This window comes from Paracoccus halophilus (assembly GCF_000763905.1).
Lineage (GTDB): Bacteria > Pseudomonadota > Alphaproteobacteria > Rhodobacterales > Rhodobacteraceae > Paracoccus > Paracoccus halophilus.
In genome coordinates this window covers 167,511-222,774 of sequence record NZ_JRKN01000003.1, presented here as the reverse complement: position 1 = coordinate 222,774, position 55,264 = coordinate 167,511, and the positions used below count along the sequence as shown (strand labels likewise).

Annotated in this window: 55 protein-coding genes and 5 pseudogenes (2 of these 60 only partly in view); 13 read left to right on the top strand and 47 right to left on the bottom strand. The window is 66.4% G+C overall.

The genetic code is table 11. The features are described from left to right. Positions 1–281 (top strand): annotated as a pseudogene (locus IT41_RS22165) (transposase); its annotated part reaches 91 nt to the left of the window's first position; the annotation flags it as partial. 112 nt (positions 282–393) lie between these two features. Here IT41_RS22165 and IT41_RS21460 read toward each other — a convergent pair. The 3 genes and pseudogenes from IT41_RS21460 to IT41_RS19735 all read right to left on the bottom strand — a co-directional run. Further along, positions 394–663, bottom strand: coding sequence for a hypothetical protein (locus IT41_RS21460; RefSeq protein ID WP_139221621.1), 270 nt, complete (start codon positions 661–663; stop codon positions 394–396). A gap of 321 nt (positions 664–984) precedes the next feature. Continuing rightward, positions 985–1,296, bottom strand: a pseudogene (locus tag IT41_RS03595) (IS701 family transposase); the annotation flags it as partial. A 142-nt stretch (positions 1,297–1,438) separates the two neighbouring features. Continuing rightward, positions 1,439–1,677 (bottom strand): annotated as a pseudogene (locus IT41_RS19735) (transposase domain-containing protein); the annotation flags it as partial. Positions 1,678–1,762: 85 nt separating this feature from the next. Between IT41_RS19735 and IT41_RS03590 the strand changes: the two are divergent. Continuing rightward, positions 1,763–2,790 (top strand): annotated as a pseudogene (locus IT41_RS03590) (IS110 family RNA-guided transposase). A gap of 260 nt (positions 2,791–3,050) precedes the next feature. Here IT41_RS03590 and tnpC read toward each other — a convergent pair. The 5 genes and pseudogenes from tnpC to IT41_RS21245 all read right to left on the bottom strand — a co-directional run. Continuing rightward, positions 3,051–4,163: pseudogene (gene tnpC / locus IT41_RS03585) on the bottom strand (IS66 family transposase); the annotation flags it as partial. 178 nt (positions 4,164–4,341) lie between these two features. Further along, positions 4,342–4,695: an IS66 family insertion sequence element accessory protein TnpB gene (tnpB, locus tag IT41_RS03580; protein ID WP_036738794.1), complete on the bottom strand. Its 354-nt coding sequence runs from the start codon at positions 4,693–4,695 to the stop codon at positions 4,342–4,344. Between the two features lie 140 nt (positions 4,696–4,835). Then, the gene (tnpA, locus tag IT41_RS19730) at positions 4,836–5,162 is read right to left on the bottom strand and encodes an IS66-like element accessory protein TnpA (RefSeq protein ID WP_074948031.1); all 327 of its coding nucleotides are present in this window, start codon (positions 5,160–5,162) and stop codon (positions 4,836–4,838) included. Positions 5,163–5,262: 100 nt separating this feature from the next. After that, the gene (locus IT41_RS21250) at positions 5,263–5,586 is read right to left on the bottom strand and encodes a transposase (RefSeq protein ID WP_197055972.1); all 324 of its coding nucleotides are present in this window, start codon (positions 5,584–5,586) and stop codon (positions 5,263–5,265) included. Positions 5,587–5,594: 8 nt separating this feature from the next. Then, positions 5,595–5,792, bottom strand: coding sequence for a transposase (locus IT41_RS21245; RefSeq protein WP_197055971.1), 198 nt, complete (start codon positions 5,790–5,792; stop codon positions 5,595–5,597). Positions 5,793–5,875: 83 nt separating this feature from the next. Between IT41_RS21245 and IT41_RS21240 the strand changes: the two genes are divergently transcribed. Then, the gene (locus IT41_RS21240) at positions 5,876–6,121 is read left to right on the top strand and encodes a hypothetical protein (protein ID WP_036738793.1); all 246 of its coding nucleotides are present in this window, start codon (positions 5,876–5,878) and stop codon (positions 6,119–6,121) included. A 179-nt stretch (positions 6,122–6,300) separates the two neighbouring features. On the opposite strand, the gene IT41_RS03560 is transcribed toward IT41_RS21240, so the two are convergent. The 10 genes from IT41_RS03560 to pcaD all read right to left on the bottom strand — a co-directional run bounded on the left by IT41_RS03560 (position 6,301) and on the right by pcaD (position 14,715). Continuing rightward, positions 6,301–7,125: an alpha/beta fold hydrolase gene (locus tag IT41_RS03560; protein WP_036738792.1), complete on the bottom strand. Its 825-nt coding sequence runs from the start codon at positions 7,123–7,125 to the stop codon at positions 6,301–6,303. After that, the gene (locus IT41_RS03555; RefSeq protein ID WP_036738791.1) at positions 7,125–7,913 is read right to left on the bottom strand and encodes an enoyl-ACP reductase FabI; all 789 of its coding nucleotides are present in this window, start codon (positions 7,911–7,913) and stop codon (positions 7,125–7,127) included. The genes IT41_RS03560 and IT41_RS03555 overlap by 1 nt, the downstream gene beginning before the upstream one ends. Before the next feature lie 19 nt (positions 7,914–7,932). Further along, the gene (gene fabB, locus IT41_RS03550) at positions 7,933–9,162 is read right to left on the bottom strand and encodes a beta-ketoacyl-ACP synthase I (protein WP_036738855.1); all 1,230 of its coding nucleotides are present in this window, start codon (positions 9,160–9,162) and stop codon (positions 7,933–7,935) included. 21 nt (positions 9,163–9,183) lie between these two features. Beyond that, positions 9,184–9,693, bottom strand: coding sequence for a bifunctional 3-hydroxydecanoyl-ACP dehydratase/trans-2-decenoyl-ACP isomerase (fabA, locus tag IT41_RS03545; RefSeq protein ID WP_036738790.1), 510 nt, complete (start codon positions 9,691–9,693; stop codon positions 9,184–9,186). 189 nt (positions 9,694–9,882) lie between these two features. After that, positions 9,883–11,202 (bottom strand): lyase family protein, encoded by a 1,320-nt coding sequence (locus IT41_RS03540; protein WP_036738789.1) that lies wholly within the window; start codon positions 11,200–11,202, stop codon positions 9,883–9,885. An 85-nt stretch (positions 11,203–11,287) separates the two neighbouring features. Then, positions 11,288–12,130: a 3-oxoadipate:acetyl-CoA acetyltransferase gene (locus IT41_RS03535; RefSeq protein WP_036738788.1), complete on the bottom strand. Its 843-nt coding sequence runs from the start codon at positions 12,128–12,130 to the stop codon at positions 11,288–11,290. 8 nt (positions 12,131–12,138) lie between these two features. Beyond that, positions 12,139–12,831 carry a protocatechuate 3,4-dioxygenase subunit alpha gene (locus tag IT41_RS03530; RefSeq protein WP_036738787.1) on the bottom strand — a complete coding sequence of 231 codons (693 nt, stop codon included), beginning with the start codon at positions 12,829–12,831 and terminating at the stop codon, positions 12,139–12,141. Between the two features lie 2 nt (positions 12,832–12,833). Next, the gene (gene pcaH / locus IT41_RS03525) at positions 12,834–13,556 is read right to left on the bottom strand and encodes a protocatechuate 3,4-dioxygenase subunit beta (protein ID WP_036738786.1); all 723 of its coding nucleotides are present in this window, start codon (positions 13,554–13,556) and stop codon (positions 12,834–12,836) included. Further along, complete coding sequence (gene pcaC / locus IT41_RS03520; RefSeq protein WP_036738785.1) at positions 13,553–13,939, bottom strand: 4-carboxymuconolactone decarboxylase; 387 nt, start codon at positions 13,937–13,939, stop codon at positions 13,553–13,555. Before pcaC ends, pcaH begins: the two co-directional genes overlap by 4 nt. Continuing rightward, positions 13,936–14,715 carry a 3-oxoadipate enol-lactonase gene (gene pcaD, locus IT41_RS03515; protein ID WP_036738854.1) on the bottom strand — a complete coding sequence of 260 codons (780 nt, stop codon included), beginning with the start codon at positions 14,713–14,715 and terminating at the stop codon, positions 13,936–13,938. The genes pcaC and pcaD overlap by 4 nt, the downstream gene beginning before the upstream one ends. Before the next feature lie 66 nt (positions 14,716–14,781). Here pcaD and IT41_RS03510 point away from each other — a divergent pair, with 66 nt between their 5' ends. Further along, positions 14,782–15,711 carry a LysR substrate-binding domain-containing protein gene (locus IT41_RS03510; protein WP_052081253.1) on the top strand — a complete coding sequence of 310 codons (930 nt, stop codon included), beginning with the start codon at positions 14,782–14,784 and terminating at the stop codon, positions 15,709–15,711. Between the two features lie 20 nt (positions 15,712–15,731). On the opposite strand, the gene IT41_RS03505 is transcribed toward IT41_RS03510, so the two are convergent. From IT41_RS03505 to tpa, 3 genes are all read right to left on the bottom strand, one after another. Continuing rightward, the gene (locus IT41_RS03505; RefSeq protein ID WP_331435187.1) at positions 15,732–16,403 is read right to left on the bottom strand and encodes a GntR family transcriptional regulator; all 672 of its coding nucleotides are present in this window, start codon (positions 16,401–16,403) and stop codon (positions 15,732–15,734) included. A gap of 220 nt (positions 16,404–16,623) precedes the next feature. Continuing rightward, positions 16,624–18,093 carry a MocR-like pyridoxine biosynthesis transcription factor PdxR gene (gene pdxR, locus IT41_RS03500; RefSeq protein WP_036738784.1) on the bottom strand — a complete coding sequence of 490 codons (1,470 nt, stop codon included), beginning with the start codon at positions 18,091–18,093 and terminating at the stop codon, positions 16,624–16,626. 75 nt (positions 18,094–18,168) lie between these two features. Next, positions 18,169–19,548, bottom strand: coding sequence for a hypotaurine--pyruvate aminotransferase Tpa (gene tpa, locus IT41_RS03495; RefSeq protein ID WP_036738783.1), 1,380 nt, complete (start codon positions 19,546–19,548; stop codon positions 18,169–18,171). Between the two features lie 211 nt (positions 19,549–19,759). Here tpa and alkB point away from each other — a divergent pair, with 211 nt between their 5' ends. The 6 genes from alkB to IT41_RS03465 all read left to right on the top strand — a co-directional run bounded on the left by alkB (position 19,760) and on the right by IT41_RS03465 (position 23,754). Further along, the gene (gene alkB / locus IT41_RS03490) at positions 19,760–20,413 is read left to right on the top strand and encodes a DNA oxidative demethylase AlkB (protein ID WP_036738782.1); all 654 of its coding nucleotides are present in this window, start codon (positions 19,760–19,762) and stop codon (positions 20,411–20,413) included. A 115-nt stretch (positions 20,414–20,528) separates the two neighbouring features. Beyond that, the gene (ada, locus tag IT41_RS03485) at positions 20,529–21,581 is read left to right on the top strand and encodes a bifunctional DNA-binding transcriptional regulator/O6-methylguanine-DNA methyltransferase Ada (protein ID WP_197055974.1); all 1,053 of its coding nucleotides are present in this window, start codon (positions 20,529–20,531) and stop codon (positions 21,579–21,581) included. Further along, a complete protein-coding gene (locus tag IT41_RS03480) occupies positions 21,578–22,312 on the top strand; it encodes a 2OG-Fe(II) oxygenase (protein WP_036738780.1) in 735 nt (244 codons plus the stop codon). The genes ada and IT41_RS03480 overlap by 4 nt, the downstream gene beginning before the upstream one ends. A gap of 90 nt (positions 22,313–22,402) precedes the next feature. Next, positions 22,403–22,777, top strand: coding sequence for an NADH:ubiquinone oxidoreductase subunit NDUFA12 (locus tag IT41_RS03475; protein ID WP_036738779.1), 375 nt, complete (start codon positions 22,403–22,405; stop codon positions 22,775–22,777). A 4-nt stretch (positions 22,778–22,781) separates the two neighbouring features. Continuing rightward, positions 22,782–23,255: an outer membrane lipid asymmetry maintenance protein MlaD gene (mlaD, locus tag IT41_RS03470; RefSeq protein ID WP_036738778.1), complete on the top strand. Its 474-nt coding sequence runs from the start codon at positions 22,782–22,784 to the stop codon at positions 23,253–23,255. Beyond that, complete coding sequence (locus IT41_RS03465) at positions 23,242–23,754, top strand: DUF2155 domain-containing protein (RefSeq protein WP_231564685.1); 513 nt, start codon at positions 23,242–23,244, stop codon at positions 23,752–23,754. The genes mlaD and IT41_RS03465 overlap by 14 nt, the downstream gene beginning before the upstream one ends. On the opposite strand, the gene aat is transcribed toward IT41_RS03465, so the two are convergent. The 6 genes from aat to tkt form a co-directional block, all read right to left on the bottom strand. After that, the gene (gene aat, locus IT41_RS03460) at positions 23,718–24,356 is read right to left on the bottom strand and encodes a leucyl/phenylalanyl-tRNA--protein transferase (RefSeq protein WP_036738777.1); all 639 of its coding nucleotides are present in this window, start codon (positions 24,354–24,356) and stop codon (positions 23,718–23,720) included. The genes IT41_RS03465 and aat overlap by 37 nt on opposite strands. Positions 24,357–24,392: 36 nt before the next feature. Then, a complete protein-coding gene (gene accC / locus IT41_RS03455; RefSeq protein WP_036738776.1) occupies positions 24,393–25,742 on the bottom strand; it encodes an acetyl-CoA carboxylase biotin carboxylase subunit in 1,350 nt (449 codons plus the stop codon). Between the two features lie 7 nt (positions 25,743–25,749). Then, the gene (gene accB, locus IT41_RS03450; RefSeq protein ID WP_052081251.1) at positions 25,750–26,274 is read right to left on the bottom strand and encodes an acetyl-CoA carboxylase biotin carboxyl carrier protein; all 525 of its coding nucleotides are present in this window, start codon (positions 26,272–26,274) and stop codon (positions 25,750–25,752) included. 97 nt (positions 26,275–26,371) lie between these two features. Further along, positions 26,372–27,277, bottom strand: a complete 906-nt coding sequence (locus IT41_RS03445; protein ID WP_052081250.1) for a lysophospholipid acyltransferase family protein — start codon at positions 27,275–27,277, stop codon at positions 26,372–26,374. A 14-nt stretch (positions 27,278–27,291) separates the two neighbouring features. Next, complete coding sequence (locus IT41_RS03440) at positions 27,292–28,215, bottom strand: DMT family transporter (protein ID WP_036738775.1); 924 nt, start codon at positions 28,213–28,215, stop codon at positions 27,292–27,294. 125 nt (positions 28,216–28,340) lie between these two features. After that, entirely contained in the window at positions 28,341–30,362 is a 2,022-nt protein-coding gene (tkt, locus tag IT41_RS03435) for a transketolase (RefSeq protein WP_036738774.1), read from the bottom strand. A 97-nt stretch (positions 30,363–30,459) separates the two neighbouring features. Here tkt and IT41_RS03430 point away from each other — a divergent pair, with 97 nt between their 5' ends. Next, positions 30,460–32,373 (top strand): tetratricopeptide repeat protein, encoded by a 1,914-nt coding sequence (locus IT41_RS03430; RefSeq protein ID WP_197055970.1) that lies wholly within the window; start codon positions 30,460–30,462, stop codon positions 32,371–32,373. Positions 32,374–32,392: 19 nt separating this feature from the next. Here IT41_RS03430 and IT41_RS03425 read toward each other — a convergent pair whose 3' ends face one another. From IT41_RS03425 to IT41_RS03410, 4 genes are read right to left on the bottom strand one after another with little or no spacing between them, the layout of a single operon-like run. Beyond that, positions 32,393–33,796 carry an HlyC/CorC family transporter gene (locus IT41_RS03425; RefSeq protein ID WP_081967447.1) on the bottom strand — a complete coding sequence of 468 codons (1,404 nt, stop codon included), beginning with the start codon at positions 33,794–33,796 and terminating at the stop codon, positions 32,393–32,395. Continuing rightward, positions 33,793–34,770, bottom strand: a complete 978-nt coding sequence (locus IT41_RS03420) for a site-specific tyrosine recombinase XerD (protein ID WP_036738772.1) — start codon at positions 34,768–34,770, stop codon at positions 33,793–33,795. Before IT41_RS03420 ends, IT41_RS03425 begins: the two co-directional genes overlap by 4 nt. Positions 34,771–34,793: 23 nt before the next feature. Then, complete coding sequence (locus IT41_RS03415; protein ID WP_036738771.1) at positions 34,794–36,428, bottom strand: hypothetical protein; 1,635 nt, start codon at positions 36,426–36,428, stop codon at positions 34,794–34,796. Then, complete coding sequence (locus IT41_RS03410; RefSeq protein ID WP_036738770.1) at positions 36,415–36,651, bottom strand: hypothetical protein; 237 nt, start codon at positions 36,649–36,651, stop codon at positions 36,415–36,417. The genes IT41_RS03415 and IT41_RS03410 overlap by 14 nt, the downstream gene beginning before the upstream one ends. 45 nt (positions 36,652–36,696) lie before the next feature. Between IT41_RS03410 and IT41_RS03405 the strand changes: the two genes are divergently transcribed. Both IT41_RS03405 and aroB read left to right on the top strand, forming a co-directional pair. Continuing rightward, complete coding sequence (locus tag IT41_RS03405) at positions 36,697–37,320, top strand: shikimate kinase (RefSeq protein ID WP_269429284.1); 624 nt, start codon at positions 36,697–36,699, stop codon at positions 37,318–37,320. Then, positions 37,317–38,420: a 3-dehydroquinate synthase gene (aroB, locus tag IT41_RS03400; protein ID WP_036738769.1), complete on the top strand. Its 1,104-nt coding sequence runs from the start codon at positions 37,317–37,319 to the stop codon at positions 38,418–38,420. Before IT41_RS03405 ends, aroB begins: the two co-directional genes overlap by 4 nt. Here aroB and mnhG read toward each other — a convergent pair. The 16 genes from mnhG to proS form a co-directional block, all read right to left on the bottom strand. Beyond that, positions 38,365–38,799, bottom strand: a complete 435-nt coding sequence (gene mnhG / locus IT41_RS03395) for a monovalent cation/H(+) antiporter subunit G (RefSeq protein WP_036738768.1) — start codon at positions 38,797–38,799, stop codon at positions 38,365–38,367. The genes aroB and mnhG overlap by 56 nt on opposite strands. Further along, on the bottom strand, positions 38,796–39,077 hold the full coding sequence (locus IT41_RS03390; RefSeq protein WP_036738767.1) for a K+/H+ antiporter subunit F: 282 nt from the start codon (positions 39,075–39,077) through the stop codon (positions 38,796–38,798). Before IT41_RS03390 ends, mnhG begins: the two co-directional genes overlap by 4 nt. Next, entirely contained in the window at positions 39,074–39,562 is a 489-nt protein-coding gene (locus IT41_RS03385; RefSeq protein ID WP_036738766.1) for a Na+/H+ antiporter subunit E, read from the bottom strand. Before IT41_RS03385 ends, IT41_RS03390 begins: the two co-directional genes overlap by 4 nt. After that, the gene (locus IT41_RS03380; RefSeq protein WP_036738765.1) at positions 39,559–41,265 is read right to left on the bottom strand and encodes a monovalent cation/H+ antiporter subunit D; all 1,707 of its coding nucleotides are present in this window, start codon (positions 41,263–41,265) and stop codon (positions 39,559–39,561) included. Before IT41_RS03380 ends, IT41_RS03385 begins: the two co-directional genes overlap by 4 nt. Then, a complete protein-coding gene (locus IT41_RS03375; RefSeq protein ID WP_036738764.1) occupies positions 41,262–41,609 on the bottom strand; it encodes a Na+/H+ antiporter subunit C in 348 nt (115 codons plus the stop codon). Before IT41_RS03375 ends, IT41_RS03380 begins: the two co-directional genes overlap by 4 nt. Beyond that, positions 41,609–44,494 (bottom strand): monovalent cation/H+ antiporter subunit A, encoded by a 2,886-nt coding sequence (locus IT41_RS03370; RefSeq protein ID WP_052081249.1) that lies wholly within the window; start codon positions 44,492–44,494, stop codon positions 41,609–41,611. The genes IT41_RS03375 and IT41_RS03370 overlap by 1 nt, the downstream gene beginning before the upstream one ends. 146 nt (positions 44,495–44,640) lie before the next feature. After that, positions 44,641–45,882 carry a type III PLP-dependent enzyme gene (locus IT41_RS03365; protein WP_231564684.1) on the bottom strand — a complete coding sequence of 414 codons (1,242 nt, stop codon included), beginning with the start codon at positions 45,880–45,882 and terminating at the stop codon, positions 44,641–44,643. Continuing rightward, complete coding sequence (locus IT41_RS03360) at positions 45,875–46,111, bottom strand: acyl carrier protein (RefSeq protein ID WP_036738762.1); 237 nt, start codon at positions 46,109–46,111, stop codon at positions 45,875–45,877. The genes IT41_RS03365 and IT41_RS03360 overlap by 8 nt, the downstream gene beginning before the upstream one ends. A gap of 15 nt (positions 46,112–46,126) precedes the next feature. Next, the gene (locus tag IT41_RS03355) at positions 46,127–47,704 is read right to left on the bottom strand and encodes an AMP-binding protein (RefSeq protein WP_036738761.1); all 1,578 of its coding nucleotides are present in this window, start codon (positions 47,702–47,704) and stop codon (positions 46,127–46,129) included. Beyond that, positions 47,697–48,233, bottom strand: a complete 537-nt coding sequence (locus tag IT41_RS03350; RefSeq protein WP_036738760.1) for a serine O-acetyltransferase — start codon at positions 48,231–48,233, stop codon at positions 47,697–47,699. Before IT41_RS03350 ends, IT41_RS03355 begins: the two co-directional genes overlap by 8 nt. Positions 48,234–48,328: 95 nt before the next feature. Continuing rightward, positions 48,329–49,381, bottom strand: a complete 1,053-nt coding sequence (locus IT41_RS03345; protein WP_036738759.1) for a glycosyltransferase family 61 protein — start codon at positions 49,379–49,381, stop codon at positions 48,329–48,331. Positions 49,382–49,451: 70 nt separating this feature from the next. Continuing rightward, positions 49,452–50,588, bottom strand: coding sequence for an SGNH/GDSL hydrolase family protein (locus IT41_RS03340; protein ID WP_231564683.1), 1,137 nt, complete (start codon positions 50,586–50,588; stop codon positions 49,452–49,454). Positions 50,589–50,638: 50 nt separating this feature from the next. Continuing rightward, positions 50,639–51,820 (bottom strand): DegT/DnrJ/EryC1/StrS family aminotransferase, encoded by a 1,182-nt coding sequence (locus IT41_RS03335; RefSeq protein WP_036738757.1) that lies wholly within the window; start codon positions 51,818–51,820, stop codon positions 50,639–50,641. Continuing rightward, the gene (locus IT41_RS03330) at positions 51,817–52,740 is read right to left on the bottom strand and encodes a GDP-L-fucose synthase family protein (protein WP_036738756.1); all 924 of its coding nucleotides are present in this window, start codon (positions 52,738–52,740) and stop codon (positions 51,817–51,819) included. The genes IT41_RS03335 and IT41_RS03330 overlap by 4 nt, the downstream gene beginning before the upstream one ends. Continuing rightward, positions 52,741–53,865 (bottom strand): GDP-mannose 4,6-dehydratase, encoded by a 1,125-nt coding sequence (gene gmd, locus IT41_RS03325; RefSeq protein ID WP_036738755.1) that lies wholly within the window; start codon positions 53,863–53,865, stop codon positions 52,741–52,743. A 138-nt stretch (positions 53,866–54,003) separates the two neighbouring features. Further along, positions 54,004–55,264: the 3' portion of a proline--tRNA ligase gene (gene proS, locus IT41_RS03320; RefSeq protein ID WP_036738845.1), read on the bottom strand. 92 nt of this gene lie beyond the right edge of the window; 1,261 of the gene's 1,353 nt are visible here — the last part of the coding sequence; its start codon lies off the right edge, out of view; its stop codon occupies positions 54,004–54,006.

The following is a 55,264-nucleotide window of genomic DNA, read 5'->3' as shown; positions in this document are numbered from 1 at the left end:
TCGATCAGCTTCTCGATCCTGAGTGGCTTCGCGCCGGGGTGACCGATCTTTATCGTTCGAACAATGATCGCCCCGGCCTCGACCCCGAACTTGCCCTGCGTCTGATGCTGGCGGGCTTTCTGCGCGGGATCGTTCACGACCGGCGGCTGATGCGTGAAGCCCGGGTCAATCTCGCGATCCGCCGGGTTTTTGTCCGTGTCCTGCGGCAGTGCCAGGCTGCTGAGCTGGTTTCGACCGGGATCATCCACATCGACGCCAGCCCGATCCGCGCCGATGTCAGCATGGATGCGCTGGTCTCGCGCCATTTGGACGCCATCGAAGACACGCTCGGGGCTTCTCCGGGCCGGATCACCGCGGACACAGTGCCGAGTTGTTCGTCGGGTGCCGCCGGGTTCAGCAGATCGGCGGATCGAAGCGCTCATCCCGCCCCTTCGCGCGCACCGCCGCAAGGTTGCGCAGCGCTTTGCAACCGAGCCGTTCAGGTTCGATCCTTATCACGACGTGGTTCGGGGTCCGGCGAAGCAGCGGCTCACAGCTCGCGACAGCATGAAATCCGGCAAGTGGTATCGTGCCGGCCGGCGCGACCGCACCCGCTGCCCGCTCAAGGCACAGTGCCAGCCATAGGGCGCGCCATCGCGCCGGGTGCATATCGTCGCCAGCCATGCGGCCATCCAGCGCGCCCCGGCGCAAACGCCTGGCATGGGGCGAGGACGACCACGCCGTCCACACCACCCGGCATTGCTGGCGCGTCCAAGGCGTACACGGCACCGCAAAGACACTCCACGGACGGGCCAGAGCGATCCGCAGAGGGCTTGAAAGCATGAAGTTCCAGGCCCTCCTGACCGCCATCGCCATGAACCGCAAGACGTTGGCGGCGGCAGCGATGATCTTCTTCCTTTCCAGAGTCGGAAGCCGTCTCCGCGGAACCGGTCTGACACGGCTTTTTCAACAGCCCCCGGGACTGTTTTCTGCCCTGGGTCACCAATCGATCACCAGCACCGCATCAGGATCCGCCAGCGTTTCCAGCGCATACTCGCGGAAGGTGCCACGCAAGACATCGGCATCCCATTGACCGCGACCCAGTATCGCCTGCTGCCGCCAGGGTGCCTTGTTGCCGGCAGCCTCTGCCGGCATCCACCCGGTCTTGCGCCCTTCCTCGCCCGGAAGGCCACCGAGAAGCTGCCCGGCAGACGCCGCAACACGCTCTTGCGTGAACAGCGCCCGCATCCGCGCCTTCACATCCCGAAGCGACGAAGCCCGAAGTTCCAGCGCTTCCTCGACCGGCAATCCAGACATCCATTACCGCATCCACATCATGGTAGACCATTGATTCAGAGATCAGATAAAACGCAAATGTAATACTAGAGTTGTAAGCGCGATTTTCGCCGCACGTTGACGCCGCCTTTCGGCGTTTGATTTCGGTAAGCGTCGTGTTGGATCAGGCGGCAGTGCTGGTTTTGGGGAAGTTGAAGGGCAGCAGATCGGTGATATCGGCGTCGTCGGCCGCTGCGGCAATTCGGTGAGGACGTGGCGCAACCAGGCTAACGGCTCGACGCGTGCGGCGCGGCAGGTCGACATCAGACTGTAGACGACGGCACTGGCCTTGGCTCAATCTACGGTATCGCTGAACAGCCAGCTCTTTCTGTCGGTTGGAAATATTCTGATATCGCGTTCGAGATGGGGTGGATGCCGCTCTTCCCTGGCGGCATCGCGATGTGCCAAACTCGTGGTGTGGAAGCACAAGCTGCAGGAGATGGCATCCATGGGAGAAGTTAACATCATCGGCGTCGATCTGGCAAAGAACGTGTTTCAGGTCCTCGGCGCGGCGGCGGACGGGTCCGTTGTGTTCAGCAAGAAGTTGTCGCGGCCGCAGTTCGCCCGGTTCATGGCGGATCAGCGGCCGTGCCTGGTGGCGATGGAGGACTGTGCAGGCGCGCATCAATGGGCGCGGGAAATGTCGCGGCAGGGGCATGAGGTCCGGCTGATCGCGCCGCATGACGTCAAGCCATTCCTGAAACGGCAGAAGAACGACGCGGCGGATGCGGAGGCTATCGTCGAGTCGGCGCTACAGCCGACCATGCGCTTCGTCGAGCCGAAATCGGCAGAGCAGCAGGCCGGGCCGTCGCGTTCCGGACCCGCGAGCAACTCGTGAAACAGCGTACCGAGGCCGCGAATACTCTGCGGTTGCATCTCTACGAGTTCGGTCACGTGGCGCCCGAAGGTATCGGCTACCTGCCGCGCCGCGCCAAGGTCGTCGACGATCCCGACATCGAGGTGCCGGAACTGGCGCGCGACATCTGCCGCATGCTCCTTGACCAGATCGCCCAGTTCACCGCCCGGATCGATGCGCTGAAGGCACGGTTCGCGGCCATGTCGCAGGACGCGGAAATGCCGCGCCAGCTGCAGACGATGCCGGACGTCGGCCCGATCACCGCGCTCGCGGTCGAGACCTTCGCGCCGCCGATGGAGCAGTTCCGGCGCGGACGCGATTTCGCCGCCTGGCTCGGCCTGGTGCCGCGGCAGCACTCCAGCGGCGGCAAGCAGAGGTTGGGAAAGACCTCGAAGATGGGGCAGCGCGACATCCGGCGAATGCTGATTATCGGGGCGACCGCCGTGATCCGCTGGGCCTCGCGCCGCGGGGCACCGAAGGGGTCTTGGCTGGCGCGCATGTTGGAACGAAAACCGATCCCGGTCGTCGCGGTCTCGCAGGCGAACAAGATGGCGCGCGGCATCCGGGCGATGCCGACGCGCGGCGAAAGTTATCGTGGCCCGGTGCTGATCGGCGCCTGACACGGCGTTGAAGCGACCGGGCCACCGAGTTGTGAGGAAGGCATGATCTGCATGGGCCCATGATCGACATGATCCGGCTCGGGCAAACCGGAAACCTTCTCCGAGCCTCGAACTCGCTGTTGGAGATGTGGTCCCGGTCAGCGCATCACCATCCCGGCCAGCGGCGCCAGTCAGCCGCACGAACAGGCCTGACAAAAGACCGCACTCGATCACATGTCCCGACGATCAGAAATTCCTTGCAATCCGAGCGGAATCCACAAAAGAAAGTTGTTGTCTATCGGCATCCTGCCGTCCTCGGTGTAGCGCGTCAGATATTCCCATTGGTTCAGAGTATAAGAGACGGCATCGCCGAGCTTGCTGTCCGGCAAGACCTTTGGGGCGATAATATCGAGCCGTTCCTTGAGGGCATTCAGGATGGCTACGCTGTGTTGCTGGCCAAAGCGGCGCATGCTGTCGGCCTGCGTTTCGCCGCCACCCGGCTTTTCGTCGTTCGCCTGCCTTTCAACCCGGTAGAGTTGGTCGAAGAACCGGAGCGCCTGTTCCGGCGGGCCGCTACCTTTCTTCCTCGCCTTGAGGGCATCGACAAAGCGCCGTGTAGAATGAGCCATGCATCCAAGATGGGTTGCCCCCTCCAGCGTGCGCCAGGCCGAATAGCCATGGCTCATCACTATGCCGCGATAGTCGCCGAGGAAGGCCTGCGGGTAGATCTGTCCGCGGCGCGGCTGATATTCGAACAGCACGATCGGCTCGTCGCTGTCCTCACCGCTCCGGTAAGCCCACATGTACGATGTGCTGGCGGCCTCTCTGTCCTTTTCCTTCAGCACCTGGACCGCCGTCTCGTCGCCATGGATGAGGGATTCCGATCGAAGCCGCAGTTTCAGCGCGTTATAGATACGGGAGAGATGCTTTTCGCTCGAGCCGATCACCCAATGGCCCAGCGCGCCAAGGCTGACAGGAACGCCTGCGCGCTCGAATGTCTGCGCCAGGCGGTAGAGCGGTGTGCCATCGACGTATTTTTGAACGAGTGCGAAGGCTAGCGTCGAGGCTGGGGCGATGCTGCCCGGCAAGGGCTGCTTCGGCATCGGCGCGATGACGACCGGCGTGTTGATGCCGGTACGGTCGCAATGGCGGCAGGCATATGTGAACCGCACATTCTGCAAAACCTTCGCCTTCACCTCGACATGAAGCTGCTCGGTGACAGTCTCGCCCATGCGGTGCATCTGGTGACGGCAGCATGGGCAGATCTTTTCGTCGTCGGCAAGGTCATATTCAACCCGCTCGCGCGGCAGGTTTTCCGGCAAAGCCTTGCGGCCGCGCTTCTTTCCCGTCGCCCTTTCTTTGGCCGGCAGGCCCGTATTCGGCAGATCAACGCAATCCGCCTCGTCGCAGCCCGTGTCGCCTCCCTCAACGGCGCTCTGTGAGCTGACGGTTCTCTGCCTGCAGCGCAGCAATGCGCGCTACCAGCTCGTCAACACTCGGTTCGTCGGGTCGATTCATCGGATTCTTGAATCTGAACCGTACCGACGCGTCAACCGCGGAATTCGAGACCCCTTAGCCGGCAACCTGATATTGCCGCACCGGATGGCGAATCATCGCGTTGATATCAATGCCGTCGAGAATCCAATGCAATTGCTCGGTCGCAAGCCGGACGATCGCCTCCTGGCGGTGGGGCCACCGGAACTTGTCCTCGGTCAGCCGCTTCAGGACCGGAACAAAGCCCGATCGATCGAAGAAGAGCACCTTCATTCGGTCGCGACGGCGATTGCAGAACGCAAAAGCCGCTGGAGCAAAAGGATCGAGGGCCATCGTCTCCTGGACCAGGACCGCGAGGCTGTCGATCCCAGCCCGAAAGTCGATCGGGTCGCCATGCAGATAGACCTGAAGGTGGGCGCCCAGTCTGAACATCACCCAACGCTCCGATCATTGCCGCCAATGCATCCACATCATTGCATTCCAGCGTCAGCTTCACCCGGTTCGGCAATGATGCGTTCACCCTGGCCGGAGAGGACAGTGGGCCGATCTTCTCAGATGCTGAGCGCGGCACGTCACCACCAGGGGGCAGCCAAATCCAGCGCAAACGCGCTGCTCTGTCGCGACATGGCCTGATCCGCGGCGCTTTCAATCTGAACCGGAATGAATGTCGGCGCGGAAGGCGGCGTAATCATCGCCATGCCCTGCTTCGCCAGCCGGTGCTGGCCTATCCACTTCCACAGGAGGTTCGCATTGACCCCGTGATCCAGGGCAGGCTGAGCAACCGACGCACCGGGTTGCAAACAGCTTTCGATCAGACGCGCCTTCGATACCGGATCAAACTTTCGCCGCCCAATCGGATGGACCGCCGTCACCCGAAGTTGCCGCCCATCGTCTTCCATATCCTGGTGTCCACCTTTTTTCCGGTGGACACCTCATGCCGCAGCAAACACAGCCGGAAAATGTGCGGCGAAGTTCGCGCTTACCTAGAGCCAGTTACACCTAATCGGCCTGATATCCTGCAGCTTTGAAGGAGTTGTAGCACTCCTTGTCGGAGAACAGATCGCAGACTTGGCCGACTGCCGGCCAAAGCTGATCGTAGGTGCGGGCGGCGGCTTTTCTGATCAGCGCCTTGAGTTTGGAGAAGGCCATTTCGATCGGGTTGAGGTCGGGGCTGTATGGGGGCAGGAACAGGAACCAGGCGCCGATATCGCGCAGGGCAGCCGCTGCGGCCCAATTCCTGTGGCTGGAAAGATTGTCCAGAATGACAACCTCCCCGGGTTGGAGTGTCGGGACCAACTGGGTTTTGATGTAGGAATCGAACATTTCGGCATTCATTGCGCCGTCAATCCCCAAGGCGCGTCCAACCGGTCATGGCGCAGGGCGGCAACGAAGGTCTGGATGCGCCAATGTCCGGATGGTGCATGATCGACGAGGCGCTGCCCGCGGGGTGCCCAGCCGGTGGTCTTGGCCATGTTCGTCTTGATCGCAGTCTCATCGACGAATGCCAGCCGCTCCAGATGGTTGGCCATGAAGGGCTGGTGCCTTGCGATCCAGACATGCCGCAGGCCAGCCAGGTCCTTTCGCTTCTGTTCAAGCGCCTGCAGAGTTTTTTATGACGCAGTCCGAGACCCCGCAGAATGCGCCAGACGGTGGCGCGGTGGAGGTCGATGCCATGCGTTTCGGCCAGTTCGGCCACGAGTTCATCAAGCGTGATCCCGCTTTTGGCCGTGACACGGGCCTCGAGCCAGCCGGTCACGTCCACCAGCTTGCCATGTCCGCCGCCGTTGCTTTGTCGCCTCGGTGTCAAACATCCGGTCTCGCGACGCAGATTTACCAGATCATTTACGAACTTCGGTGACACCCGAAAGTGCCGCGCCGCCTGACGGTGCCCGTGACCGTCGTCTACGTAGCCGATGACCCGGCTACGAAGCTCTATTGGATGTGGCTTGCGCATCTGAAATCCCCATCTGCCTGAGCAGAAGAAAACCACGCCAGGCGCAGTCTGGGAATATTGAAGCTCAAAGTCCGCGATACGCTCTAGCGCATCATCCGCAGCCAGGCCCTGATCGCGGTCAGGGCCTCGGCCTCGTCGAGAAAGGGGATATGTGCGCGGTCGGGGACCTCGGTGAAGATCATGTCCGGCCGCCGGCGTTGCATTTCCCGGGCGGTTTCCGGCGACAGCAGGTCCGAATTGGCGCCGCGGATCAGGGCCAGCGGCAGGCCCCGGGCCGCGTCGAACAGCGGCCAGGTATCGACCTCGGGCCCGTCGAAAGCGGTCAGAAACGACTCGCGCAGCGCGGGGTCGTAATTGATCCGCAGACCGTCAGGGGTTTCTCGATAATGCTTGCGCGCTTCCTCAAGCCAGCGGCTGTCGGGCACATTCGCAAAACCGGGCATGGCGCGCGGCATGCGCTGCGCCAGTTCGCTCAGACTGGTCGCCGCCGGGTTGCGGCCGACATAGTCAAAGATCCGCTCCAGCCCGCCACGTTCTAGGACCGGGCCGATATCGTTCAGGCAGAGGCCCAGCATCCGGTCGCGCGCCGTCGCGGTCAGCAGCAGCCCGATCAGACCGCCCCGCGAGGTGCCCAGGATCGCGGCGCGCTCCAGCCCCAGATGATCAAGAAGCGCCAGCGCGTCCATGGCTTCCTGCGGCACGGTATAGGTCGCGGCCCCGGTCCAGTCCGAATCGCCGCGCCCGCGATAATCCGGCCGGATCAGCCGTACATCGCGCAGATGTGGCGCCAGATAGTCGAAATCGGTCCCGTTGCGCGTCAGCCCCGACAGTGCCAGAACGGGCAGGCCCTCGCCCTCGTCGCGATAGGCAAGGCGCGCGCCGTCTTCGGCCCGGAAATGCCGAAGCATCACAGGTTTTCCGATTGCGGCATGCCCAGGACGTGATAGCCGCCATCGACCAGAACGATCTCTCCGGTCGTGCAGGCGCCCCAGTCCGAGCACAGCCAGACGGCGGTGCCGCCGATCGCCTCAAGCGTCGCATTGGCGCGCATCGGGGCATTCGCCTCGGTATGGCGATAGGTCTTGCGGGCGCCACCGATCGCGGCGCCGGCCAGCGTCTTCATCGGCCCGGGGCTGATCGCGTTCACGCGGATGCCATCGGGGCCAAGATCATTGGCCAGATAGCGAACCGAGGATTCCAATGCCGCCTTGGCCACCCCCATCACATTGTAGAACGGCGTGACCCGGTTCGATCCGGCATAGGTCAGCGTGATGATCGAGCCGCCGCCATGCATCAGAGGCTGCGCCCGCCGGGCCAGGTCGATCAGTGAGTAACAGGAAATCGTCAAGGAATTCCTAAAATTGTCGCGCGTCGTGTTGACAAAGCGCCCGGTCAGCTCGTTCTTGTCCGAAAAGGCGATGGCATGGACCAGGAAATCAAGCCGGCCCCAGCGTGAGCCGATGTCGCCGAAGGCGCGGTCCAGCGATTCGTCGTCGAGCACGTCCACATCCATCAGGAAATCCGAGCCCAGCGAGTTGGCCAGCGGTTCGACCCGCTTGCCAAAGGCCTCGCCCTGATAGGAAAAGGCAAGCTCGGCCCCTTGTCCTGCCAGGGCCCGGGCGATCCCCCAGGCGATCGAGCGGTCATTCGCGACCCCCATCACAAGGCCGCGCTTTCCCTTCATCAGATCGCCCATGGCTTAACCTTTTCTTCTTTTATTCGCGGTATTTGGACAGAAGCAGCGTCGCGTTGGTGCCGCCAAAGCCAAAACTGTTGGAAAGGATGGAATCGAAATCAATATCGTCCATGCGCCGGGTCGCGACCTCGCCCGGGCGCACCTCGGGATCAAGCTCGGTGACATTGGCCGATGCGGCGATGAAGCCGTTTCTCATCATCAGCAGCGAATAGATGACCTCATGCGCACCTGTCGCCCCCAGCGAATGGCCGGTCAGCGATTTCGTCGAGGAGACCGGCGGCACTCGCCCTTCGCCAAAAATATTGCGGATCGCCTTGATTTCTCCGATATCCCCGACCGGGGTCGAGGTGCCATGCGCGTTGATATAGGTGACCGCACGGTCGCTGGGCAGGGTCGAAAGCGCCAGCCGCATCGAGCGTTCGCCACCTTCGCCCGAAGGGGCGACCATGTCATGGCCGTCGCTGGTGGCGCCATAGCCGGTGACCTCGGCATAGATCCGGGCGCCACGGGCCAGGGCGTGGTCCAGTTCTTCGAGGACGACGACCCCGGCACCGCCCGCGATAACGAAACCGTCGCGGGTCACGTCATAGGGGCGCGACGCCGTTTCCGGCGTGTCGTTATATTTCGAGGACATGGCGCCCATGGCGTCGAACAGGCAGGACAGGGTCCAGTCCAGTTCCTCGCCGCCGCCGGCGAAGACGATGTCCTGCTTGCCCATCTGGATCAGTTCGGTGCCGTTGCCGATGCAATGCGCCGAGGTCGAGCAGGCCGAGGTGATCGAATAATTCACGCCCTTGATCTTGAAGGGCGTCGCCAGACAGGCCGAATTGGTCGAGGACATGCAGCGCGTGACCATGAAGGGACCCATGCGCTTGGGCGCGCCCTTTTCCATCACGATGCGATGCGCGTCGAACAGATTGGCGGTCGAGGGGCCGCCCGACCCCATGACCAGCCCGCTGCGTTCGTTCGAAACCTCGGCTTCGGTCAGCCCGGCATCGGCGATGGCCTGTTCCATGGCGATGAAATTATAGGCTGCGCCCGCACCCATGAAACGCAGGTTGCGCTTGTCGACATGATCCTCGAGCACGATTTGCGGCATGCCGTGGATTTGGCTGCGAAAGCCGCGCTCGGCATATTCGGGCGCAAACACGATGCCCGATTTCCCGGCGCGCAGGCTCTCGGCAACCTCGCCCGCATTGTTGCCGATGGGAGAGACGATGCCCAGTCCGGTGATGACGACGCGGCGCATGGCGTGCTCCTTGTTCATGATTCAGGCGGCCGACAGGGCCACTTTCATGTCCTTGACTTCGTAAATGGTCTCGCCGTCCGCTTCGACGCGGCCATCCGCGACGCCCATGGTCAGGCGGCGGGTCTGCACGGCCTTGGTGAAATTCACGTAATAGCGCAGCATCTTGCGGTCGGGCCGGACCATGCCGGTCAGCTTTACCTCGCCGACGCCAAGCGCATAGCCGCGCCCCTGCCAGCCCCGCCAGCCCAGATTGAATCCGGTCAGCTGCCAAAGCCCGTCAAGACCCAGGCAGCCCGGCATGATCGGGTTGCCGGGGAAATGGCAGGGAAAGAACCAGAGATCGGGCTTGATGTCGAATTCCGCCACGACATGGCCCTTGCCATGCGGGCCGCCATCTCCCGAGATATCGGTGATCCGGTCCATCATCAGCATGGGCGGTTCGGGCAATTGCGCATTGCCCGGACCAAAGAGTTCGCCACGGGCACAGGCCAGCAGATCATCCTTGTCAAAGCTGGTCCTAGTCATCGTCATATGCGCATTTTCCCTAATGGAGGCCCGAGATTACCGTGTCCGGAGACGCGAACGGGGGACCCGTCCGCAAGCTTGTCGCCCGGTCTATCATTCCGTGGCGGCAGGGTGCAAGGGTGCACGCTGCCCGGCTGGTGCCAAGCTGCAAACGCCGGCAAGTCACGTGCATCCGCGACCCGGCTGGCCCGGAGCTCAGTCCGCGGATCGCGCGGATCTGGCGAATGCGCGGGCCTCTTCGGGGGCGCTGCCAAGGCTGTCGGTATGCGCCAGATCAAGTTCCGGATAGTCGCGTGCGACCAGCGACGGCAGCGGATTTCCCCTGTTCATGGCCTCCGCGCAGAGCGCCTTGATCCTTGCCTGTGCCACGGGGCGGGGCATGTGGCGGGCCAGGGCGAAGCTGTAGGCCTCGGCATGGATCAGGCCCGTCCCGTCGTCGAGGCCCCGCGCCATGGCGCCTGCATCCGGCGCGATGCGGCCCGCCAGTTCCAGTGCCAGAGCCAGGGCGCGTCCGGTGGCGATGCAGATCGGCGGCAGGGTCAGCCATTCGGTAAACCAGGCCGCGCCGTCGCGTTGCTGGCGGTGCAGCCCGGCGTTTTGGACGGCTGCGGAAAGCAAGATGTTTTGCCGCGCCAGCGCGACCAGCACCGACGGGCCCACGGGATTCTGTTTCTGCGGCATGGTCGACGAGCCGCCGGCGCCGGCGATGCGGATCTCATTGATGCCGGATTGGGCCATCAGGATCAGATCCTCGCCCATCTTGCCCAGCGAGGCGCAAAGCCCGGCCATCCAGGCGGCAAAGGTGCCGATGCGGTCGCGTTCGGCATGCCAGCCATGGCCGGGATCGGAAAGGTCGAGTTCGCGGGCGAGTGCCGCGCGGATCGCCGGACCCTCGGGCCCCATGGCGGCCAGCGTGCCCGCCGCGCCGGCCAGCGAGACGGTGGCGAGATCCCGGCGCAACCGGGCCAGCGCGGCGCGGTGGCGCAGGAGCGGATGACCCCAACCCGCGACCACCGCGCCGAAGCTGGTCGGCGTGGCGATCTGCCCATAGGTGCGCGCGGCCATCGGCAGCTCGGCATGTTTGCAGGCCAGATCGGCCAGCGCCTGCGCGATCTGCCGCAGTCGGTCGTCCCAGATTTCGGTTACCCGGCGCAGGCGCAGGGCCAGGCCGGTATCGGCGATGTCCTGGCTGGTCGCGCCCCAATGCACATATTGCGCGTGTTCGGGCGCCTGCATGGCCTTGCGGAACGCCGCGACAAGACCGGGGACGGGAACGCCATTGGTTGCGGTCTCGGCGGCAAGTTCGGCTGGGTCGATCTGCACCTCGCGCGCCGCGCGGTCGATAAATGCGGCGGCGGTTTCCGGGATCAGGCCGATCTGGCCCTGAACGCGGGCGAGCGCGCCCTCGACCAGCAGCATGGCGCGAATCTCGGCGCTGTCGGTAAAGAGTTTCGCGGTTTCCTCATCATTGAAAAGGTCGCGATAGATGGCGCTGTCGGCGATGGATGCGGGCATGTCGGGCCTTTTCTTGTGCGAGGTCCGGAAGGCGGGCTGCCTCCCGGACCCCGAGGATATTTCGGCACGAGGGAAGATGCGAGCGTCAGGCCGCAGCCGGCTGGCGCAGGCCCAGGATATCGCGCGCCTGTTGCCATGTGGCGACGGGGCGCTGGTATTTTTCGCACAGATCCGCCGCGCGCTTCACCAGCGCCGCGTTCGAGGGCGCCAGCGTATCGCGGTCGATGCGCACATTGTCCTCCAGCCCGGTGCGTGCATGGCCGCCAGACGAGATCGCCCATTCGTTCAGCACGATCTGGCTGGCACCGATGCCGGCCGCGCACCAGGGCGTGTCCTCGCCGAACAGGCGTTTCACCGTATGGATGTAATAGTCGAAGACCTCGCGATCGACCGGCATGGCGTTCTTCACGCCCATCACGAATTGCACATAGGGCCGGTCCTTGATGCGGCCGTCCCGGTGCATCTTCGCGGCCTGGAAGATATGGCTGAGATCGAAGGCCTCGATTTCCGGCTTTACCTCGTATTTCAGCATTTCCGAGGCCAGCCAATCCACCAGATCCGGCGGGTTTTCATAGACGCGGTTCGGGAAATTGTTCGAGCCGACCGAGAGCGAGGCCATGTCGGGGGCAAGCGGCAACATGCCGCCGCGGGTCTGCCCGGCACCCGAACGCCCCCCCGTCGAAAGCTGGACGATCATGCCGGGGCAGTGCTTTTCCAGCCCCGCTTTCAGCGCGGCGAAGCGCTCGGGGTCGCTGGTCGGTTTGCCTTCGGCGTCACGGACATGGCAATGCGCGATTGTCGCGCCGGCCTCGAAGGCCTCTTGCGTCGATTCGATCTGCTCGGCCACCGTGATCGGAACGGCGGGGTTGTTTTCCTTGGTCGGAAGCGAGCCGGTGATCGCCACGCAGATGATGCAGGGGTCGGACATGTCTGGCCTCAGATATCGAAAAAGACGGTTTCGTTCTCGCCTTGCAGGCGGATGTCGAAGCGATAGACGGGCTTGCCGTCGCGCTCTTGCCGTTTGGCGATCAGCGTGGCGCGGCGGTTTTCCCATTCGATCAGGTTCAGGACCGGATCGCTGGCATTCGCCTCGGCCTCGTCCTCGAAATACATCCGTGTGTTGAGCCCGATATTGATGCCGCGGGCGACGATCCACAGGTTGAGATGCGGCGCCATCGGGGCAAAGCGTTCGCTGCTGCGACCCTGCCAGTCGGGATGGGTGTCCTGCACCTTGCGCGCCACGCCCGAGGTCAGCTTGCCGCGCGGCACGATCGGGCCCGGCTTGACGGTGTCGAAACCCCATTCGCCGGTCTCGAAATCGGTGATCACCCGGCCCCAGCCGCGAAAGCCGTCCTCGACCTCGCCGCCGCCTTCGGGATGGGCATAGATGCCCTTGGAATTGGCCTGCCAGACCTCTAGCAGCACGTCCTTGACCGGGCTGCCCATGCCGTCCATCACCAGCCCCTCGACCCGGATGCGCTCGCCCCCGGCATTCGGACCGGCGATGTCCCAGCCCAGTTCCTGGCGGTAGATGTCGAAGCCCGCGGCGCCCGGCGCCAGGCCGATATGGACGTAAGGCCCGGCGGTCTGCGAGGCGGTTTCGCGCAGGTAATCCAGTTTCTGTTCCATGATCAGTTCCCCTCCAGCCGGTTCTCGAACAGGGTCGAGCGGCGGCCCCTCAGGACAATGTCGAATTTATAGGCGATGGAATCCAGCGGGATCGTCGCATTCATGTCCAGTTTCGCGATCAGTTGCTGGATCGCGTCCGGGTCGGGGATGGTCTTGACGATCGGGCAGATCGGGATCAGCGGATCGCCTTCGAAGTAAAGCTGGGTGATCAGCCGCTGCACGAAGCCCGTGCCGAAGACCGAGACATGGATATGCGCCGGGCGCCAGTTATTGACCCAGTTGCGCCAGGGATAGGCGCCGGGCTTGATGGTGCGAAAGAAGTAATAGCCGTTCTCGTCGGTCAGAGTGCGGCCGCAGCCGCCGAAATTCGGATCGATCGGCGCCAGATAGGTGTCCTTCTTGTGGCGATAGCGGCCGCCGGCATTGGCCTGCCAGATCTCGACCATGGTATTGGGCACCGGACGCGCGTTCTCGTCCAGCACGCGGCCATGGACGATGATGCGCTCGCCCACCGGGTCGCCATCCTTGGCGTAGTTCTTGATCAGGTCGTTGTCGATCGGGTCGATATCGCTATGGCCAAAGACCGGGCCGGTGATCTCGCTCAGCGAATTCTGCAGCGAGATCATCGAATAGCGCGGGCTGCGCGCGACGCTGGTCTTGTAATCGGGGGTCAGGGCTGGCGGCTGCAGGCGCCGGTCGCGCTGATAGAATTCGGCTGGCTTCATCTCTGGTCCTCCCTGGACATTTCAGCGAGCGTTTCCTTGGCAATCTTGATGGCGTGGTTGGCGCGCGGCACGCCGGCATAGATGGCGACATGCAAGAGCGCCTCGAGGATGTCATCGGGGCTGGCGCCGGTATTGGCGGTGGCGCGGACATGCATGGCCAATTCGTGATCATTGCCCAGCCCGGCCAGCAGCGCGATGGTCAGCATCGAGCGCTCGCGCGGGGTGATCGTGTCGCGCGACCAGACCGAACCCCAGGCGGATTCGGTGATCAGCGTCTGAAAGGGTTCGTCGAATCCGGTCTTGGTGGCCTCGGCGCGGTCCACATGGGCATCACCCAGCACGCGGCGGCGGGTGCGCATTCCATCATCGTAACGGGCGCTCATCGGGCGTGTTCCTGAAGAAAGGGGGCAATGGTGCGGACATAGGCTTCGGGCTGTTCGACGCAGGGCAGATGGCCTGCCTCGGGAATGATGCGGAAGTCCGCGCCGGGGATCAGCCGCGCCGTGGCCTCGACCAGTTCGGCGGGGGACGAGCCATCCGTATCGCCCGCGACGACCAGCGTGGGCCGGGTAATCGTCGCTGTGGTCCGGGTCAGGTCGGTCGCGGCCAGCGCGCGGCAGGCAGCGACATAGCCGGTGGGAGAGCTGCGCAGCACCATGTTGCGCCACAGTGCAAGCTCTGGCGTGGCGCGGAATTTCGGCGCGAACCAGCGCTCCATGATGGTGTCGGCGATGGCGGCGATGCCGCGGGTCTCGACTGCCTCGATCCGTTCGGCCCAGCTTTCGGCGGTGCCCATCTTCGCCGCCGTGTTCGACAGCACCAGGGCGCGGAGCAACTCGGGGCGGGCGGCGGCCAGCGCCTGGGCGATCATGCCGCCGATGGACAGGCCGACTAGGACGACCGGGCCGCTGGCGGTGGCCTCGATCAGGGCGGCGCAATCCTCGGCCAGATCGGCGATCGAGTATTCCTCGCCCTCATCCGAAAGCCCGTGCCCGCGCTTGTCAAAACGGATCGCGCGGATCCCGGGCATCTGCGCCAGCAGCGCGTCCCACAGCCGCAGATCGGTGCCCAGCGAATTGGCGAATACGACCGCCGGCCCATCCTGCGGACCGTCGATCCGGTAATGCATTGCCCCCCAGGGACGGTTCAGAACTTGCATGATGTTCCCCCTTGCGAGATAACTTGCCATAACGATTTATCCTTGAATAATGCAAAATGGGCCAGAATGGATAATCATGCCGCTATGCATCCGGCGGTAAAGCTGCGCCATATCCGGGCATTTCTGGATATCGCGTCCGAAGGCGGGCTGACCGCCGTGGCGCGTCTGCAGGGCATTACGCAGCCGGCCCTGTCGCGGACATTGGCCGAGCTTGAGACGCTGCTGGGCCAGCCGCTGTTCCTGCGCCAGGGCCGCAAGCTGGTCCTGACCGAGGCGGGCGCGCTGTTTCGCCGCCACGCGATGACCGCCGTGCAGGCGCTCGAAGCCGGGGCGGCGGCCTTGCGGCCCGGCGCGGGCGGCATCCTGCGGCTGGGCGTCCTGCCGACCGTCGCCACGCGCTTCATGCCCCGCGTCATGCTGCGCTTTCGCGAATTGCATCCCGAGACCCTGCTGTCGGTCGAGACCGGCCCGCATTTCCACCTGATGCGACTGCTGCGCGAAGGCTCGGTGGACCTGATGGTCGGGCGTTTGCCGGGCGCCTCGGAAATGGCGGGGCTCAGCTTCGATCACCTGTTCGAGGAAGAGGTGATCCTGACCGTGCGCAGCGGCCATCCCGCCATCGGCCGGCCGGTGACCGAGGTATTGGCCCGCCACCCCGTCATCCTGCCGCCGGCGACGGCGCTGATCCGGCCGCCGGTCGATGCCTATCTGGCCTCGATCGGGCTCAGCGGCTTGCGGCCCGTGGTCGAGACCGTCTCGCTGGCCATCGGGCGCGGCATCTGCCTGAACTCGGATGCGGTCTGGTTCATCTCGCGCGGCGTGGTGTCGCATGAGATCGCGCGTGACGAGATGGTGCAATTGCCGACCGGGCGGCGCTTCATGTCCGGCGCGGTCGGCATGACGCGGCGGCAGGCGGTCAGCGGTGCCGCGCTGACGGCCCTTGAAAACATCGCGCGGGAAATCGCGCGACGCGAAGGCAGCGCGCAGCAGGGCTGAGCGCCGCCGCGCCGGGCCTGTCACCGTTCCGCCGCCCGCATCGAGGCCACCAGATCGTGGAACCGGTCGCCCTGGATGACGACGTGATTGCGCATTTCGCTGGCCGCGCCCTCGGCATCACCGGCCGCGATCAGATCGACCACGCGCTGATGTTCGTCGAGCGAGCGCATCATCCGGCCGCGGAACTGCAATTGCCGGCGGCGATAGGGTTGCAGCATGGCTTGCAGGCGCAGGGCCTCGGCCTCCAGAAAGGCATTGCGCGAGGCGGCGTAGATCGCGTGATGAAAGGCGATGTTCTCGTAGTAATAGGCATCGCTGTCGCCGGTTTCGACGGCGCGCGCGCAGGCCTTCTGCGCGTTTTGGATCGTCTCGATCTCGGGGGTCGAGGCACGGCGCGCGGCCAGCCGGGCGCACATCGCCTCAAGCTCGGCCATGACCTCGAAACGCTCGGCCAGTTCCGGCACGCCCAGCTTGGTCACGAAGGTGCCGCGCTTGGGCTGCACCTGCACCAGCCCCGAGCTTTCCAGCGATTGCAGCGCCTCGCGAATCGGGGTCCGCGAACAGCCGAATTCCGCCGCCAGAGCCTCGGGGTCGAGACGCTCGCCGGGAAGAAGCTTGCCGTCCACGATCGCGTTTTCCAGCGTGTCGCGGATCATCTGGACGGTCGGTTTGCCAAGCTGCGACATGGTCATAAGTTACGCTCTCCGCTGCATTATCTAATATTTCGCCCGGGGCAAATGTCCATTAAGTATTTTGTTATGTATAACAAAGATGGCTTATGCGGATAACTTCCTGGCGAGGAGGTGCGACATGGCAAAGGCCAATCCGACATTCCTGAACGATCTGCTGCAGGCGATCATCGCGGCGACCGATGGGCCGGACGAAACGGGCCGCCTTGGGGCGGCCCTTTTGCTATTGCGCCTGCATCTCGCGGATTGCGTCGGCGATGCGGCGGATGCCCTCGGGGATGCGCTCGGCCGCGATCGAGGAATAGGCCAGCCGGTAGAAGCCGCCGCCATCCCTGGGATCGGCGTGAAAGGGGCGGCCCGGCTCGATCAGCACATCGCGCGTTTTCAGCAATTCGGCCAGCCGGCCGGAATCGAGCCCGGGCGGCAGGGTCAGCCAGAAGCTGGAGCCGCCATTCGCATTGGGCGCCGCCGGCTGCAGCCCGGCCTCGGCAATCGCCTGCGCCATCACCGCGCGCCGGCGGGCATAGGCGCGGCGCATGCGGTTGGCCTGCGCGTCGTAATGCCCCAGCGACAGGAAATGCGCCAGGGTGCGCTGCATATGGCCCGGCGGGTGGCGCAGCATCATGCCGCGCAGCGCGCGCGCCTCGGTGATGAAGCGGGGATCGGCCACGACATAGCCCAGCCGCAGCCCGGGAAAGACCGATTTCGAGAACGAGCCGACATAGATCACCGCCCCCGCGCGGTCGATGGCCTTGAGCGCGGGCGAGGGGGCGCCGGCAAAGGACATCTCGAATTCGTAATCGTCCTCGACCACGACGAAACCGCGCGCCTGCGCCTGCGCCAGCAACTCCTTGCGGCGGGGCAGGGGCATGGTGGAATTGGTCGGGCATTGATGGCTGGCGGTGGTAAAGACGGCGGCGATGCCCGGCGGGATCGCCGAGGGCGGCAGGCCCTGGGCATCCACCGGCACCGGCAGGACGCGGGCATGGCTGGCGGCCAGGATCTCGCGCAGGCCGGGATAGCCGGGATCCTCGATCGCGTAGGAGGCACCGGGGCGCAGGAGCACCTGCGCGACCAGCCACAGCGCGTTCTGCGCCCCCATCGTCAGCAATATCTCGCCCGGGCCGGCGCTGATGCCGCGCCGCGGCAGGATCTGGCGGGCAAGGTGATCGGTCAGTTCGGGATCGTCCGCGTCATAAAGATCGCCGGTCACCGCATCGAATTCGCGCCGCCCCAGCGTGCGCATGGCACAGTCCCGCCAGGCGGCGTGATCGACCAGTTCGGGATCGGCCTGGCCATAGACAAAGGCATAGGCATAGCGGCGCCAGTCGCGGGTCCGGTCGGATCTGCGGGCCTGCGCAAAACGCCCGTCGAGCCGGCTGTCCCAGTCGAAACCGGGCGCCGTCGGGGATGTCGGGCCGGCCTCGATCCGGTGCTCGACCGTCTCCGAGATATAATGCCCCGAGCGGTCGCGGCTCGCGAGGTAATCGGTCGAGACCAGCTCCGCGAAGGCCTGCGCCACGGTCACCCGCGCCACGCCCAGATGATCGGCCAGCGCGCGCGTCGAGGGCAGTTTCTCGCCCGGCCGGAAACGTCCCGCCGTCACCGCCGCGATGATCTGCCGCCGAAGCTGCACCTGCAGCGACAGCCCGTCGGTGCGATCCAGGAAAAAGGCGTCGGGAGGGATGGACATGAGACGATCCGCGGCGGTTGACCCGCCGACGGTTCACCGAAAACCGTCGCGGATCAAGCCCGGACGGCCATGCCCTCAGGCAAAGACCCTGCTCAGCGCATTGTCGATGGCATCGGTGATGCGGTCGATATCGTCGGGCGTGGCGATCAGCGCCGGCGACAGGCAGAGCGTATTGTTCATCCCCGGCAGCGAACGGTTGGTCGCCCCGATGATCACCCCCTGCGCCAGACATTCGGCGACCACCGCCTGGACCTTTTTCTCCTCCGCCGGCTCCTTGCTCTGGCGGTCGGCGACCAGTTCCGCGCCGCAGAACAGCCCCTTGCCGCGCACATCGCCGATCACCGCGTGTTTTTCCATCAGCTGATGCAGGTTGGCCAGCACCCGCTCACCCATGCGGGTGGTGTTTTCCAGCAGGTTCTCATCCTCGATGATGCGCATGTTCTCGATCGCCGCGACCGGCCCCGCGGTGCAGCCGCCAAAGGTCGAGATGTCGCGGAAATAGCTGGTGCCATCCTCGGGCGCGTCCTTGAACATCTCGAAGACGCGCTCGGTCGTGACGGTGCAGGAAATCGCGGCATAGCCCGAGGCCACGCCCTTGGCCATGGTCACGAAATCCGGCTCGATCCCGTATTGCTGATAGCCGAACCAGGTGCCGGTGCGGCCCAGCCCGCAGACCACCTCGTCGATATGCAGCAGCACATCGTATTTGCGGCAGATTTCCTGCACGCGCTGCCAGTAGCCCTCGGGGGGCGTGATGACGCCGCCGCCGGCGGTCACCGGCTCCAGCACGATGGCGCCTACCGTGTCGGGGCCTTCGCGCAGGATCACCTCCTCGATGGCGTCGGCGGCGCGTTCGCCGTAATTCTCGACATCCCATTGCTTGCGGTATTCGAGGCAATGCGGCACCCGTACGAACCCGTCGGGGAAGGGGCCGTAATGCATCGCGCGCTGATCCTGACCCGAGGTCGCCAGCGTGCCGATGGTGGTGCCGTGATAGTCGCGGTCGCGATAGAGGATCTTCCACTTGCGGCCGCCGTGATGGCGCGCGGCGATCTGCCGGACCATCTTGTAGACCTTTTCATTCGCCTCGGAGCCCGAGTTGGAATAATAGACCCGGCTCATTCCCGGCATCTTGTCGATCAGCCGCTGCGCAAAGATCGCGCCGGGCACGGTGCCGGCCGAGCCGGCGAAATAGTTCAGCTTCAGCAACTGGTCGCGCACAGCATTGGCGATGCTTTCGCGGCCATATCCCACGTTTACCGTCCAGACCCCGCCCGAAACCGCGTCAAGGAATTCCCTGCCGGTCGCGTCCCACAGCCGCATGCCCTTGCCCTCGACAAAGACGCGGGGGTCGATGGTTTCATACTGCTTGTGCTGGCTGAGATGGTGCCAGACATGTTCGCGGTCGGCGGCGACGACATGGGTCATGTCGTTGGGATTCAGATCAAGCGTCATGGCGGGACCTCCAACGGGGAAAAGCGGTTTCCCCTGCTTGCGCCCGATCGGGCTGCATGAATAGAGCCAGATTTGATCCGCGCATGGGGCCAGACCTGCGCGCGGTGCCGGGAACGGCCGGCGCGACCGGAATTCGACGGCCGAGAATCGGCGTGCGGATACGGTCGCGATCTGCCATGACGATAGCCATATCCGGCGAGGGGAGGGCGAAATGACGGGCGAGCTTTTCGGTCAGGACGATCCGCCCCAGACGGCGCGCCTGGCGCTGGCCGAGGGCGCGCTGCTCTTGCGCGGCCATGCCGTGGCGTCGCAGGACCGGCTGCTGGCGGCGATCGAACAGGTCGCCCTGGCGGCGCCGTTTCGCAACATGGTGACGCCGGGCGGCCGCGCCATGTCGGTCGCGATGACGAATTGCGGGTGCGCCGGCTGGGTGACGGATCGCCGCGGCTACCGCTATGACCCGCTGGACCCGGAGACCGGCCGGCCCTGGCCCGAGATGCCCGGCTGCTTTGCCGATCTGGCCACCGACGCGGCGCGTGACGCGGGCTATCCCGGTTTCCGCCCCGATGCCTGTCTGATCAACCGTTACGCGCCCGGTGCGCGGATGGGGCTGCATCAGGACCGGGACGAGCGCGATCTTGCGCAGCCCATCGTCTCGGTCTCGCTGGGGCTGCCGGCGATGTTCCAGTTCGGCGGGCGCAGGCGCAATGATCCGGTCGCGAAATATCCGCTGCTGCATGGCGATGTGCTGGTCTGGGGCGGGCCGTCGCGGCTGAACCATCACGGGATTCTGACGCTCAGGGACGGTGTGCATCCGAAAACCGGGGCGCTGCGCCTGAACCTGACCTTTCGCCATGCCCTATAAGATTTGAAAGCAAGGAGCGGAGTGAGGCCCGCGGCCCTTGACGCTAAACCTGTCAGCATCGACATTTCCCAGAAGACAGGGCGCTCCGATGCCAAACGATATGAAACCGGCCCGCATGACCCAGACCGAACGTGATCCCCGCTGGCAAAGCGTGATCGCCCGCGATGCGGATGCGGACGGAAGCTTCGTCTATGCGGTCAGGACCACGGGCGTCTATTGCCGCCCCTCATGCCCCTCGCGCCGGGCGCGGCCGGAGAACGTAAGCTTCCACGCGACCCCGGCCGAGGCCGAGGCGGCAGGCTTTCGCCCCTGCCGGCGCTGCCATCCGCGCGGTCAGTCGGCGGCGCAGGCCAATGCCGCCATCGTGGCCGAGGCCTGCCGGCTGATCGCCGGGTCCGAGGAAATGCCGCGGCTGGACGATCTGGCGCAACGGGTGGGGATGAGCCCGTCGCATTTTCACCGCCAGTTCCGGGCGATCACCGGCCTGACCCCGAAAGGCTGGGCCAGCGCACATCGCGCGGGGCGGCTGCGCAGCGCGCTGGAGGGTCCGAAGGGCTCGGTGACGGATGCGATCTATGAGGCCGGGTTCAACTCGAACAGCCGCTTTTACGAGCAGTCCGACCGGATTCTGGGCATGACCCCCTCGGCCTATCGCCAGGGCGGCAAGGATGCCGATATCCGCTTTGCCCTGGGGCAATGCTCGCTGGGCGCGATCCTGGTCGCGGAAAGCGCGCGCGGCATCTGCGCCATCGCGCTTGGCGACGATCCCGAGGAATTGCTGCGCGATCTTCAGGACCGCTTTCCGCGTGCCAATCTGATCGGCGCCGATGCGGCCTTCGAGGAGCGCGTGGCCCGTGTCGTCGGCTTTGTCGAGGCGCCGCGTATCGGGCTGGACCTGCCGCTGGACATTCGCGGCACCGCCTTTCAGCAACGTGTCTGGCAGGCGCTGCGCCAGATTCCGGCCGGCCAGACCGCCAGCTATACCGAGATCGCGCGCCGCATCGGGGCGCCGAAATCGGTGCGCGCCGTGGCGCAGGCCTGCGCGTCGAACCGGCTGGCGGTGGCGATCCCCTGCCACCGGGTCCTGCGCAATGACGGCGCGCTGTCGGGCTATCGCTGGGGCGTCGAACGCAAGCGCGCGCTTCTGGACAAGGAAGCGGCGGCATGACCGCGCCGGATGATGCCGGCATGCTTGCGGCCGGCACGCGGCTTGCGCGCCATGACTGGGACGCGGTCGCCGCCCAGATGAACGAGCATGGCTGCGCGATCCTGCCCGGCCTGCTGGAGCCGGAGGAATGTCGCGCGCTGGCCCTGCTTTACCCGGAGGAACGGCATTTCCGCAGCCATGTCCACATGGCCCGGCACGGGTTCGGCAAGGGGGAATACCGCTATTTCGCCTATCCGCTGCCACCGCTTGTGGCCGGATTGCGCGAGGCGCTTTACCTGCCTCTGGCGCGGATCGGCAATGACTGGAACGCGCGCATGGGGATCGGGATGCGCTATCCCGACGACCATGCCGGGTTTTTGTCCCTGTGCCATGCCGCCGGCCAGATCAGGCCCACGCCGCTGCTGCTGCAATACGGGACGGGCGATTTCAACTGCCTGCATCAGGACATCTATGGCGATCTGGTCTTTCCGCTGCAGGTGGCGATCCTGCTGTCTCGGCCCGGCCACGATTTCACCGGCGGCGAATTCGTGCTCACCGAACAGCGTCCGCGCATGCAGAGCCGGGCCGAGGTGGTGCCGCTGGAACAGGGCGACGCGGTGGTCTTTGCCGTGCATGGCCGCCCTGTGCGCGGCAGCCGGGGCGATTACCGCGTCAACATGCGCCATGGCGTCAGCAGGCTGCGCAGCGGCGTGCGGCATACGCTGGGCATCATCTTTCACGACGCGACATGACCGGCGCGGTCGCGGGGCGCAAGCTCTCTGGACCTTCGGGGCGGTTTGCGCCATATCTCGGCCGACACCGCTGCAAGAGGTCCATCACCCATGTCGTTTCTGCTGCGCATCCTGACCTGGTGGAACAGCCAGACCCTGAACACTCAGGTCTGGACCCGGCTTTACGGCGAAAAGGTCGGCGAGGACGAACAGGGCAACATCTATTACCAGTCCGGCGGTGGCAAGCGTCGCTGGGTCATCTATAACGGCGAATCCGAGGCAAGCCGGGTCGCGCCCGAATGGCATGGCTGGCTGCACCACACCTATAAGGAGCCGCCGACCAAGGAGCCGCTGACCCACAAGGCTTGGGAAAAACCGCACAAGCCCAACCTGACCGGCACGACCGGCGCCTATCACCCGGCGGGGTCGCTTTATCGCGCCGAGCCGGCGGAACGGCGCGATTACGACGCCTGGCAGCCCGAGTAGGCCGATGAACAACGCCGCCGAACGGGCCGAATTCTGGGTTGGCGCCACGGTTCTGGCCGTCGCGGCGGGGTTTCTGGTCTGGTCCACCTCGGGCGGCAGTCTGGCCTCGAATCTGGGAAGCGGCAGCTATGAACTGCGCGCCGCCTTTCCCAATGTCGACGGGATCGAGGCGGGGACCGATATCCGCGTCGCCGGGGTCAAGGTCGGGCGCGTCGCCGGGGTCGAGCTGAATCCGCAGACCTATTACGCCGAGGCGCGGCTGCGGATCCCGCAAACCATCCGCCTGCCCAGCGACAGCGCGGCGCTGATCCAGTCCGACGGGCTGCTGGGCGGCTCCTATATCGAGCTGCAGCCGGGCGGCGCGCCGGACGATCTGCAACCCGGGGACGAGATCGAGGATGTGCAGGGCGCGGTCAGCCTGCTGTCGCTGATGATGAAATTCGTGGATTCGCAGGGTTCGGAAGATGGCGATGAATGACCTGCTGATCCGCGCCGGCCTGTGCCTGCTGCTGGCCGCGACGCCGGCTCTCGCGCAGGACGGGGATGCCGAGGGGGATCCGGCAGCGGATGAGCAGCTGATGGTCGATCCGGCCTTCAGCGACGATCCCGAGGCGATCGTCCCGGCCGAGCCCTCGGCCGCCGAGCGCGAGGCCGCCGCCGCCGCCGCACGCGGCCCGGATACGGCGCGCGGTGACGGTGCGCTGCTGCGGGCGCTCGACAAGGTGACCGGCCAGACCCGGGATTTCACCCTTGGCGTGGGCGAAAGCGCGGATTTCGGCCGGCTGCGCATCGTGCTGGGCGAATGCCGCTATCCGGCGGCGGATCCGAGTTCCGACGCCTATGCGCAAATGACGATCAGCGATCAGCGGATCAACTCGCGGGTGTTCGCGGGCTGGATGATCGCCTCGTCGCCGGCGCTGTCGGCGCTGGACGATGCGCGTTACGATGTCTGGGTAATCTCGTGCAATAGCGCCTGAGGGTCGGGCAGGGCATGGCCGGTGAAATCCGCATGCCCCCGTAGCGCCAGCTTCAGCAAGGTGCGATATTGCGGGCGCGCGACCGTCTGCCCGCCCATCGAGGCAAGATGCGGGCTGGGATATTGCGTGTCCCATAGCGTGAAGCCGCAGCGCGCCAGATGCGCCGACATCCAGATCAGCGCCGCCTTGGAGGCGTTATCGGCGCGCGAGAACATGCTTTCGGCGAAAAAGGCGCGGCCCAGCGACAGGCCGAAGACGCCGCCGATCAGCCGCCCGCCGGCAAAGACCTCCAGCGAATGGGTATGGCCAAGGCGGAAAAGCTCGCCGTACAGGCTGCGCAGTTCGGAATTGATCCAGGTGTCCTGACGATCGGCGCAACCGTCGATCACCTGGGAAAAGGCGCCGTTGATGCCGGCGCGCCAGTCGCTGTGGCGCAGCAGCCGCCGCATCGAGCGCGAGACATGGACCCCGCCCACGGGCAGGATGCCGCGCATGGTCGGCTCGAACCAGTGAAGCTGGGGATCGCTTGCCGACATGGCCATGGGAAAGATCCCCCTGGCATAGCCCTCGAGCATGGTGCGGGCGGTCAGGAATGCGCTCATGCGACAGCCTCCCCGCGCGGGCGGGATCGGATCGGGTCAGGTCGCGTTATGCGCGGCCAGCCACTTCTCCAGCCAGTGGATCGAATAATCTCCGCTCTGGATATCGGGATTGTCCAGCAATTCAAGAAACAGCGGCACGGTGGTATCGACCCCGTCCACGATCAACTCGCCAAGCGCCCGGCGCAGCCGGGCCAGCGCCTCGGGCCGGTCGCGGCCATGCACGATCAGCTTGGCGATCAGGCTGTCGTAATAGGGCGGGATGCGGTAGCCGTCATAGATGGCGCTGTCCATGCGCACGCCAAGCCCGCCCGGCGCGTGATACTGGCTGATCCGGCCCGGCGAGGGCGCGAAATTCGGCAGTTTCTCGGCATTGATGCGGACCTCGATGGCATGGCCGTCGATCCGGAGATCCTCTTGCCGGAACTCCATTTCCGCGCCCGAAGCGACAAGGATCTGCTGGCGGACCAGATCGACGCCAAAGATCGCCTCGGTCACCGGATGCTCGACCTGAAGGCGGGTGTTCATCTCGATGAAATAGAACTCGCCATCCTCGAACAGGAATTCGATGGTGCCGGCGCCGCGATAGCCCAGTTCGGCCATGGCATTGGCGCAGATGGCGCCGATCCGGTCGCGCTGTTCGGCGGTGATGACGGGGCCGGGGGCCTCTTCCAGGACCTTCTGGTGGCGGCGCTGCAGCGAACAGTCGCGCTCGCCCAGATGCACGGCACGGCCCTTGCCGTCGCCAAAGACCTGGATCTCGATATGGCGCGGGCGCTGCAGGTATTTCTCGATATAGACCTCATCGTTGCCGAAGGCGGCCTTGGCCTCGCTGCGCGCGGTGCGAAAGGCGACCTCGAGCTGGGCCTCGTCCAGTGCGACCTTCATGCCGCGACCGCCGCCGCCGGCGGTCGCCTTGATGATGACCGGATAGCCGATCTCGCGCGCCACCCGCCTGGCGGCCTCGACATCGGGCACGCCGCCATCCGAGCCGGGCACCACCGGGATGCCAAGCGCCTTGGCGGTCTCCTTGGCGGTGATCTTGTCGCCCATGATGCGGATATGTTCGGCCGAGGGGCCGATGAAGGCGATGCCGTGATCCTCGACCATCTGCACGAAGCCGGCATTTTCGGACAGGAAACCGTAGCCCGGATGGATCGCCTGCGCGCCGGTGATTTCGCAGGCCGAGATGATCGCGGGCTGCGACAGATAGCTTTGCGGCGAGGCGGGCGGGCCAATGCAGACCGATTCATCGGCCATGCGCACATGCATCGCGTCGGAATCGGCGGTCGAATGGACCGCGACCGAGGCGATGCCCATCTCGCGGCAGGCGCGGATGACGCGCAGCGCAATCTCGCCACGGTTGGCGATCAGGATCTTTTCGAACATGGCTGCCTCACTCGACGACCATCAGGGGGGCGCCGAATTCGACCGGGCTGCCATCGTCGATGAGGATGCGTCGGACCGTGCCGGTGCGGGGCGAGGGGATGTGGTTCATGGTCTTCATCGCCTCGACGATCATCAGCGTGTCGCCCTCGCTGACCTGCTGACCGATCGAGACAAAGGGCGCGGCGCCCGGCTCGGCCGCCAGATAGGCGGTGCCGACCATCGGCGAGGTGACGATGCCCGGCAGGCTGGCCGGATCGTCGGCGGGGGCCGCGGCCGCGCTGGCGGGCGCGGGGATCGCGGCGGCGGCAGGGGCGGGGGCCAGCGGCGCCGCTGCCGGCGCGGCCTGGACGGCGATCTGTCGCGACTGTTTCGACAGGCTGACCGTCAGCCGGTCGTTTTCGTCATATTCGCGCTTGACGGTCAGTTCGGTCAGTTCGTTGCGGTTGAGCAACTCTGCAAGGGACTGAATGAAAGCCACATCGCCTTCGTGATGGCGCTTGCCTTGACCGGCTTTTGGGGAATCGTCGCTCATGCCGTCCTCTGTTCTTGTTGCTGGTGCCGTGTTCCGTGCCTGGCAGCCTTGGCATCTTATAAACCTTCCCACAACCCGAGGGAAAGGGGTTCGCCGCCTAGCGCCTGCGTTTCCAGCGCCGATGCACCCAGAACCACTGCTCCATATGGGTGCGGATCAATTGCTCGAGATCGTCGTTCAGCGCCTGCATCATGGCCGCCGGCTCGCCATGCGCGACCGGCTCGCCGACCCGCACGTCGAAGCTCAGCCCGTCGGGCCGGCGGATGCCCGCGACGGGCAGGATCAGCGCGTCATAGCGGATCGCCAGTTCGGCCGGGGTCAGCACGGTTTTCGTCGGCAGCCCGAAAAAGGTCAGCTCGGCGCCATGGCCGTCGAACTGGTCGAAGCCGAGCGCCATCCAGCCGCCGCCCTTGAGAAACCGCAGCATCGAGGCCAGACCCGCGCGGCCGCGCGGGAACATCGGTTCGGCGATGGCGCGCATGGCGGGGATGTAATGGCGGTTGAAGGCCTCGTTGTTCATCGGCCTGTAAAGCGCCCCGACCGGCCAGCCGCGCCCGGAAAGCGCCGCGCGCATGGCGTCGTAATTGCCGAAATGCGCGACCGCCAGAATGACCGGCCGCCCCGCCTGCGCCGCCTGTTCCAGCGCCGGCAGGCCGGGGCCGCAAAGGGGATCGGCGGCATGGATGCGGTCGGTGAATTCGGTCCCCGAATAGATTTCCGCCAGCGAGCGCCCGGCATTGGCGGGCACCGTGCGGGTCAGGCGGCGGGCCTCGTGCGGGGACAGGTCCGGCCGGGCCAGCGCCAGATTGTTGCGGATCCGCTTGCGCCAGCCGGCCAGCGGACCCAGAAAATGCGCAAAGAACCAGCCCATGGCGGGGATGCGCCTTTCATAGGGCAGGATGCGCGCCAGCCCCATCACCGCCAGAAAGGCCGCGTTCGCGATGCGGTCGCGCAGCGCGACCGGATCATGGGGCTCCTCGGGATCGGCTTTGGTGGCGGGCATGGCGGTCCTGTCTGTCAGGTCTGTCGCATCGCGCGGGCCTCGCGCATCCAGACATATATCCCGGCGATGACGATGATCAATGCGCCGGTCACGGTCCAGATGTCCGGGATCGTGCCCCAGAACAGCCAGCCCCACAAGCCCGCCCAGATCAGCCCGGTATAGCCGAAAGGCGCGATGGCCGAGGCCTCGGCCATGGCAAAGGCGCGGATCAGCAATGCCTGCGATATGGCGCCGAGAATCCCCAGAACCGCAAAGGCCCACAGATCGCCCGTCGCGACCGGCTGCCAGAAGAACGGCACCACCAGCGAGGACAGCACCGATCCCACCGCCGCCGACCACAGGATCGAGGTGGCGGTGGAATCGCTGCGCGTCAGCCGCGTCAGGATGGCGCCCGCGGCATAGGTGAAGGCCCCGACCAGCGGCAGCAGCGCCGCGGGATGAAACACGCCGGCGCCGGGGCGGATGATGATCAACGCGCCGCAGAGCGCCGCGGCAATCCCAAGAATGCGGCGCAACCCAATGGATTCGCCCAGGAATAGCGCCGCGCCCAGGGTGATCAGCACGGGGTTGATATCCATGATCGCGGTCGCCTCTGCCAGGCCGATGAATTGCAGCGAGGTAAAGAACAGCGCCGATGAACAGATATGCGACAGCCCGCGCGCGAATTGCAGCCGGGGCTGTTTGCTGACGAAGCTGCGCCGCAGGCGCGGCCCCAGGATCGCCGCGACGATCAGCAGATTGCCGACGAAACGCGCCCAGACGATCTGCGCCGGCGGGTAGCTCTGGCTCAGGTATTTGGCGGTCGCATCCATCAGCGCAAATACCATGATCGCCAGCAGCAAAAGCGCGATGCCCAGCATCTGCGTCTTGCGCGCCGGATCGCCCGCAGGCGCGATGACCGGCGGCAGGGCGCCGGGTTCGGGAGGTGGCAATCTCATGATGGGTCTCCGTTCCCGCCCGTTATGCCGGGCAGGTCGGTCAGGGTCCATAGCCCGGCTGCCCCGGCGCATGAAAACGGCCGCGCGGATGGCGCGGCCGCTTGTGTGTCGGGAATGTCGCGGGCTCAGCCCAGCAGGCGCAGCGCCTCGTCGATGACCGCCTCGGGGGCGATGCCGAACTCCTTGTAGAGCGTCGGCGCCGGGGCCGAGGCGCCAAAGCCGGTCATGCCGATGAAGCCCGCCTTCTTGGCCTTGCCGCGCTCGCCCAGCAGCAGCCAGTCCCAGGGCTGGCGGACGCCCGCCTCGATCGCGATGCGCACGGCGCCCTTGGGCAGCACCTTCTTGCGATAGGTCTCCGGCTGATCGCGGAACAGCTCCATCGAGGGGACCGAGACGACGCGGGTCGGCACGCCCTGGGCCTCGAGCGCATCGCGGGCGGCGATGGCGATCTCGACCTCGGAGCCCGAGGCCATCAGGATCACGCTGGGCTCCTTCTTGCCGGATTCGCGCAGGATATAGGCGCCTTTGGCGGTCAGGTTTTCGCCCGCCTCCGCGCGCAGCAGCGGCAGGTTCTGGCGCGACAGCGCCATGACCGTGGGGGTCGATGCGCTGGACAGGGCGATCTCCCAGGCCTCGGCGGTCTCGATCAGGTCGCAGGGGCGCAGCATCAGCGTGTTGGGCGTGGCCCGGCAGATCGCCAGATGCTCGACCGGCTGATGGGTCGGACCGTCCTCGCCCAGGCCGATGGAATCATGGGTCATGACATAGGTGACCGGCAGGCCCATCAGCGCCGACAGCCGCATCGCGCCGCGCGCATAATCGGTAAAGCACATGAAGGTGCCGCCATAGGGGCGGAAGCCGCCATGCAGCCAGATGCCGTTCATCGCCGCCGCCATGCCGTGTTCGCGGATGCCGTAATGGATATAGCGACCCTTGCGGTCCTCGGGCGAGAAGATGCCCAGATCCTTGGTGCGGGTGTTGTTCGAGCCGGTCAGATCGGCCGAACCGCCCAGCGTTTCCGGCAGTTCGGGGTTGATCACCTCGAGCACCATCTCGCTGGCCTTGCGGGTCGCGACCTTGGGCTTGGCCGTGAGCGCCTGTTCCTTCAGCGCCGCGATGGCCGGGGCCAGCTTCTCGCTGACCTCGCCCGAGATGCGGCGGGCGAATTCGTCGCGGTTCGGCGCGGCGTCCACGCGGGCATTCCAGGCGTCGCGCGCAGCTCCGCCCCGCGCGCCGATGGCGCGCCAGTCGGCCAGGATATCCTCGGGGATGGTGAAGGCGGGCGCGGTCCAGCCGAGCGCCTTGCGCGCGGCCTCGATCTCCTCGGCGCCCAGGGGCGAGCCATGGACGCCCGCGCTGTCGGATTTGTTCGGCGCGCCATAGCCGATGATGGTCTTGCAGGCGACCAGCACCGGGCGGTCGTCCTTGCCCGATGCGGCATCGGCCAGCGCGCGGTCGATATCGGCCGGGTCATGGCCATCGCAGGAGAGCGTGCGCCAGCCCGAGGCCTCGAACCGCTTGAGCTGGTCGGTCCGGTCCGACAGCGACACGCGGCCGTCGATGGTGATGTCGTTATGGTCCCACAGCACGATCAGCCGGCCCAGTTTCTGCATGCCGGCCAGGCCGATCGCCTCCTGGCTGATGCCCTCCATCAGGCAGCCGTCGCCGGCGATGACCCAGGTGCGGTGGTCGCACAGATCCTTGCCGAATTGCGCGCGCAGCGCCTCTTCGGCGATGGCCATGCCGACCGAAGTGGCGATGCCCTGGCCCAGCGGGCCGGTGGTGGTCTCGACGCCTTCGGCGTGGCCGTATTCGGGATGTCCGGCGGTGATGCTGCCCCATTGGCGGAAATTGCGGATCTGCTCGATGGTCATCTGCTCGTAGCCGGTCAGGTAGAGCAGCGAATAGATCAGCATCGAGCCGTGCCCGGCCGACAGCACGAAGCGGTCGCGGTCGAACCAGTGCGGGCTCGAGGCGTCGAATTTCAGGTGGTTGCGGAACAGGACGGTGGCAACGTCCGCCATGCCCATCGGCATGCCGGGATGGCCCGAATTCGCGGCCTGCACCGCATCCATGGAAAGGGCGCGGATGGCGTTCGCGAGGCGCCAATGCGCGGGGTCGGCCTTGATGCGTTCGGCGATGTCCATATCGGTATTCCCTGCTGTTGGGTGACGGCAAGTCCTGATAGGCAGGGCGCAGCGCGGTTGCAAGCCGCCATTGAAACGGGCAGGGCGGATTTCCATGATGGCAGAGGATCAGATCATCGGCTTTCGGCGGGATCGGATCGGCGCGCGGTTGATCTGCCTGCTCAATGTCATGCGGCTGGCGCGCGCCACCGGCGTCAGGGGGCGCTATCTGTGGCTGAGCGATCCGGCCAGCGATCACACCGAGCTGAACGATCCGCATGATTTCTTGGCCCCCGATTTCGTCGCCGCCCATATCGAGGTCGTCCCTGCCGTGCCGGATCTGTCGCGGCTGCCCAATGTCGGCACGGCCGCGCCGGGGATGAGCCTGGGCGGCTTTCGCGAAAGGCTGGCGGCGGGCGAGCGTTACGAATGCGACACCATGGCCGAGACCGTGCGTTTCATGGACGAGAGCCTGGAAAGCGCCGATGCCGAGATCCACGAGATCGCGCGTTCGATCCGGCTTGCCGCGCCACTTGCGCGGGAGTTGGAAAAGGCGCGCGCGCTGGTGGCGCGGGCCGGCGGCGGTGCTCCGGTCGCGATCCATGTCCGGCGCGGCGATATTCTGGACGGCGATCCCTGGTCCTATAGCTCATGGGCGACGAAATACGTGCCCGACGAATTCTATCGCGCCTTCATCTCGATGAGCGAGGGGCCGGTGCTGTCGTTCAGCGACACGCCCGCCGCGGTGGCGCATCTGGGGCAGGGCGATCCGCGCATCCTGCCGGTGACCCGGATCCTGGACGCCGGAAAGCTGCCGCAGGCGGCGCGCGATCTGCTTGAGCTGCTGCTGATGGCGGATTGCGAAAGGGTCGGCGCGCCCAGCCACAGCGCCTTTTCGCGCGCCGCGGCGGTCGCCGGCCAGTGCCGGATCGTGTCGCTGCCCGACGCCCTGCCCGAGGATCTGCGCAATGCCGCCTATGACGCGCTGCTGGAGCGGGTGATTTCCCGGCAGGACAGCTTTTTCGCGCCGGGCGATCTGGCGCAGACCGCGGGCTTTGCCGCCAGGCATGCGGTGGTCACGGGGCGCGGCCCCGAACTGATCGGCGCCCTGGCCGGGAACGGCGATTTTCTGGAGCGGTTCCCCTTTCTCTACAAGGATCTGGCGGTGACCGCCTGGGCCTCGGGGCGGATGCAGAAGGCACGGAAGCTGGCGCAGCTGGGCCTGAATGCGCCGCTGATCCGGCATCGCGACAAGCCGCAATGCCGGCAGGTGCTGCTGGTGGCCCCGGCGGGCAACCAGCCCGAGCAGAACCGGCTGGTCGATGCGCAATTCCTGACCCTGCTGTTCAGCGGCCGGGCGGCCGAGGGGCCGATCATCCCGGTGCTCGCCCGCCGGCTGGTCCGCCAGAAAAGCGAATCCGTGCAGGCGCTGCTGTTCCCGCCCCGGCTGCTACAGGCCTATCTGCGACCGACACCCGAGGGCGGCGATGGGGCGAAGGCGCTGCCGCTATGGACGCTGCGCCTTGACTGGGCAGAGTTCGTCCGCGGCAAGGCGCTGCTGCGGGAATTGCGCGAATGGCCGCGCCTGTGGGAAAAGATGAAACCCGTGGCGTCCGGGCTGAGCGAGCTTGAGGACAGGCTGGCCGGTGGCGACAGGCCCGGCGCCAGCGATGCCGAGGCGATGCGCTTTGGCTTTTGCGCCGCGATCCTGCGGCTGAACGGGCGGCTCAAGCGCAGCTTCGCGCTGCTGAACTGGCTGGAGGAGATCCGGCCCGGTCAGGTGCTGACCCATAAACGGCTGGCTGATACCTGTTTCGCCGCAGGGCAGGCGCATGGCGGCTGGAAATGGCTGGATTCGGCGATGGCGCTGGCGCCCGAAAACCCGATGCTCAGGCTGTCGGGGGCGATCCGCGCGGCCCAGCAGGGCGACGGCACCCGCGCCCGCCGCCATCTGGCCGAGGCCGAGGCGCTGCGGCCGGATCTTGACCTGACCGCGGTCGTGCGGCGCGGCTTCATCCGGCAATTGCCGTGACGCCGCGCGCGCCGACTGGTCACGATGCGCCGCCGGTATCGGCGGGCGGGGGCAGATCGCCCAGCGGCCTGATCTTGAGCCGCGTGATCCGGTTCTCGCGCCGCGAGACGATCTCGAAACGGTAGCCCTCGAAGGAAAACACCTGGCCCGGCGTCGGGATCGACTGCGCCATATGGATCACCAGCCCGGCCACGGTATTGGCCTCGTCATCGGGCAGCGACCAGTCCAGCGCCCGGTTCAGGTCGCGGATCGTCATGGCGCCGTCGATGCTGTAATCGCCCTGGGCGTTGGGCGCCAGCGACTGGCCGGCATCGGTATCGTGCTCGTCGGTGATCTCGCCCACGATTTCCTCGAGGATGTCCTCCAGCGTGATCAGCCCGCGCAGGCTGCCATATTCATCGACGACCAGCGCGAAATGCGTCCGCCGGCGCAGGAATTCGCGCATCTGTTCGTCCAGCGCCGTGGTGTCGGGCACGAAATAGGGCGGCATGGCGACGCTGAGCAGATCGAAATCCCTCAGCGCCTGAGGGCCGTATTCCTGCATCGTCCTGCGCACGCCGCGCAGCAGATCCTTGGCATGGATCACGCCGATGACATTCTCGCGCTCGCCGCGATAGACGGGCAGGCGGGTATGCGAGCTTTTCAGCACCAGCTCAAGCACCTCGTCGGCGGAAACCCCGGCATCGATCATCTCGATCTCGGACCGATGCAGCATGATCTCCTCGACCGAACGCTCGCCAAGGTCCAGCGCGCCCATCAGCAGGTCGCGCTCTTCCTTTTGCACGGTGCCGCTGGAATGGCCGATGGCCAGTGCGCCGGCGATTTCCTCCTGCACCGAAAAGACATGGCCCGAACCGTCGGCGCGGATGCCAAAGATCGCCAGGATGGCGCGCACGATCAGCCGCACCACGGTGACCACCGGCGACATGATCCGGGTCACCACGCTGACCGGACGCGCCACGCGGCTGGCCATGTCCTCGGGGGCGAGAATGGCATAGGTCTTGGGCAGAACCTCGGCAAATATCAGCACCAGCACCGTCATCACCAGCGTCGCCGCCGCCACGCCGCTGGAGCCCAGCAGCCGCGTGAACAGCGCCGTGGCAAGGCTGGCCGACAGGATGTTGACCACATTGTTGCCCAAGAGAATCGAGCCGATCAGGCTTTCGCTGTCCTCGGTCACCTCAAGCGCGCGCTGCGCGCCGGCATCGCCCCGGTCGGCGCGGGCGCGCAGCTTGGCGCGGCTGGACGCGGTCAGCGCCGTCTCCGAACCCGAGAAGAATCCCGACAGGGCCAGCAGCACCAGAATGGCCCCGCCGGTCAGCCACAGCGCCAGATCATAGCCCGAGCCGGCCTGTGCCTGGCTGGCGGGATCGGTCGCGGCTGCGGCGGCGGCTACGGCGGTTGCGGCGGTCAGCAGGATCATTCTTCGGCCTCGTTCCGCGGGCGGCTGGCCAGCGGGTGATGGTTCAGCACCAGATCGCGCAGCCGCGCATCCAGCACATGTGTATAGATCTCGGTCGTGCCCAGATCGGCATGGCCCAGCAGCGTCTGGATGGCGCGCAGATCGGCGCCGCCCTCCAGCAGATGGGTGGCGAAGGCGTGGCGGATCACATGCGGCGAGACGCGGCCCGGATCGACCCCGGCGACAATCGCCAGCTGCGTCAGCAACCCGTTCATCGCCTGCCGCGTCATATGGCCTTGCTTGCTGGCGGCGGGAAACAGCCAGCGTCCGCCCCGCCCGGCGACCAGCCGGCCCAGCGGGCTTTCGGCGGGGGCATTGTCGCGCAGCCGAAGCCAGGCGGCCAGCGCGCGACGCGCCGGGCCGCTAAGCGGCACCATGCGTTCCTTGCCGCCCTTGCCCCGGATCAGCAGCAGCGCCGGATCGCCGCGACAGGCATCGACCGGCAGCGAAACCAGTTCGCTCACCCGCATGCCGGTGGCATAGATCAGTTCGACCAGAACCAGATTGCGGGCGCGCTCGGCCTCGGTCCGGCCAAGGCGTGGCAGCGCGTCCAGCATCGCCTGCACCTCGGTCCGGTCCAGCGTTTTCGGCAGGCGCCGGGCGCGGCCCGGCCCGCTGATGCGGCCGGCCGGGTCGTCCTCGCGCCAGTTTTCCTCCAGCGCGAAGCGGGTGAACTGACGGATCGAGGACAGCCGCCGCGCCCGCGTCGCCCGCGACAGGCCCTCCGCATCGCAATGGGACAGGTAATCCTCGACGTTTTCGCGGCTGGCCGTGGTCAGGTCCGCGCCCCGCCCGGACAGCCATTCGGCGAAATCGACAAGATCGCGGCCATAGGCCAGCAGCGTGTTGCGCGCCGCCCCGGATTCGGCCGCCTGCGCGTCCAGAAAGGCCGAGATCCGGCCCTGATCGCTGCCCGCGCTTTTGCCTCCCGCCATTCGCCTGCCTGTCATCCGCCCGCCTATCTTTCCGGGCTGGCGCCGGCCGGGGCCATCAGCGCCGGGGCGAGGATCAGCTCGACCGTGGCCTGGAGCGCGATCTCGTGCTGGCCAAGCGCCCGCAGCGCGCGCAGCCCCTGCACCGCGCGGCTCAGGTCGCCATCCAGCCCGGCATCGGTATCGGCGATCGCGGCGAGCATCGCCTCGCCGCGCCTGTTGGCCAGGATCAGCTCGGCCGCCGCGCGCGGAACGTCGCGCTCGGAAGGGCCGAGAAAGGCCGGGAACAGCTGGGCCGCGCGTTTCGCGGGCTCTCCCTCGCCGGGGGGCGGGGCGGATTCCGGCTCGCCGCCGGCAAAGCGCAGCAGCCACAGATCAAAGGCCGAGGCATCCGCCGGCGGGTCCGCCACTACCTGCGGTTGCGCGGCCAGAAGCGCCAGCCATAGGGCGATGCGGCCCGGCTTGCCGTCCAGCCCCATGGCGCCCAGTTCCGCGCCGGTCATCTCGGCCAGGGCGACGCCGAGCCCGGCGGCCAGCATCGCCTCATAGGCGGGGGGCAGCGCCTTGGCCGCGGCCGCGGCATCGCGGGCGATCAGCGCCGTGTTCAGCGCCTGGATCGCGGCGGTGCGGTCCCAGACCCCGCCCGAGGCGGCCGGGCGCTGTTCCAGATAGATCGCCCGCAATTGCGAGGCGGGGATGGAACCGGCGCGGGCCAGCCGCTCGGCCGCGTCCAGCCGCGCCTTCCAGCCGCCATTCTGGTCCAGATCGGCCAGCGCGAAGGCCAGCGGCAGGTTAGTCGAGGGCAGGGGCTGGCCGATCGCCTCGTGCAGGCGCAGTTCAAGCGGCGTCACGATGGCCGGCGGCTGCAATTCCTCGGCGCCGTCGGAATAGGTGTCGTCGAGATATTGCGCCAGCAGCGCCGCCATCTGCGGATCGATCATGCCCAGCGTCTCGGCGCCGTGAAAGACCAGCGCCGCGGCCGGCCAGTCGCCGCCAAGCGCCAGGCAGAAGATGCGCGCCGGAAAGCTGGGCGCGACGCCGGGCGTGCGGTCCATGATCTCGCAGGCGCTGGTCTCATTGCGCGACAACAGGCCGATGTCGAACAGCCGCCGGAAGCGTTCCGGATCGCCGGGGCCGGCGGCCTGCAGCAATTCCTTGGCGGCGCCGGTCGCGCCCATGTCCAGAAGCTTGTCCACACGGGCCAGAAACAGCAGCCCCTCCTGCTGCGGCCCGGCCACCGGCGGCTGAAGCTGCGCCGCCAGGATGCGCCGTTCCAGCCGCCGCAGCGCCGGCAGGCGCGGGCTGCTGCGGGCGATCAGCCGCGCCAGCGTTTCGGCGTCGCTGACGCCCCAAAGCGTCGCCGGCAGGCCCGCCATGCGCGGCGAGACGGTGCCCTTGCGATCCGGGTTGCCCTCGCCCAGCCGGGTGACGCCGACCGGCTCGACGGCGCCGCTGGCGGCGATGTCGCGCCGACTGCGGCGCTTGAGCTGGGGCGGGCGCTCGTCGCCGGGGCGCCAGGACGAGACATTGTCGGGCTGCTGCACGCTGCCCGACAGCCAGTCGCTGGCCGAGAGCGGCGGCTTGGCGCCGGCCGGCAGCCCAAGGATGCCTAGCGCCGCCATGAGACAGGCGCCGATGCGGAGATATTCAGTCGCGATCATCTTGTCCTGTCGCACCGTCCGGGTCGGGCGCGGCGGCTTCAACGCGCTCGGGTTCCGCGGGGGTTTCGGTCGGGGCGGTGGCCGGCTGCTCGGCGCCCAGGTCCAGTTCGACCGGCATGCGCATCTCGCGCGGGTCGGAACCCATATCGCCGAAATAGGCGTAACCCGCCAGGGCCGCCAGGGTCAGCACCAGAAGAACCGCCACCAGTTTCAAAAGCCGCATGAAAATGCCCTTTCCGCCTCGAAATTGTCTTGTCGTTCCGGTCTTATGCCGGCTCGTGCGAAATATATATGGCATTTCCGGAAAGATCACGCCATCAGTCACACGGTTCGAATGGAGGGGTTCTTGCGGGTGATGCGGCAAAACATCGTGCTGATCGGGATGATGGGGGCGGGAAAGACCGCGATCGGGGGCGAGTTGTCGCGCCGGTTGCATCGCCCCTTTTCGGATACCGATGTCGAGATCGAGCGCGCCGCCGCAATGACCATCCCGGAGATCTTCGCCCGCGATGGCGAGCAGTTCTTTCGCGCCCGCGAATCAGAGGTTCTGGGCCGGGTGCTGGCCTCGGGCAGGGGGGTGGTCTCGACCGGGGGCGGCGCCTGGCTGCGGCCGGAAAACCGCACCCGCATCGGCGATCACGGGGTTTCGGTCTGGCTTGACTGCGATCTGGAGACCCTGTGGCACCGCGTCCGCCACCGCCCGACGCGGCCGCTCTTGCAGACCGCCGACCCGCGCGGGACGCTGGCGCGGCTGCTGGCCGAGCGCGGCCCGGTCTATGCCCTGGCCGATATCCGCGTTCAGGCGCGGCAGGGCGACAGCATCGGCCAGACCGCGACTCGCGTGATCGAGGCGATCAGGGACCACGACCCCGCAATCCTGGAGGATAAATGAGCATCGAGACGGTTCATGTGGATCTGGGCGCGCGCTCCTATGACGTGCGGATCGGGCAGGGCCTGCTGGCGCGCGCCGGCGACGAGATCGTGGCGCTGGCGGGCCGGCGTCGCGTCGCGATCCTGACCGACGAGACTGTCGCGGCCTTGCACCTGCCGGCGCTGCAAGAGGCCCTGGCAGGGGCCGGGATCGAGGCGCCGGCGCTGGCGCTGCCCGCCGGTGAGGCCACGAAATGCTGGGCCGAGATCGGCCGCGCCACCGAATGGCTGATCGCGCAAAGGATCGAGCGGCGCGATCTGGTCATCGCCCTGGGCGGTGGCGTGATCGGCGATCTGGCGGGATTTGCCGCCGCGATCCTGCGCCGCGGCGTGCGCTTCGTGCAGATTCCGACCACGCTGCTGGCGCAGGTGGACAGTTCGGTCGGCGGCAAGACCGGCGTCAACAGCCCGCAGGGCAAGAACCTGATCGGCGCCTTTCATCAGCCGGCGCTGGTGCTTGCCGATATCGACACGCTCGCCACGCTGAGCCCGCGCGATTTCCGCGCCGGTTACGGCGAGGTGGCGAAATACGGGCTGCTGGGCGATGAAGGCTTTTTTGAATGGCTCGAAGCCAATGCCGCCGGGCTGGCGCGCGATCCGGCGCTGCGCCAGCAGGCCGTGCGCCACTCGGTCCGGATGAAGGCGGATATCGTCCAGCGCGACGAAACCGAACAGGGCGACCGGGCGCTGCTCAATCTGGGCCATACCTTCGGCCATGCACTGGAATCGGCGACCGGCTATTCGGACCGCCTGCTGCATGGCGAGGGCGTGGCGATCGGCTGCGCGCTGGCCTATGAGCTGTCGGCAAAGATGGGCCTGTGCAGCCAGGAGGCGCCCTCGCGCGTGGCGGCGCATCTCGCGGCCATGGGCCTGCCCGCGCGGATCGCCGATATTCCCGGCGAGCTGCCCGATGACGATGCGCTGATCGCCCTGATGGCCCAGGACAAGAAGGTCCAGGACGGCCGGCTGCGCTTCATCCTGGCGCGCGGCATCGGGCGGGCCTTTGTCACCGATCAGGTCGATCCGGCGCTGCTGCGGCGGGTATTGGCGGAGTCGCGCTAGCCGGATCGGGTTTCGCCGGCCCGGCGCGCCGCTGCGGCGGCACGATCTCGTCATGGCCCAGCTTGGCGTCCCGGTCGCGGCGCAGGGCGGCGCGGCTCAGCATCAGCGTCGTCACTGGCGTCGTGACGATGACGAAAACGCCGATGATCAGCTCATGCAGCACGGTGCGGCTTTCCAGCAGCGAAAACATCAGCATCGAGGCAATGATGGTCAGCAGCGTGCCGGCGCTATAGGCCAGGGTCTGGGCGTGCAGGCGCTGGTAGAAGCTTTTCAGCCGCACCACGCCCAGCCCGCCCAGAAGCGTCATCGAGGCGCCGATGGCGACGCATAGCGCGATGATGATGGCGGCCCATGGCGGCAGTTGTTCGAGATGCCTCATTCGATCACCTCGCCGCGCATCAGGAACTTGGCCGCGCAGACCGTGGTCACGAAACCCAGCACCGCGATCACCAGCGCGCTTTCAAAGAAAAACACATTGCCGTTGCCCATGCCGACCAGCAGAAACAGCAGCATGGCGTTGACATACATCGTATCCAGCCCCAGCACGCGGTCCTGCGCGCGCGGCCCGCGCAGCATGCGCCAGCAGGCCAGCGCAAGCGACAGGATCAGCGCGAACTGGGCATAGACCAGGGCGAATCCCAGGATCATGGCGCTCATTCGAATATCTCCATCAGCAGGGCCTCGTAGCGGTCGTGGATCAGGCTTTGCCAGTCATCGTCGCTTTTCAGGTCGAGCACATGCAGAAGCAGGCGGCCCTCGTGGCGTTCGTATTCCACCCATGAGGTCCCGGGCGTGGCGGTCACGATCAGCGCCAGCACGGCGATGGCATTCGGATCGCGCAGGCGCAGTTCCAGGTCGATGAAGCCGGAATTATAGGCCGGGTGGTCCGGCCCCAGCAGCACGATCCGCGCCACCCCGATATTCGAGCGCAGGATGTCGCGCATCACGATCGAGATCAGGCGCGGCACGGCGATCCAGCGGCGAAAGCGCGGCCGGCTGGGATGCAGATGCTCGACCGCCCAGCCGGCGGTCAGGGCGATGACGCTGCCCAGCACCAGATGGCCCAGCGAGAACCGGGTCAGGAACAGCCACATCAGCACCAGCGCGACCGACAGGACCGGATGCGGGGCAAGGCGGCTCATGGTGCGGCCTCCTGGCCGTCGCGGGGCAGGTCGGGCACGATGTTCTGGGTCGGCGCCGCGCGAACGTCCTGCGCCTGCGCCAGCACCGCATCGCGATAGGTGCCGGGCTCCAGCAGGGCGATGGCAGTGGCATGGGTATAGTTCAGCAGCGCCTCGGCCCGCAGCGTCTGCAGCGCGATCATGGCCAGCAGGAGGACCACCGGCACGACCTCAAGTGCAAGGATGCGCGGCGCCGGCGCCTCATTGGCCCAGAAGCGGCGAATGCCGAAGCGCATCAAGGCGATCAGGGCGCCAAGCCCGGACAGGATCAGCATGGCGAGATAGGCCCAGAGAATGGCGGGAAACTCTCCTGCCGGGCCCAGGTTGTCCTGCATCGCGCCGCGCAGGATGGCAAGCTTGCCGATGAAGCCCGGCAGCGGCGGCAGCCCGGCCAGCATCGAGGCGACCAGCGCGAAGCAGATCGCCATGGTCAGCCAGCTCACCGTGCGTTCGCTGGCCGGGGCCGAGGTGTCCTCGACCGTGTCCAGCCCCATCGGTGCCCAGCGTTCCCTCAGCGGATCGGGGGGCTCCTGGGGGGCGTCGTCGCCGCCATCGCCGCGGCTGACCGGCTCGGCGATCAGGAAAAAGGCCGAGATCGCCGCCGTCGAGCCGACCAGATAGTAAAGCGCGCCGCCCAGCATCAGCGCGCCGCCGCCGGCCTGGGCAAAGCCGACCGCCGCCAGCACCGTCCCCGACGAAATGATCGCCAGATAGCCCCCCTTGCGGCCCAGTTCCGGCGCGCCGAGAATGCCGATCATGCCGAAACCCATGGTCACGATGCCGCCGATCATCAGGGCCGGCGCGCCGAAACCCGCCGAGACGCCGGCATCCGGCCCCAGCACCAGCAGCGACAGGCGCAGGATCACATAGACACCGACCTTGGTCATGATCGCCATGATCGCGGCGGCCGGCGGCGAGGCCGCGGCATAGGTCGGCGGCAGCCAGAAACAGACCGGCCAGATCGCCGCCTTGATCAGGAAGGCCAGCCCCAGAAAGCTGGCGGCGGCATGGAACAGCGGCCGGTCGGCGCCGTCCAGCCGCGACAGGGCGCGGGCGATATCGGCCATGTTCAGCGTGCCGGTGGTGCCATAGACGAGCGCCACCCCGATCAGGAACAGCAGCGAGGCGGCAAGGTTGATCGCGATGTAATGCAGCCCGGTCTTGATCCGCTCCGGCCCCGAGCCATGCAGCATCACGCCATAGGACGCGGCCAGCATCACCTCGAAAAAGACGAACAGATTGAACAGATCCCCGGTCAGGAAGGCGCCGTTGACGCCGGCCAGAAGGAACTGGAACATGCTGTGGTAATGCTGTCCCTTGCCGTGCCAGCCGGCGGCGGCATAGATCAGCGAAGGCGCGGCCAGCAGCGCGGTCAGCATGACCATCATCGCCGACAGCCGGTCCAGCACCAGCACGATGCCGACCGGCACCGGCCAGTCGCCCAGCCGGTAAAGCCCGACGACCGTGCCGCCGCGTTCGGTCGCGGATTTCACATCCGCCAGCAGCTCCACCGAGACGAGGAAAGTCAGCCCCACGGCGGCCAGCCCGATCAGCATCTTGGTCTGGCGGTTGCTGTCATTGTAGAACAGCATGATCGCCCCCGCAACCAGCGGGACCAGGATCGGGGCGATGATCATGTGATCGGGCAGCGGGGCTCCGTTCATGACTGGTTGCGCTCCTTTCCGTCCACATGGTCGGTTCCGGTGACCCCGCGCGCGGCGATCATCACCACCAGAAACAGCGCCGTGGTGGCAAAGCTGATGACGATGGCGGTCAGCACCAGCGATTGCGGCAGCGGATCGGCATAGGCGGCGGGATCGATGAAGCCGCCCTTGGGCATGATCGGGGCGGCGCCGATGTAAAGCCGTCCCATGGCAAAGATGAACAGGTTCACGCCATAGGCCAGCAGGCACAGCCCGACGATCACCTGATACGAGCGTGGCCGCAGCATCAGCCAGACGCCCGAGCCGACCAGAACCCCGATTGCCAGCGCAAGAATAACCTCCATCAGCCTGCCTCCGTCCCGGTTTCGCGCGGGGCGGGCGCCGGGCGCGATGCCACGCGCAGCGACTGGTGGGCAATCGCGATCAGCATCAGCACGATGGCGCCCAGCACCAGCGAAAACACCCCGAAATCGAACAGCATCGCGGTCGAGAACGGCACCTTGCCGATCAGCGGGATGTCCAGATATTGCGCATGCGCGGTCAGGAACGGATAGCCGAAGATCCAGGATCCCGCGCCGACCATGGCCGCGGTGGTCAGCCCGGCCCCCATCCAGCGCATCGGCAGCACGGTCAGCCGCGCCTCGACCCAGCGGACATTGGCGGCGACATATTGCAGCAGAAAGGCCACCGCCAGCGTGACGCCGGCCGCGAAACCGCCGCCGGGCAGGTCATGGCCGCGAAAGAACAGATAGGCCGACAGGGCGATGATCGGCGCGAACAGCCATTGCATGATGACGGCGGGAACGAACAGATAGGCCTCGAGCGCCTGTTCCCCGTCGTCAAGCTGCAGGCGCGGGCGCTCGGCGCTTTCCGGCGCCGGGCGGAAGCGGCGCAGCAGCGCATAGACGGTCAGCCCGACCACGGCCAGAACGGTGATCTCGCCGAACGTGTCGAAGGCGCGGAAATCGACCAGGATGACGTTCACGACATTGGTGCCGCCCCCCTCGACATAGGCGTTGCGCAGGAACCAGTCGCCGACGGCGGCGCCGGGCGCGGTCAGCAGCACCGCCAGCGCCATGGCGGTCGCGCCGGTGCCGCATCCAAGGGCGATCAGCAGGTCGCGAAAGCGCCGGCCCCGGGCCCGCAGGTTCCGGTCGTCGGCGATTTCCTTGTCGCGCTTGGGCAGCCAGCGCAGGCCCAGCAGCAGCAGGGCGGTGGTCGCGATCTCGACCAGCAATTGCGTCACCGCGAGGTCTGGGGCGGACAGCCAGACAAAGGTCGCGCAGGTCACCAGCCCGGCGCCGCCCATCAGGATCAGCGCCGCGAAACGGTGGTATTTCGCCTGCCATGCCGCGCCGATCGCGCAGGCCGCGCCGACCAGCCACAGCAGGCCAAAGACCAGCTCGCGCGGGCCGAGCGCGGGCAGCGGGACGTTCCAGTCCAGCCGCCGCAACGCGAACCATCCGCCGGCCAGCGCCAGCAGCACGATGGCCCGCAGCTGCGCCTGCAGGCCGTTCGCCGAAAGCAGGCGCAGCGCGGCGCGCGGCAGGCGGATGGTCAGGATATCCATGCTGCGGTTGTACTGCCGCGCGACATCCATCCGCCGCATCAGCCGGGTGCTGTCCTCGCCGGTGTCGATCTGGCTGCGCGGCAGCAAATAGAGCAGGACGCCCAGCCCCATGGCGATCGTGCTCATCACGAAGGGGGCGTTGACGCCGTGCCAGATCTTGAGGCTGAATTCGGGCAGGTCCGGCCCGATCAGGGCAAGGCTCGCGGTTTGCAGCCAGCCGCCCAGCACCTGCTGCGGCAGGATGCCGATCAGCAGGCAGATCGCGACCAGCACCAGGACCGGCAGCCGCATCAGGCCATGCGGCTCATGCGGCTGGCGGGGCAGATCATGCGCGTCGGGGCCGAAAAACACCTTGACGATGAAGCGCAGCGAATAGGCGGCGCTGAAGGCCGAGGCGAGAACGGCGATATAGGGCGCGGCATTGTCCAGCGGACTGCCATTGTTCCACAGATAGGTCGCCTCGAAGAACATCTCCTTGGACAGGAAACCGTTCAGCAGCGGCACCCCCGCCATCGCGGCCGAGGCGATGATCGCCAGTGCTGCGGTGACCGGCATGGCACGCGCCAGCCCGGACAGGCGGCGCATGTCGCGGGTGCCGGTCTCATGGTCGATGATGCCCGCCGCCATGAAGAGCGAGGCCTTGAAGACCGCGTGATTGGCGATGTGAAACACGGCCGCGATCAGCGCCTGCGGCGTGCCGATGCCGGCAAGCGCGGTGATCAGCCCCAGATGGCTGATCGTCGAATAGGCCAGAAGCCCCTTGAGGTCATGCTTGAACAGCGCGTTCACCGCGCCCAGCAGCATGGTCGCCAGCCCGAAGCCGGTGACGATCTGGAACCAGGCATCCGTGCCGCCAAGCGCCGGGTGAAAGCGCAGCAGCACGAACACCCCCGCCTTGACCATGGTGGCCGAATGCAGATAGGCCGAAACCGGGGTCGGCGCGGCCATGGCGTTGGGCAGCCAGAAATGGAACGGCAGCTGCGCCGATTTGGTGAAAGCGCCCAGCAGGAACAGCGCCAGCACCACCGGATAAAGCGCGTGCCCGGTGATCCGGGGGCCGGCCTTCAGGACGGTTTCCAGATCATAGCTTCCGGCGATCTGGCCCAGCACGACCATCGCCACCAGCAGGCACAGCCCGCCCGAGGCGGTCACGATCAGCGACATACGTGCGCCGTCGCGGGCGTCCTGCCGGCGATACCAGTATCCGATCAGCAGAAATGACGCAAAGCTGGTCAGTTCCCAGAACACCACCAGCATGATGATATTGCCCGACAGGATCATTCCCGCCATCGCGCCGGCAAAGGCCAGCAGGCAGGCATAAAGCCGCGGGAAGGAATCGTCGCTTGCCATGTAATAGCGCGCATAAAGCATCACCAGCAGGCCGATCCCGGCGACCAGCACCATGAACAGCCAGGCAAAGCCGTCCATGCGAAAGGTCAGCTCCAGCCCGATCGTGCCGATCCAGTCCAGACTGCCGCTGACGCTGCGCCCCTGTGTCGTCTCGGGGTACAGCATGCCCAGGATCAGCAGCATCACCGCCATGCTGAGCCCGGCCAGCCAGCATTGGGCATTGCGCGCACCGGCCGGCAGCGTCGCCGCCAGCGCGGCCGCCACGAAAGGCGCCAGGACAAGCATGAGCAACAGGTTCTGCGCGACCATCGACGTCCTTTTTCTCTATCGGGGATCGGCGTCATGATAGACGCGGCCGCATCGCGAGCACAACCGGCAAGGCCGGCGAAACCGGGCGCCAGAGCGCGGTTTCAGCAAGTTGTTATCGCGAAGTGGCGGCTATGCCACGCGGCCTGTCAGAGCGCCGGAATCCGGGTCGCGTCGCGCATGCCCTCGCCTTCGATCAGCACCTCGCGCGGATGGGGATGGCTGATGAAATAGAGCGGGCTGGCACTGGGGCCATAGGCGCCGCAGGCATGGATCGCGACCAGATCGCCCACCTCGAGCCGGGGCAGGGTGACGCCGCCGGCCAGCTTGTCGATCGAGGTGCAGAGCGGGCCGGAAATATCCTGCTTTTCCTCGGGGCGGGCGCCGCCCTGATCGCCGCCGACGCGGTGCATCACGTAATTGCGCCGCAGGACCATGCCGAAATTCCCCGAGGCGGCAAGGTTCGCGTTCAGCCCGCCATCGCAGATCGCGATGCGGCTGCCGCGCGATTCCTTGACCGAGACGACGCGGGTCACGAACCAGCCCGCCGGCCCGACCAGATAGCGGCCCAGCTCCAGCACCAGCCTTGTGTCGGCGAAACGCGGATCGGCCCGGAAGGCGTCCAGATCGGCGCCGATCTCGGCCGTGATCGCGGTCAGGTCAAGCTCGGTTTCGCCGGGATGATAGGGGATGCCCAGCCCGGCGCCGAAGATCAGCTTTTCCGGGCGCAGGTCCAGCGCCGCGCAGGTTTCCGAAAAGACCTGCATGAAGATGCGCCAGTTCTCGCAGATCGCGTCGGGTTTCAGGCATTGCGTGCCGGAATAGATATGCAGCCCGATGATCCGCAGGTTGGGCAAGGCGGCGATCTGCGGCAGGATCCGGGCGGCATCCTCGGCATCGACGCCAAAGGGGCTGGGCCGGCCCGCCATCTGGTCGCCAAAGCCCTTGGGCACGCGCGCCGGCGCGATGCGGATCAGCACCGGCTGCACATGGCCCGCGCGCGCGGCGATGGCATCGGCCAGTTCCGCCTCGCGCAGGCTTTCCAGGACCAGTTCGCCCAGCCCGCCCTCGATGGCGGGACGCAGCTCGCGCTCCTGTTTGGCGGGGCCGGTAAAACTGATCCGGCCGGGCTCCCAGCCGGCTTCCCGGCTCAGCGCGAATTCGCCGCCCGACGAGATGTCGAGATAGTCCAGCCTGTCCCCCATCCAGCGCAGCAGGGCCGGATTGGGATTGCTTTTCACCGCGAAGCTGATCGCGAACCAGCGGCCCAGATGCGCGCGCAGATGCGCCAGCCGTTCCGCCACCGTATCGGTGGCATAGACATAGGCCGGGGTGCCGAAACGCTGGGCCGCCTCGGCCAGCTGGCGGTCGAATGCCTGCGGATCAGCCAAGGCTGGCGACATAGGCAAGGATCGCGTCGATCGTGTCGAAATTGTCCAGCGTCACATCGCCCGGCTGGATATGCAGCCCGCCCTTGGTCTCGATGAACGAGATCAGCCCGACCATCGAGACCGAATCGAGCATGCCGGTGGAAAACAGCTCGGTATCGCCGTTGATCGGCTCGTCGATATTCAGTTCCATCTGGATATAGCGGACGAGGTTGTCCCTATCGAGGCTCATGGGAAAGTCCTTTCGTCAATTCTGCCGGACGGCGCCGCCGCGGGCCTGTGCGATGATTTGCGGCCGGTCCAGCTTGCCGCTGGCGGTGCGTGGCATGGTGCCGTCCCAACTATAGTATCTTCGGGGCAGCATGTAATGCGGCATTGCGCGCGCGCAATGCGCCGACAGCGCGCTTTCACCGCCATCGGGCAGATAGGCGACGGCGACATGCACGGCCTGGCCCAGTTCCGGGTCCTCGACGCCATAGGCCACGACATCGCTGACCAGACCGCTTTGCGCGATCGCGTCCTCGACCTCGGTCGGCGAGAGGCGGAAGCCCAGCGTCTTGATCATTTCGTCCATGCGGCTGACGAACCACATGTCGCCATCCTCATCGACACGGACCAGATCGCCCGAATAGACCACCGGGGCATCGCCGATCAGGTGGCGCAGTTCCGGGCAGGGCCGGATCTTCTGCGCCGTCGCCTCGGGCTTTTCCCAGTAGCCCATGCTGACCAGCGGCCCGGCATGGACCAGCTCGCCCTGTTCGCCGGGGCCGGCGATGCCGATTCCGTGCCGGATGGCAAAGACCTGCGCATTGGGGATCTGCTGGCCGATGGATCCCATCTTGGCGGCGAATTTCGCCGGCGGCAGATAGGTCGAGCGGAACGCCTCGGTCAGGCCGTACATCAGATAGATGTCGACGCCGGGAAAGACCTGCGGCAGCGCCTCGAGCATGTTGGGCGGGATCTTGCCGCCGGTATTGGTGATGCGCCTGAGCGCAGGCAGCGCGACGGGATTGTCCTGCAACAGCCGCACGATCTGGTTCCACAGGGGCGGCACGCCGGCGATGGTGGTCGCGGCCTCGTCGCGGGCCATGCGGATGATCTCGGCCGGCATGGTCAGCGGCTGGTGGACGACGGTGCCGCCCAGAAGCATCATCGTGGTCAGCTGGTTCAGCCCGGCATCGAAACTGTAGGGCAGCACCGAAAGCAGCCGGTCGCCGGCATCGAGCCCCAGATATTCGGCGACCGAGATCGCGCCCGCGCGGATATTGCGATGCGAGAGCATCACCCCCTTGGGCGCGCCGGTCGAGCCCGAGGTGTAGATGATCATCGCCAGCCCCGCTGGGTCGTATTCGTCGGGTGCGGAGCCGGGGCCGGCGGCAAGCGCCGCCCACGGGTCCGCACCCTGGGCAAGGCCCTCGGCCTTGCCCTGAACCAGAAATGCCGTGCCCTCGGGCAGGGCATTGTCGCCGCTGAGGCGATCCAGCGCATTGCGCGGCAGGATGACGGCGCGCGCGCGGCTGTCGCGGGCGACATAGGCCAGCTGCGCCGCCGTCCAGCGGATATTGACGTTGACGACCACCGCGCCGGCCTTCCAGGCGCCGAACATGGCGGCGACCTCGTCGATTCCCTTGCGCAGATGCACGATCACCCGCTCGCCGGGCCGGATGCCGCGCGAAGCCAGCCAGCCGGCGACGCGGTCGGCCTCGGATGCGAGCGCGGCGTAGCTGATCCGGCGGTCGTGATCGATGGCCGCGATCCTGTCCGCGCCTGCGGGCAGGTTGTCGGACAGCATCCGCCACATGTCACGGTCGAACTGGTCACTCATCTGCAGCGGCCTTTTTCCTGGCGGCGAAGATCGGCAGGTTGGGATAGATCCTGGCGGGCGAGCCGATGACCACCGAATCGGACGGCACATTGGTCGTCACCGCGGTATTCGCGCCGATCCGGACCCGGTCGCCGATCCTGATACGGCCCAGCACGGTCGCGTTCACGCCGATGAAGACATCATTGCCGATCACCGGCGCGCCGGGTCCCATATTGGTGCCGATCGTGACATTGTGCATGACGCCCACGCGGTCGCCGATCACCACATCGGGGTGAATGGACAGCGAGCCTTCGGCATGGATGATGTGAAAATCCTCGCCGATCTTCACCTGCGGCGGAATCCAGACCTTGGTCACGTTCAGGATCAGGAATTTCAGCAGGCCATAGAACTTGGACGCGATCCAGCGCAGCGGCCGGTTGGAAATGGACAGCGCCCAGCGTCCATAGCGATAGACCGCCAGCGACATGAAGGCCGGTTCAGTCAGCGAACTGCCATGGCGGCGGTAGTCTTTCCGCAGATCGTCAAACATTAATACACACTTGGAAACAGATAACCCGGTAAAAGTCGCCACGATTATTATTCTGCATTGTGCCCCGCGATACAACCTGACCGTTAGGACGGGTTTTAACCATTCCTGTCCGAAATCATGTCCAGGGTCCGGCGGATCTGATCCCATTCGACCCGAAAGCCCCCGGCGGTGCCGTCGCCCACGACCATGGCGTAATTCTGTCGCCAGCAATCGGTCAGCAGTTTCAGCGATGTGGTGACCCGGTCGGCCGGCTGCAGCGTCAGCACGGTGCCGCCCGGCGCCATGCCGATGACGCCATGGGCCAGCTGGCTGCCCTCGACCCCGACGATCAGCCGCGTGCCGCCGACCAGCTCGGCGATCTGGTCCGCGTCATGGCGGTCGATATAGACGGTGCGGAAGCCGTAATCCGCCTCGAGCCGTTCGGCGATCTCGGCCTCGTTGTCCAGAATGCGGGCATCGCCGCTGGCGCCGCGAAAGATGAACACGCCGGGCACCGGCTGCAAGTCGCGCCCGGCCATGATGCGGGCGCGGTTGGCCTGCGCGCGGGCCTGACGGTTGCTGTTATTGTGCAGGTCGTCGAACAGGATCAGCTCGTCGAAATGCACGTTGCCGATACGTTCGGGGCGCATGCCCAGCAATTCCTCGTAGCGGGCGACATGACCGCCGCGCGCGGGCGCCGAGGTGACCGGCCGGCCGGCCTCGGCGGCCAGCGGATAGGCCAGGCAATCGTTCAGCAGCCAGTTGCCGAACCAGCGATTGCCGATCCAGCTTTCGTAAAGCGCGCCGGAAAGGCTGCGTTCGGGCCGCGGATAGGTCAGGCCGGCGCCTTTGCGTTCGCGCAGATGCCGCTCGGCGCCGCGCGCGTAAAGCACGCCATCGACGAAATCGACGTCGCGAAACCGGTAGCCCATGGTCGCGGGCGTCATTTCCTCGGGGTCGCCCTGCATCTGGCCCAGGACATCGGGAAGGTCCCCGAACTCGGTCCGGGCGATATGCTCGATCTGGTCGGGCAGCCAGATGCCGGGCGTGATATTCACAGCCTCGGCGGGGCAGATCTCCCAGCGTTCGACGGCGAGATCGGCAAACGCCCTGGGCTGGGCGCCGAAAAGGCGCGGCAGTCGGTTCATGAGCGGGCGAAACGAGGGCATGGCTGCTTGATCTGCGAGAATGGCGCGAGTTTAAGGTTCGGGCGTCCGGGCGCAAGGGGGCGGCCCGGTATCACCAGCCCGGAAACTCGGTCCTGATGCTTTTTTCCAGTGTTTCCGCGATCATCTCGTGATCGGCCAGTGACGGGTGCCACAGGCAGGCGCGGCGCTGCAGCTTGGGCAGGGTGACCAGCCTGACGGTGAATCCCTCGGCCAGCAGTGCCTCATGGGCCGAAAGATAGGCCCGCATCAGGTCATCGCCATATTCGCCAAAGGCCAGCAGGATCAGCGGCGCACCGGGGTTCTCCAGCAGCCGCGCACGGGCGAATTCCAGCAGCGCCGGCCCGAAATCGCGCGAAACCGCCGCGTGATCGGCCCAGGGTTCGCCCTCGGCGATGTCCGAGCCGAAATCGTTCGAGCCAAGCCCGATCACCAGCATGCCCGCCGCCGGTTGCGGCAGCCGTTCCGCCTGCATGTCCGATGGCACCGCAAGCGGATAATCGGTCCGCATGGTGCGGTCAGGGGTCGCGCCGCCATAATTGCGCAGCAGCCCGATGCCCGAGCGCGCGATCACCCGGTAATCGGCGCCCAGTGCCCCCGCGAGGCGCGCGGGAAAGCTCTGGCTGGTATCGGTGGCGGCAAAGATCTGCGCGCCGCTGCATTCGCGCCGCTTCGAGGTATTTCCAAAGCCGACCGTATCGGAATCGCCGATGAACTCGATGGTCCGGGGCCGGGGATCCGGGGCGGGCAGGGGAACGGCGTCCCGGTCCAGAAAGAAGCCGCCAAAGATGGCGGGGCCATCGCTTTCGCTGATTCGCTCTGCCCGGATCAGGTGTTCGCCCGGCGCCAGCCCCTCGATGCGCAGGTCGCGGGTGCCGGGGCGGCTGAGCTCGATCCAGGCGCCATCCAGCGAGACGCGCCAGCGGTTGATCCGGTCGTCCAGCCGCAATGTGACGCCGGTTCCGGCAAACCGCGCCTCGGCGATGAGCGAGGGCCATTCATGGATCAGGCTTCCCGGCGCTTCGCCGGCGGCCGCGGTGCCGCTGATCCGGGCCGGCAGCGGCGCAAGATCGGCCTGCGGCGCGGTCAGCCGGGCGGTGAAGCGCGCCTCGGGTGCCAGTTGCAGCGTCGGAACCGAGGTGGCGGGCGCGGGCTGCGGCCAGACATAGGTCGCGGTTCCCGCAACCATCATGACGGCTGCCACGATCATCGCGTTTCTCGTCAGCGGAGGCATCTGCTTCTCTAACTGTCGGTTGCCGATCAGCTGGCCGCCGGGCCACGAAACCGGGCGACGATCTCGATCGCCTCCCTCATATCGTAATGATGGTTGCCGATGAAGAAGCCGTTTTGATCAATTTCATCGGCATTGATCATTCTGTCGTGAACACTGTGCGGCATCATCGCCAGAACCGGATTGCGGGCAAAGTTGCCGCTGACGATCGGGCGGGTCTCGAACCCCAGCGAGGCAAAGCGCGCGAGGACCTCGCGCCGTGTCAGCCCGCACCCGGGGCGCAGGACAAGCGCGAATCCGAACCAGCTGCTCTGGCCGGTTTCGTGCTGGATGCGAAACAGCGGATGATCGGCCATCGCCTGCTGCCACAGCCTGCCATTGTCGCGCCGCCCGGCGATCAGCGCGGGCAGCTTGCGCACCTGTTCGACCCCCAGGGCGCCCGACATTTCCAGCGGGCGCAGGTTGTAGCCGGGCAGCACGAAGCGAAAGCTTTCCTCGAAAGGGTCATCGCCCTTGATGCCGGTCAGCCGGTTTTTGCGCGGCAGGTTCCGGGTCCAGCCATGCGCGCGCAACGCCAGCAGGATATGGTAAAGTTCCTCGTCATCGGTGACGACGACCCCGCCCTCCATGGTCGAGATGTGATGCGAGAAAAAGGTCGAGAACGTGCCCATGACCCCGAACGTGCCGCACTGGCGGCCTCCAAAGCTCGCGCCCATGGATTCGCAGTTATCCTCGATCAGCACGATGCGGCGGCGGCCGATGATGGCGCGGATTGCGTCGAAATCGTTCGGATTGCCCAGCAGGTTCACCGCCATGATGGCGCGGGTGCTGTCGCTGACGGCAGCCTCGAGCGCGCGCAGATCGTAATTCAGCGTCCGGGCGTCGATATCGACGAATTTCAGATGCAGCCCGTATTGATACAGCGGGAAATAGGTGGTGGACCAGGACACGGCCGGCACGATCACCTCGTCGCCGGGCATCAGCCGCAGATCGTCGTTTCGCGTGTAGCGCAGCGCCGCCACCATCGCCAGATTGGCCGATGAGCCGGAATTGACCATCACCGCATGGCGGCTGCCGGTGTAGCGGGCAAAATCGGCCTCAAAGGCGGCCACCTCGGGCCCCATGGTAAAGCGGTCCGAATCGATGACCCGTTGCAGGGCGGCGCGCTCGGCCGCATCCCAGCTGGAGGTCGCCAGCGGAAAGCGGCTCATGCCGCTACCTCCCGGTAATGGGCGTAGGTGGCGGCAAGCCCGTCGCGCAGCCCGGTTGTCGGGGCCCAGCCCCATTCGCGCTGACGCGAGATATCCAGCAGCTTTTGCCGCATGCCCACCGGTTTCGCCGGGTCGTGGATGAAACGGCCTCGCCAGCCGATGACCTCGGCCGCGATGCGGTAATATTCGTCGATGGAATGGTCATGGCCGGGGCCGATATTCATCAGCGGCGGCAGGCTGGCGGGATCGGCCGCCGCGCGCAGGATCGCCCCGGCCAGATCGGGGGCGAACATGAATTCGCGCCGCGCCTGGCCATCGCCCCAGATCTCGACCGTATCGGCGCCGGCCAGCTTTGCGCGATGCAGCTTGTGGATGATCGCCGGGATCAGATGCGACCGGGCCGGGTCGAACTTGTCATGGGGACCGTAAAGGTTGCAGGGAATCAGCGTGCGCCAGAGCAGCGCCGGGTCTTCGCGGCGCGCATATTCGACCAGCCGCATCGCCATGATCTTGGCCAGCGCATAGCCCTCGTTCGAGGGCTCGAGGCGGCCGGTCAGGATGTGGTCCTCGGACAGGCCCCGGCCCAGGTCGCGCGGATAGACGCAGATTGACCCTAGGTTGATCAGCACCGGCACCCCGGCCTCGCGGCAGGCCTCGATCAGGGTCAGCCCGATGCGGGCGTTTTCGGCCAGAAACCGGACGGGCTGCGCCAGATTGGCCTGAATGCCGCCCACCAGACCGGCGGCATGGACCACGGCATCGGGGCGGTGGCGGGCCAGGTAATCGCGGACCGCGCGGTCGTCGCACAGGTCCAGCTCGCTGCGGGCCGGTGCCAGTACCTGCCAAGCGGCAATCCCCGGATGGGCGCGCAGGTTGCGCCCGACCATGCCATGGCCGCCGGTGATGAACAGCCGCGCCACCTACTTTCCCTCGCTCGCCGCGGGCATGCCCAGCCCGTGACGCCTGAGCAGGGCATGGCGGCGCGCGATCTTCAGATCCTCGGCGGCCATCTCGGAGATCATCTCGGGCAGGCTGGTTGTGGGCGTCCAGCCCAGTTCGCGATGTGCCTTTCCGGCATCGCCCAGCAGCGCCGCGACCTCGGCGGGACGAAAATATTTCGGATCGATCCGCATCACCACATCTCCCGGTTTCAGCGCCGGCGCCTTGTCGCCGGTGATCCCGGCCACCAGCGCGATCTCGTCCACGCCCTTGCCGCGGAACTCCAACGCGATGCCCATTTCCGCGGCCGCCCAGATCAGGAACTGGCGCACGGAATGCTGCTCGCCGGTGGCGATGACGTAATCGTCGGGGCGGTCGCATTGCAGCATCAGCCATTGCATGCGCACATAGTCGCGGGCATGGCCCCAGTCGCGCAGCGCGTCCAGATTGCCCATATACAGGCAATCCTCCAGCCCCTGCGCGATATTGGCCAGCCCGCGGGTGATCTTGCGGGTGACGAAGGTCTCGCCCCGGCGCGGGCTCTCATGGTTGAACAGGATGCCGTTACAGGCAAACAGCCCATAGGCTTCGCGATAATTCACCGTGATCCAATAGGCGTAAAGCTTGGCCACGGCATAGGGGCTGCGCGGGTGAAAGGGCGTCGTCTCGCGTTGCGGGGTTTCGCGGACCAGCCCGTACAGTTCGGAACTCGAGGCCTGATAATAGCGCGTCTTCCCCTCCAGCCCCAGGAACCGGATCGCCTCCAGCAGGCGCAGCGCGCCAAGCGCATCGACATCGGCGGTATATTCGGGCGCCTCGAAACTGACCGCGACATGGGATTGCGCGCCAAGGTTATAGACCTCGTCGGGGCGGGTTTCGGCGATGATCCGGGTCAGTGCCGAACTGTCGGTCAGATCGCCGTAATGCAGGAAAAACCTCGGCTCGGCCTCATGCGGGTCCTGAAAGATGTGATCGACCCGCTGCGTGTTGAAGGACGAGGCGCGGCGCTTGATCCCGTGCACCTCATAGCCCTTTTCCAGCAGGAATTCGGCCAGATACGAACCATCCTGGCCGGTCACCCCGGTAATCAGTGCCTTTCTCGCCAAGCCGATCCTCCCGCCACCCGGCGCGCCGCAGGGAAGCCTTGCAACCGCAGGATGTCAACGCCGCCGGGGCGCGACAGCCTCATTCTTCTTCATCCAAATATCCATGCGACGGATCAAGCCGGCGCGGGACCATGCGCATTACCGCGCGGCGGCGAAAACCGGCCGGTAGATCTCCTTCAGCCGCTCGACGGCCTCGGCGGGCGAAACCTCGACCACCTCGCCCGTGCGGCGCGAGGCCAGTTCGACCTTGTTGCTGGCCAGCCCGCGCGGCCCGACGGTGATCCGCCAGGGCAGGCCGATCAGGTCCATGGTGGCGAATTTCGCGCCGGCGCGCTCGTCGCGGTCGTCGTAAAGCGGGTCCAGGCCCTGTGCCTTCAATTCGCCGTAAAGCGCCTCGCAGGCATTGTCGGTCGATCCGTCGCCCTGTTTCAGGTTGACGATGCCGGCATGGAATGGCGTCACGCCCTCGGGCCAGATGATGCCCTTGTCGTCATGGCTGGCCTCGATGATCGCGCCCAGCAGGCGCGAGACGCCGATGCCGTGGCTGCCCATATGGACCGGCAGGCGATTGCCGTCCGGGCCGACAACGGTGGCGCCCATCGGCTCGGAATATTTGGTGCCGAAATAGAAGATCTGCCCGACCTCGATGCCGCGCGCGGAACGGCGGCGCGCCTCGGGAACCTGCGCGAAAAGCGCCTCGTCATGGGTTTCGTCGGTGCGGGCATAGCGCGAGGTGAATTCCTCGAGCACGGCGCGACATTCGTCATGGCTGTCATAGTCGATCTGGCGGTCGCCGAATTTCAGGTCGGTGATCTGGCTGTCATAGAACACCTCCGACTCGCCGGTTTCGGCCAGCACCAGGAATTCATGCGTGTAATCGCCGCCGATCGGCCCGCCATCGGCGCGCATCGGAATCGCCTGCAGGCCCATGCGCTCGTAGCTGCGCAGATAGCTGACCAGATGCCGGTTATAGGCATGCAGCGCATCGTCGCGGGTCAGGTCGAAATTATAGCCGTCCTTCATCAGGAATTCCCGGCCGCGCATGACGCCGAAACGGGGGCGCATCTCGTCGCGGAACTTCCACTGGATATGGTACAGCGTCAGCGGCAGATCCTTGTAGCTGCTGACATGGCTGCGGAAGATGTCGGTGATCATCTCCTCATTCGTGGGGCCGTAAAGCAGATCGCGCTTGTGGCGGTCGGAGATGCGCAGCATCTCTTCGCCGTAATCGTCGTAGCGGCCGCTTTCGCGCCACAGATCGGCCGATTGCAGCGTCGGCATCAGCAGCGGGATATGGCCGGCGCGCTGCTGTTCCTCATGCACGATCTGTTCGATCCGGCGCAGCACCTTGTAGCCCAGCGGCAGCCAGGAATAGATGCCCGCCGCCTGCTGCTTGATC

Coding starts and splice junctions, on each gene's coding strand:
- IT41_RS21460 (WP_139221621.1), bottom strand. CDS start 663: ATGGCTGGCGACGATATGCACCCGGCGCGATGGCGCGCCCTATGGCTG.
- tnpB (WP_036738794.1), bottom strand. CDS start 4,695: ATGTTCAGACTGGGCGCCCACCTTCAGGTCTATCTGCATGGCGACCCG.
- tnpA (WP_074948031.1), bottom strand. CDS start 5,162: ATGGAAGACGATGGGCGGCAACTTCGGGTGACGGCGGTCCATCCGATT.
- IT41_RS21250 (WP_197055972.1), bottom strand. CDS start 5,586: ATGTTCGATTCCTACATCAAAACCCAGTTGGTCCCGACACTCCAACCC.
- IT41_RS21245 (WP_197055971.1), bottom strand. CDS start 5,792: ATGGCCAACCATCTGGAGCGGCTGGCATTCGTCGATGAGACTGCGATC.
- IT41_RS21240 (WP_036738793.1), top strand. CDS start 5,876: ATGACGCAGTCCGAGACCCCGCAGAATGCGCCAGACGGTGGCGCGGTG.
- IT41_RS03560 (WP_036738792.1), bottom strand. CDS start 7,125: ATGCTTCGGCATTTCCGGGCCGAAGACGGCGCGCGCCTTGCCTATCGC.
- IT41_RS03555 (WP_036738791.1), bottom strand. CDS start 7,913: ATGGGCGATCTGATGAAGGGAAAGCGCGGCCTTGTGATGGGGGTCGCG.
- fabB (WP_036738855.1), bottom strand. CDS start 9,162: ATGCGCCGCGTCGTCATCACCGGACTGGGCATCGTCTCTCCCATCGGC.
- fabA (WP_036738790.1), bottom strand. CDS start 9,693: ATGACGATGACTAGGACCAGCTTTGACAAGGATGATCTGCTGGCCTGT.
- IT41_RS03540 (WP_036738789.1), bottom strand. CDS start 11,202: ATGCCCGCATCCATCGCCGACAGCGCCATCTATCGCGACCTTTTCAAT.
- IT41_RS03535 (WP_036738788.1), bottom strand. CDS start 12,130: ATGTCCGACCCCTGCATCATCTGCGTGGCGATCACCGGCTCGCTTCCG.
- IT41_RS03530 (WP_036738787.1), bottom strand. CDS start 12,831: ATGGAACAGAAACTGGATTACCTGCGCGAAACCGCCTCGCAGACCGCC.
- pcaH (WP_036738786.1), bottom strand. CDS start 13,556: ATGAAGCCAGCCGAATTCTATCAGCGCGACCGGCGCCTGCAGCCGCCA.
- pcaC (WP_036738785.1), bottom strand. CDS start 13,939: ATGAGCGCCCGTTACGATGATGGAATGCGCACCCGCCGCCGCGTGCTG.
- pcaD (WP_036738854.1), bottom strand. CDS start 14,715: ATGCAAGTTCTGAACCGTCCCTGGGGGGCAATGCATTACCGGATCGAC.
- IT41_RS03510 (WP_052081253.1), top strand. CDS start 14,782: ATGGATAATCATGCCGCTATGCATCCGGCGGTAAAGCTGCGCCATATC.
- IT41_RS03505 (WP_331435187.1), bottom strand. CDS start 16,403: ATGACCATGTCGCAGCTTGGCAAACCGACCGTCCAGATGATCCGCGAC.
- pdxR (WP_036738784.1), bottom strand. CDS start 18,093: ATGTCCATCCCTCCCGACGCCTTTTTCCTGGATCGCACCGACGGGCTG.
- tpa (WP_036738783.1), bottom strand. CDS start 19,548: ATGACGCTTGATCTGAATCCCAACGACATGACCCATGTCGTCGCCGCC.
- alkB (WP_036738782.1), top strand. CDS start 19,760: ATGACGGGCGAGCTTTTCGGTCAGGACGATCCGCCCCAGACGGCGCGC.
- ada (WP_197055974.1), top strand. CDS start 20,529: ATGACCCAGACCGAACGTGATCCCCGCTGGCAAAGCGTGATCGCCCGC.
- IT41_RS03480 (WP_036738780.1), top strand. CDS start 21,578: ATGACCGCGCCGGATGATGCCGGCATGCTTGCGGCCGGCACGCGGCTT.
- IT41_RS03475 (WP_036738779.1), top strand. CDS start 22,403: ATGTCGTTTCTGCTGCGCATCCTGACCTGGTGGAACAGCCAGACCCTG.
- mlaD (WP_036738778.1), top strand. CDS start 22,782: ATGAACAACGCCGCCGAACGGGCCGAATTCTGGGTTGGCGCCACGGTT.
- IT41_RS03465 (WP_231564685.1), top strand. CDS start 23,242: ATGGCGATGAATGACCTGCTGATCCGCGCCGGCCTGTGCCTGCTGCTG.
- aat (WP_036738777.1), bottom strand. CDS start 24,356: ATGAGCGCATTCCTGACCGCCCGCACCATGCTCGAGGGCTATGCCAGG.
- accC (WP_036738776.1), bottom strand. CDS start 25,742: ATGTTCGAAAAGATCCTGATCGCCAACCGTGGCGAGATTGCGCTGCGC.
- accB (WP_052081251.1), bottom strand. CDS start 26,274: ATGAGCGACGATTCCCCAAAAGCCGGTCAAGGCAAGCGCCATCACGAA.
- IT41_RS03445 (WP_052081250.1), bottom strand. CDS start 27,277: ATGCCCGCCACCAAAGCCGATCCCGAGGAGCCCCATGATCCGGTCGCG.
- IT41_RS03440 (WP_036738775.1), bottom strand. CDS start 28,215: ATGAGATTGCCACCTCCCGAACCCGGCGCCCTGCCGCCGGTCATCGCG.
- tkt (WP_036738774.1), bottom strand. CDS start 30,362: ATGGACATCGCCGAACGCATCAAGGCCGACCCCGCGCATTGGCGCCTC.
- IT41_RS03430 (WP_197055970.1), top strand. CDS start 30,460: ATGGCAGAGGATCAGATCATCGGCTTTCGGCGGGATCGGATCGGCGCG.
- IT41_RS03425 (WP_081967447.1), bottom strand. CDS start 33,796: ATGATCCTGCTGACCGCCGCAACCGCCGTAGCCGCCGCCGCAGCCGCG.
- IT41_RS03420 (WP_036738772.1), bottom strand. CDS start 34,770: ATGGCGGGAGGCAAAAGCGCGGGCAGCGATCAGGGCCGGATCTCGGCC.
- IT41_RS03415 (WP_036738771.1), bottom strand. CDS start 36,428: ATGATCGCGACTGAATATCTCCGCATCGGCGCCTGTCTCATGGCGGCG.
- IT41_RS03410 (WP_036738770.1), bottom strand. CDS start 36,651: ATGCGGCTTTTGAAACTGGTGGCGGTTCTTCTGGTGCTGACCCTGGCG.
- IT41_RS03405 (WP_269429284.1), top strand. CDS start 36,697: ATGCCGGCTCGTGCGAAATATATATGGCATTTCCGGAAAGATCACGCC.
- aroB (WP_036738769.1), top strand. CDS start 37,317: ATGAGCATCGAGACGGTTCATGTGGATCTGGGCGCGCGCTCCTATGAC.
- mnhG (WP_036738768.1), bottom strand. CDS start 38,799: ATGAGGCATCTCGAACAACTGCCGCCATGGGCCGCCATCATCATCGCG.
- IT41_RS03390 (WP_036738767.1), bottom strand. CDS start 39,077: ATGAGCGCCATGATCCTGGGATTCGCCCTGGTCTATGCCCAGTTCGCG.
- IT41_RS03385 (WP_036738766.1), bottom strand. CDS start 39,562: ATGAGCCGCCTTGCCCCGCATCCGGTCCTGTCGGTCGCGCTGGTGCTG.
- IT41_RS03380 (WP_036738765.1), bottom strand. CDS start 41,265: ATGAACGGAGCCCCGCTGCCCGATCACATGATCATCGCCCCGATCCTG.
- IT41_RS03375 (WP_036738764.1), bottom strand. CDS start 41,609: ATGGAGGTTATTCTTGCGCTGGCAATCGGGGTTCTGGTCGGCTCGGGC.
- IT41_RS03370 (WP_052081249.1), bottom strand. CDS start 44,494: ATGGTCGCGCAGAACCTGTTGCTCATGCTTGTCCTGGCGCCTTTCGTG.
- IT41_RS03360 (WP_036738762.1), bottom strand. CDS start 46,111: ATGAGCCTCGATAGGGACAACCTCGTCCGCTATATCCAGATGGAACTG.
- IT41_RS03355 (WP_036738761.1), bottom strand. CDS start 47,704: ATGAGTGACCAGTTCGACCGTGACATGTGGCGGATGCTGTCCGACAAC.
- IT41_RS03350 (WP_036738760.1), bottom strand. CDS start 48,233: ATGTTTGACGATCTGCGGAAAGACTACCGCCGCCATGGCAGTTCGCTG.
- IT41_RS03345 (WP_036738759.1), bottom strand. CDS start 49,381: ATGCCCTCGTTTCGCCCGCTCATGAACCGACTGCCGCGCCTTTTCGGC.
- IT41_RS03340 (WP_231564683.1), bottom strand. CDS start 50,588: ATGATCGTGGCAGCCGTCATGATGGTTGCGGGAACCGCGACCTATGTC.
- IT41_RS03335 (WP_036738757.1), bottom strand. CDS start 51,820: ATGAGCCGCTTTCCGCTGGCGACCTCCAGCTGGGATGCGGCCGAGCGC.